Below are 57,671 nucleotides of genomic sequence, written 5' to 3'. Positions count from 1 at the left end.
ATTTTTCTCTTGTGCATCAACAACTGCAACTGCTGCCATATTAACCATTTCCTCAACACTTGCTCCCAATTGGAATATATGAACTGGCTTATCCATTCCCATTACAATTGGTCCAATAGAATCAACTTTGTATAATTCTTTAAGAAGTTTATAAGTAATATTTGCTGCTTCCAAATTAGGAAAAATCAAAGTATTTACTTTTTTTCCGGCTAATTTAGAAAATGGAAATTTCTTTTGAAGCATTTCAGGATTTAATGCAAAATCAGTTTGAATTTCACCATCTACAATCAAATCTGGGTAATAGTGATGTAAATAAGCTACCGCTTCTCTAACTTTATTAGCACTTTCATAGTTTGACGAACCAAAATTTGAGAACGAAACCATAGCAATAACAGGTTCAATACCAAACATTCTAACGGTTTTTGCAGTCATTAAAGCAATTTTAGCTAAATCATCAGCAGATGGATTTGGGTTAATTGCAGTATCTGACAAGAACATCGGACCACGATTAGTCATCATCATATTGGTAGAAGCAATTAGAGATATTCCAGGGGCTTTTCCTATTAATTGCATTAATGGTTTTACTACTGAAGGATAACTTCTTGAATATCCTGAAACCATAGCATCGGCATCACCTTGGTTTACCATCATTGCAGCAAAATAATTGCGTTCACGCATCCACTTTTGAGCATCGAGTTGTGAAATTCCTTTTCTTCTTCTTTCTTTCCAAAAGATTTCAGCGTATTCTAATCTTCTTTTATCTTCTTCTTTTGTTTTAGGGTCTAAAATTGGCACATCGGCATCAAAACCAATTTCCTCTTTTAACTCTAAAATATCTTCTTTTCTTCCCAATAAAATTGGATGTCCGATACCTTCCTCATAAACAATTTGGGCTGCTTTTAATACATCCAGTTGGTCAGCTTCTGCAAAAACAATTCTCTTTGGATCTGTTTTAGCTCTGTTGGTAAGCAATCTAACCATTTTATTATCAGAACCCATTCGTTCTAACAATTCACTTTCGTATTTTTCCCAATCCGTAATTGGATTTAAAGCTACACCACTATCCATTGCGGCTTTTGCTACAGCTGGAGCCACCATAGTAATCAACCTTGGGTCAAATGGTTTTGGAATTATATAATCTCTACCAAAATTTAATCTAGTTTCACCATAAGCAATATTTACTTGCTCAGGAACCATTTCTTTTGCTAAAGCGGCTAAAGATCTAACTGCTGCCATTTTCATAGCTTCGTTAATCTTAGTTGCTCTAACATCTAAGGCTCCTCTAAAAATATAAGGAAAACCTAACACATTATTTACTTGATTAGGATGGTCTGAACGACCAGTTGCCATAATTATATCTTTCCTTGTATCTATTGCAAGATTGTAATCGATTTCGGGAGTTGGATTTGCCATTGCAAAAACAATAGGATCTTTTGCCATTCCCAATAGCATTTCTGGAGTTAGAATATTTCCTGCCGAAAGCCCAAGAAAAACATCGGCATTTTGAAGCGCTTCTTTTAAATCAATTCCTTTTTCTCCTCTGCAATATCTTCTTTGTAAGTCGGACAAATCATCACGATCATCAGATAAAACTCCGTGACTGTCAAACATTATGATATTTTCTAATTTTACTCCTAGAAGTACATACAAATTAGCACAAGCTAACGCAGCTGAACCAGCTCCAGAAACAACTAATTTTACCTTTTCAATATCTTTTTCTGCTAATTCTAATGCATTTAACAATGCTGCAGAAGATATAATTGCAGTTCCGTGTTGATCATCGTGCATTACAGGAATATTTAATTCCTCAACCAAACGTCTTTCTATTTCGAAAGATTCTGGCGCTTTGATATCTTCTAGATTAATTCCGCCAAAAGTTGGAGCAATATTTTTTACTGTGGCAATAAATTCTTCTATATTTTTAGTATCAACTTCAATATCAAACACATCAATATCTGCGAAGATTTTGAATAACAATGCTTTTCCTTCCATTACAGGTTTAGAAGCTTCTGGTCCAATGTCTCCCAATCCTAAAACAGCAGTTCCGTTGGAAATAACAGCGACTAAATTCCCTTTGGATGTATATTTATAAACGTTATTAACGTCTTTTGCAATCTCTAAACATGGTTCTGCAACACCAGGAGAATAAGCTAAAGATAAATCTCTTTGTGTCGCATATTTTTTTGTTGGAACAACTTTAATTTTACCTGGAGTAGGTTTAGCGTGATATAAAAGTGCTTCTCTACGTTTATTGTCTTTGTGCATTTTCTTTTCTTTTTATTCTGACCTACAAAGGTAAAAGTCTCAATGGAAAATGGAAACTTTTAGAGAGTTTCTTTTGAAGAAAATAACAATCCTTTTTGGAATTTTTACTTTAAAAAATTAATATTCCTTTTGAATCCCTCAAATTTTGTTCTTTTAACTGCAGAGTTTTTAAAAACTTTATTGAAAGTATCATTTGTAATTTCCTCCCAATCCTTTTTTGAAAAAGATAAAAGTTCAAGATTTGGATTAAACAATGGTTCGTTATGAGGTTTTGAAAAACGATTCCATGGACAAACGTCTTGACAAATATCGCAACCAAATGCCCAATCGTCAAACTTACCTTTCATTTCAATTGGCAAATTATCTTTTAATTCAATTGTGAAATAAGAAATACATTTACTTCCGTCAACTACATAAGGAGCAACAATGGCATCGGTTGGACAAGCATCTATACATGCAGTGCATGTTCCGCAATGGTCAGTTGTTTGATTATCATATTCTAATTCTAAATCTATAATTAGTTCGGCAATAAAATAAAAGGAACCTACTTTTTGAGTAATTAGGTTACTGTTTTTTCCTATCCAACCTAATCCACTTTTTGCAGCCCAAGCTTTATCTAAAACAGGAGCAGAATCAACAAAAGCTCTACCAGAAACATCTCCAATTTTAGATTGAATTGTATTTAATAGTTCCTTTAGTTTTTCTTTGATTACAAAATGATAATCTTGTCCGTAAGCATATTTAGAAATTTTATAACTATCACTATTTTGCTCTTCAGAAGGAAAATAATTTAATAGTAACGATATAACGCTTTTGGAATCATCAACTAGAAGTTTTGGATTTAGTCTTTTGTCAAAATGATTTTCCATATATGACATTTGACCGTGATGGTTTTTATTCAACCAATTTTCTAATCTTGGAGCTTCTTCTTCTAAGAATTCTGCTTTAGAAATACCACAAGAAAGAAAGCCGAGTCTTTTGGATTCGGCTTTAATTAATTGTGAATATTTTTCTATATTATTTATCAAATTAAAATAATCCTCCTTGAATATTTGTTTTGATTTTACCTAAATGTTTATAGGCTTTTTCTGTAACTTCTCTTCCTCTTGGAGTTCTAATAATGAAACCTTCTTGAATTAAGAAAGGTTCATAAACTTCTTCTATGGTTTCACCACTTTCTGAGACAGCTGTTGCAAGAGTAGAAAGACCAACTGGACCTCCTTTAAATTTATCAATAATTGTAGTAAGGATTTTATTGTCCATTTCATCCAAGCCGTGAGCATCTACATGTAAAGCTTGCAGAGAATATCTTGCAATTTCTATATCAATCTTACCATTGCCTTTAATTTGAGCAAAATCACGAACACGTCTTAAAAGAGCATTAGCTATTCTAGGTGTACCTCGACTTCTTCCTGCAATCTCAATTGCAGCTTCCATAGTAATAGGCATTTTTAAAATGGCAGAACTTCTTTGTACTATGGTAGTTAATAGTTCTGTATTATAATATTGTAATCTACTTTGAATTCCAAAACGAGCACGCATTGGCGCAGTTAACAAACCTGATCTAGTAGTTGCTCCAACTAATGTAAATGGATTTAAATTAATCTGAACTGTTCTAGCATTTGGTCCAGACTCAATCATAATATCAATCTTGAAATCTTCCATAGCAGAATACAAGTATTCTTCAACTACAGGGCTTAGACGATGTATTTCATCAATAAACAAAACATCTCTATCTTCAAGATTTGTTAATAATCCTGCTAAGTCACCCGGTTTATCTAAAACTGGACCTGAAGTAATTTTAATTCCAACACCTAGTTCATTAGCTAAAATATTAGCTAAAGTCGTTTTACCTAATCCAGGTGGACCATGAAACAAAGTATGGTCTAAAGCTTCATTCCTTTGATTTGCTGCTTCAACAAAGACTTTTAAATTATCTAAAACTTGTTCTTGTCCAGTAAAGTCATCAAAAGATAAAGGCCTTAATTTCTTTTCAAGGTCTAGCTCTTCCGGATTATAATTAAAGTTAGTTGGGTCTAAATTTTCATTCATACTACAAATATATAACAAAGTTATATCTAAATAAAAAAGCCTCTCATAAGAAAGGCTTTTTTATATTTTATTTTAAAAATCTTAGTGATGTAAAACTTCTTCACCTAGTTTCATAGGAACATTTTGTGGAACAAAATCTTCATCGTGACCTGGTTTGCTGTAATCATATGGCCATCTATGAACTTCTGGAATTTCTCCAGGCCAGTTACCATGAATATGCTCAATTGGAGCTGTCCATTCTAAAGTATTTGATCTCCAAGGATTTTGAACTGTTCTTTTTCCGTAGAAAATACTAGAAAAGAAATTATAAATAAATACTAATTGGAATGCACCACCTACTAAAGCAAAAACAGTAATTATAACGTTTACGTCTTGTAAATCATCAAACAATGGGAAGTTAGTATTTGTATAATAACGTCTTGGAAGACCTGCCATACCAATAAAGTGCATTGGGAAGAAAACTCCATAAGCACAAACTGCGGTTACCCAAAAGTGCACATATCCTAAATTCTTGTTTAACATTCTACCGAACATTTTTGGATACCAATGATAGATTCCGGCAAACATTCCATAAAGAGCAGAAATACCCATTACTAAGTGAAAGTGAGCAACAACAAAATAAGTATCGTGAACATTAATATCAAGGGTACTATCACCTAAAATAATTCCAGTTAAACCACCTGTAATAAATGTTGAAACTAATCCAATAGAAAACAACATTGCTGGATTAAGTTGCAAATTACCTTTCCATAAAGTTGTAATATAGTTGAATGCCTTTACAGCAGATGGAATTGCAATTAATAATGTTGTAAAGGTAAATACAGAACCTAGGAAAGGATTCATACCTGATACGAACATATGGTGTCCCCAAACAATTGTTGATAAAAATGCAATTGCAAGGATAGACATAATCATTGCTCTGTAACCGAAGATTGGTTTACGAGCGTTTGTAGCAATAACTTCTGATGTAATACCTAAAGCTGGCAACAAAATGATGTATACTTCTGGGTGGCCTAAAAACCAAAATAAATGTTCGAATAAAACTGGAGATCCTCCTTGATAATTCAATACTTCACCTGCTAAATAAATATCAGAAAGGAAGAAAGATGTACCAAAACTTCTATCCATAATCAACAACAGAGCTGCTGACAATAAAACTGGGAAAGAAATAACACCAATAACAGCTGTAATAAAGAAAGCCCATATTGTAAGTGGCATTCTTGTCATTGTCATTCCTTTAGTTCTAAGATTAATAACAGTTACTATATAATTCAAAGAACCCATCAATGATGCCGCGATAAACACTGCCATTGAAACTAACCACAATGTCATACCTAGACCAGAACCAGCGATAGCTTGAGGCAAAGCACTTAATGGAGGATAAATAGTCCAACCAGCAGATGCAGGTCCAGATTCAACAAATAATGATATTACCATTATAACACTTGACAAAAAGAACAACCAATAGGAAATCATGTTAAGAAATCCTGAAGCCATATCTCTTGCACCAAGCTGTAATGGAATTAATAAATTACTAAAAGTACCACTAAGAGCAGCTGTCAATACAAAGAATACCATAATGGTACCATGTATAGTTATTAATGATAAATATGCTTCATTAGTCATTACTCCTTCTGGAGCCATTTTTTCACCTAAGAAAAAACTAAAAACTTTAAATGATTGTTCAGGCCAAGCCAATTGCAATCTAAAAAGCAAAGACATACCAACACCAATAATACCCATAAATATACCTGTCAAAAGATATTGCTTAGCAATCATCTTATGGTCTATACTAAAGATATATTTAGTAATAAAAGTATCTTTATGGTGGTGTTCATGATGATCGTCGTGGTGATCGTGTGCGTGATTATCGTGTGCGTGACTCATATTATAAAATATATTATATTTTTATTGTTTAGTTGGGGCTTCAGCTACTAAAGTAGTATCTTTTTTTACAGAAGTAGTATCAATTTTAGCTGGATTAGATTCAGCAAGTTTAGCAGCAGCTTCTTCAGCAACAGCTGTTTTAACAGACTGCACTAATTTCGTTTTCTCTTTCAACCATTTTTTATAATCTGCTCCACTTTCTACAACAACTTTCATTTGCATATTGTAATGTGAAGAACCACAGATTTTATTACATAATAGTAAGAAATCAAATTGATAAGGATCTAAAGCCGTTTTACCTTCAGCAACCAATTGTTTGCTTTTAGTCTCTCTAATTTTATTAATATTTGCAACTTTTTCAGTCATTTCTTTCGTTTCTCTCATTTCAGATGTAGTCAATGATGGAGTAAAAGCAAACTGAGTAACCATACCTGGAACACAATTCATTTGTGCTCTAAAATGAGGCATATAAAAAGAATGCAAAACATCTTGAGAACGAATTTTGAAAACTACTTTTTTACCTTTAGGTAAATGTAATTCATCAGTAACAATATCGTCTTGAGCATTAGGATCTGCTAAATCAACACCTAAAGTATTAACACCTTCAATTAATCTAACATTAGCCTTACCTAAAACATTATCATCGCCAGCATATCTTGCAGTCCATTTAAATTGTTGAGCATACACTTCAATTACAATTGGTTTTTCTTCTTTTTCATTTACAAACATGATATCTGTCCAAGAATACAATCCGAAAAAGATTAATACCGCTAATACTAATGCAGGAATAGAACTCCAAATAAACTCTAATTTGTTATTATCAGAAAAATATGTTGCTACTTGACCTTTTCTACCACTGTATTTATAAGAAAAATAAAATAATAATGCTTGTGTAATAGTTTGAACAATAAATATAAGAATCATTGAAATCCACATCAATTGATCTACATCTTTACCATGAACAGAAGCGGCATTACTCATTAATGGAAATTTTCCATAATTAACTAAACAAAATATTGTAATCAAATAAATAAACGCTAAAAATCCAAAAGATAAATAGCCATTTACTTTATTATCATTGTCGTCAGCTATCTGAGTATTATCAGATTGTTTACCAACTTGCGTTAGGTCAAAAATTTTAGTCAATTGCCAAAGGGCAACCGATAATAAAACTAAAACAAGAAGTACTAATAAACTTGTCATTTGTTCTTTTCTTTAAATATTAATAATGAAAATGTTTACTTTCTTCAATGAAAGGGTTACGTTTTGGAGTAAGTGGAACTTTAGATAAAGCTGTAAATACAACAAAAATAAACAATCCTAAAAAGAATAATACAGAAGCGATTTCAGATACACCAATGAACCATTGGTCACCAACAGTAGCTGGCATAACCATATTAAAGAAATCAATATAGTGTCCTAATAAAATAACAACACCTGCTCCTACAATAATTGGCGCTATACGTTTGAAGTCAGTATTAATTAAAACTAATAATGGGAAAACGAAATTCATAACAACAGCACCAAAAAATGGTAAATTATAGTGCTCAATTCTAGTTATAAAATAAGTAACCTCTTCTGGAATATTTGCATACCAAATAAGCATGAATTGAGAAAACCATAAGTAAGTCCAAAAAACACTTATACCAAACATGAATTTAGACAAATCGTGAATATGGCTTGAATTTACATTTTCTAAATAACCTTTAGATTTTAAATATAGGGTAACCATTGAAATTGTTGTAATACCACTTACAAAGAAACTCGCAAATACATACCATCCAAAAAGTGTACTAAACCAATGAGGATCAAAAGACATCAACCAATCCCAAGACATGATAGATTCAGTTACAATAAAGAAAACTAAAAATCCTGCAGAAAGTTTGAAATTCTTTTTATAGAAAGAATTATCATTTGATTCATCTTGTGCCAAACAATTTTTTCTTGACATATAACGATATAAATTCCATCCTATTAAGAAAACTGCAGCTCTAATTAACCAAAATGTAGGATTTAAATAACCAGATTTTCCAGCAATTAATTTATCATAATTAGGATTACCAACTTCTGTAACTCCATCTTGCATCCAAACAAAAATATGATTTAAATGTAAAGCAGACATAACTAATATTCCGAAAAATATAATAGAACCCACTGGTAAATAAGCCGTGATTCCTTGCATAACTCTAAACAATACTGGAGACCAACCTGCTTGTGCTACTTGTTGAATTGCATAAAAAGCTAAAACTCCTAATGAAATTAACATGAAGAAAATACAAGCAACATATAAAGCCGACCAAGGCTTATTTTGTAATTGGTGCAATACGTGTTCTAAATGCTCTTTATGCTCTTTATGCTCTTTTTCAGCATCAACTTTAGATTCTGAAACATTGCTAGCAGCATGATTATCATGATGATTATCTTTTGCTAAAGGAGCAACTTCAGTTTTTACCGAATCCATTTCATGAACCACAGAAGTAGTGTCTGTTTTAGATTCTTCATTTTTTGCTTCTTCTTTTACTTCATGATGATTCGCTACTACTTCATGTGTATTGTGAGCGTCAGCCTTAGTATCATGATTACCATGATGACTCGCGGCAACTATTTTTTCAACTTCTTCTATAGTCTTTGGAGTAGATAAAAAACCATACACTATACCAACTAATCCTAAAATCATTAGAACAAGCGCTGTGTTTTTTAAACCTTTTGAAAATGTGTACATATCTTTAACAATCTGTTTGTTCTACAATTATAATTCACTTTTAAGCTTCATCACATAAGCTGCAACCATCCAACGTTCTTCTTGATTTAATTGAGTAGCATAGGAACCCATTGAATTTAAACCATAGTTAATTACGTGATTAATACTACCTTCATTAATAACTCTATCTGCATAACTTGGTACTCCAAGAAATTTACCCTGAGTAACTAATTTACCCTTACCATCACCAGTGTTGCCATGGCAAATACCACAATATATTACATAAAGCTCTTCTGCCTTTTTCATATCAATTTTAGATGGATCTAAAGGAGATTTAAGATTTGCTGCTTTAACAGCTGCAAAAGATTCTGGCGTATCTGCATATTCATAAGGAACATAACCTCTTTTGATTGAACCAACAGCTGGTAATTGACCTTCTTTACCTTTTAAACCATTAACTGAGTTAAAAGCATTTGATTCAGAATATGTTTCATATGCAACTGACTCGTACATGTTTGGCATATACTGATAATTAGGTGATGCATTATCTTTACATGAAGAAAGAGATACTATTATACCTAATACTAATGTTATTTTTATTATACTTTTCATGTCTGTTTAGTGCTTATCAATTACTTTAACTTCAACTGCACCTGTATTTTTTAAGAAAGAAGTCAATTCCTCTTCATTATTATTTACAGCTACTTCCATTAAGAAGTGATCATCTGTTGTTCTCACATCAGGATTTTCTGCTTTTTTAAACGGCCACAATTTACTTCTCATGTAAAAAGTAATTACCATTAAGTGAGCTGCAAAGAAAACTGTCATTTCAAACATTACCGGCACAAAAGCTGGCATATTTTGTATGTAGCTCATACTTGGCTTTCCTCCAATATCTTGAGGCCAATCTTGTATCATAATGTAATTCATCATTGTTGTTGCAACACTGATGCCTATACAACCATAAATAAATGCGCATATTGCAAGTCTGGTTGGTGCCAATCCCATCGCTTTATCCAATCCGTGAACAGGAAATGGAGTAAAAACTTCTTCAATATGATGATGCGCTTTTCTTGTTTGCTTTACAGCATCCATTAAAATATCATCATCATTGTATATTGCGTGTATAACTTTATTACTCATAACAAATACTAATGTTTTTCTGAATGATTATGACCTTCTTTTTCTCTTTCTCTCTTATAATTCTCACCTGAAGATTTCAAGATTGTTTTAACCTCCGCTTGAGCAATAACTGGGAAAGTTCTAGCATACAATAAGAATAAAACAAAGAAGAATCCTATAGTTCCAATGAAGATACCAATATCAACAAATGTTGGAGAGAACATAGTCCAAGATGATGGAAGATAATCTCTGTGTAATGAAGTAACGATAATTACGAAACGTTCAAACCACATTCCAATATTTACAACAATTGAGATTATGAAAGAGAACATAATACTAGTTCTTAATTTTTTAGACCACATAAACTGTGGAGAGAATACATTACATGTCATCATTGACCAATATGCCCACCAGTAAGGACCAGTTGCTCTGTTTAAGAAAGCATATTGTTCATACTCAACACCTGAATACCAAGCCACAAATAACTCTGTGATATAGGCAACACCAACGATAGAACCAGTAATCATGATTACAATGTTCATCAATTCGATATGTTGAATTGTTATATATGCTTCTAAGTTAGAAACTTTTCTCATAATGATTAATAAGGTATTAACCATTGCAAATCCAGAGAATACCGCACCAGCAACGAAGTAAGGTGGGAAGATAGTTGTATGCCAACCAGGTACTACCGAAGTAGCAAAGTCAAATGATACAATCGTGTGTACAGAAAGAACCAAAGGTGTAGCTAAACCAGCTAATACCAAAGAAACTTCTTCAAAACGTTGCCAATCTTTTGCTCTACCGCTCCATCCGAAACTCAAAATAGAGTATATCTTTTTATTGAAAGGAGTAACTGCTCTGTCTCTTAACATTGCAAAATCAGGAAGTAAACCAGTCCACCAGAAAACTAATGATACTGAAAGGTACGTCGAAATTGCGAATACGTCCCAAAGAAGAGGTGAGTTAAAGTTAACCCAAAGTGAACCAAATTGATTAGGAATTGGAACAACCCAGTAAGCTAACCATGGTCTACCCATGTGGATGATTGGGAATAATCCTGCTTGAACAACAGAGAAAATTGTCATTGCTTCCGCAGAACGGTTAATAGCCATTCTCCATCTTTGACGGAAAAGTAAAAGTACTGCAGAAATAAGTGTTCCTGCGTGACCGATACCAACCCACCAAACGAAATTGGTAATATCCCAAGCCCAACCTACAGTCTTGTTAAGACCCCAAGTTCCGATACCAGTTGAAATGGTATAAGTGATACAACCTATTCCCCAAAGGAAAGCTGCTAATGCGATTGAAAAAACGGTCCACCATTGTTTGTTTGCTCTTCCTTCAACAGGAGCAGCAACATCGACAGTCACATCGTGATAACTTTTATCACCAATAACTAATGGTTTTCTAATGGGTGCTTCGTAGTGAGACGACATAATCCTTTATCTTGTTTCTTAATTAATCTTTTTTAAACTAGGTATTTCTAACTTTTACGTGGTAGATAACGTTTGGCTTAGTTCCAACATGCTCTAACAAATGATACATTCTTTTATCTTCAAGTAACTCAGCTACTTTAGATTCTTTATCATTTACATCTCCAAATATCATTGCTCCTGAAGAACATGCATTTGAACAAGCAGTTTGGAATTCACCATCTTTTATTTCTCTTCCTTCACGTTTTGCATCAAGAATAGTTTTTTGTGTCATTTGAATACACATAGAACATTTTTCCATTACTCCACGAGAACGAACATTTACATCTGGATTAACAACCATACGACCTAAATCATCATTCATATGGAAATCAAATTCGCTGTTATTGTTGTATAAGAACCAGTTGAAACGACGTACTTTATATGGACAGTTGTTAGCACAATAACGAGTACCAACACATCTGTTATATGCCATTTGATTTTGACCTTGACGACCATGAGAAGTTGCAGCAACTGGACAAACAGTTTCACAAGGAGCGTGATTACAGTGCTGACACATAACTGGTTGGAATGCCACTTGAGGATTATCCGCAGGACTTTCCATTTGACCAAATCCACCTAATGAACCTTTATCACCAAACAATCCGTCAAATTCTTCTTTTTTCTTGTTGTCACCAGCAAAAGTGTCTTCAGAAGAATAGTATCTATCAATACGCAACCAATGCATATCGCGACTTCTTCTTACCTCAGACTTACCAACAACTGGAACATTATTTTCAGCGTGACAAGCTATAACACAAGCACCACATCCAGTACAAGCATTCAAGTCAATTGATAAATTGAAATGGTGACCAGTAGAACGATCAAATGATTCCCATAAATCAACTTTTGTTGCTTCTACTTCTTTATGATCTAAAGATACCATAGGAACTGGGTTCCATTCTCTGCTATCTTTAGCTGTCCTGAAAATTTCAAGTGTAGTTTCTCTAACAATATCTCCTCTACCCATTAAAGTTTTTTGTGATTGAACACAAGCAAACTCATGCTCACCATCACCTTTAGTAATAGTTGCAGATTGAACATTATTAAAATTATTATATAAAGCGTAAGCATTAACACCTACTTGCATTTCTTCTTTCAATGCTGCTTTTTTACCATATCCAAGAGCTAAACCTAATGTACCTTTAGCTTGTCCTGGTTGAACAATTACAGGTACATTTTCTAATTTTACTCCATTAACAGTTAGAGTAGCATAACTTCCGTTAAGACCTCCATTAGCAACAATTTTGTTTTCTAATTTTAATTTATTAGCATCAAATTGAGAAACAGTAACATAATTATCCCATGAAACTCTTGTAATAGGATCTGGGAATTCTTGTAACCATGGGTTATTTGCTTGTTGACCATCACCTAAACCAACTTTAGTATATAATACTAACTCAAAACCTTGTGCAGGTTTAGATTGAGATAAAGCTGATGCAGCTCCGTTATAATCAGCAGTACCACCAGCTAAAGTGCTAACTCCTGAAACAAAAACACCATCATGAAGTACTTTATTCCAAGATGAACCTGAAATAAAACTCGCAGAATTTGCTTTTATATAATCGTAGTAATTTCCAGCTACTCCATTCCAAGACATTAATGATTCTTGGAATTGTTTTGTATTGAATAATGGTCGAATAGTTGGCTGAACTAAAGAATATGTTCCTTTTGTCAACATTAAATCGTTCCAAGATTCTAAATAATGAGGTGTTGCAGCTGCAATTGTAGTAAGCTCTGCAGTTTCATCTTCTTTAAGAGAAAAAGCAACAGATGTTTTTACTTTTTTCAAACCACTAACAAAAGATTTGCTATTTGCTAAAGTGTAAACAGGGTTAACACCACTCATGATAAGAGTATGAACCAAACCTGCATTCATATCTGAAATTAATTGAGCTACTTTTTCGTTAGATCCTTTTCTGATTAATCTTGCACCAGCAGTTAATAAAGCTTCGCTTTTTAAAACTTGATTAATAGCAATAACCAACAACTGAGCATTTTTATCTTGAATACCAGAAACCAAAAGACCTTTACTTCCTGCAGCATTTAATTGATTCGCAGCTTTTACAACTTCAGCTTCATTTTCAATTTTTCCTGTAGAAACAGAAGCACCAGTTATAATGTTATATATTTTTACTAAGGCTAATTTTTGATTAGCAATAGTCATCGGAACTCTTTTATCAGCAGCAGCTCCAGACAATGTCATGTTTGCTTCAAATTGAAAATGCTTTGACATTTTTCCTGCTTGAGGAATTCTTCCTTGTGCATATCCTTTATCAAAACCTCCTCCTTGCCAATCACCTAAGAAATCAGCATCAATAGAAACAATTGTATTTGCTTTTGAAAAATCATAATCTACTAAAGCTCTTTCTCCATAAACTGATTCGAAAGCATCTAAAGCAGCAGACTCAGAAACAGCATCATAAACTACATGTTTAGCTGTAGGATTTTTTGAGATAAAGTCTGAAATTAATTTTTCTGTAGAAGGACTCGCTAAAGTGTTAGTCAATAAAACAACCTGCTTACCAGATGATTTTGCATCAGCTAAACTAGCTTTAACTTTTGCATCAACTTCATTCCATGTTGCTGACTTAGAATCAACTTTTGGAGAAGTAAGACGCATACTATCATATAAAGATAATACAGAAGCATGAACTCTTGCATTAGCTGCAAACTTAGCTCCTTCAATTGTATTATTCTCAATTTTAATTGGACGACCTTCTCTTGTCTTTACTAAAAGATTTGCAAAATCAAAACCATCAAACATAGATGTTGCATAAAAATCAGCAACACCAGGAATGATTGTATCTGGTTGAACCACGTATGGAATTGATTTATGAACTGGTCCTTCACATGCAGCCAACGAAGCAGCTGCAGTTGTAAAACCAACGTACTTTAAGAAATCACGACGAGTAGTTGATGAAGATGATAATGATTCGTTTGATAAGAATTCATCCGTTGGGATTTGTTCTACAAACTCATTATTTCTAAGCGTCTCAACAATAGAACTATTTTCGTTTAGTTCCTCAACACTTTTCCAGTATTTTTTGTTAGATGACATCGTATATAAATATTAGCTTCTTAATAATTTGATTAATAGTGACACTTACCACATTCTAAACCTCCCATTTGTGCTGCAGTCAATTTGTCTACACCATATTTTTTAGAAAGTTCTTTATGAATTTTATCGTAATAAGCATTTCCTTCCATTTTAACATCAGTTTTACGGTGACAATCAATACACCACCCCATAGTTAAAGGAGCAAATTGTTTTTGTATTTCGTAAGTTTGAACTTCACCATGACATTTTTGACATTCAATACCTGCAACAGTTACGTGTTGAGAGTGATTGAAATAAGCAAAATCAGGTAAATTATGAATTCTCACCCATTTCACTGGCTCAGTTTTACCAGTATATTTTTGAGTACTTTGATCCCAACCTACAGCTTTGTATAATTTTTGAATTTCTTTATCATAGAACGCTTTTGAGTAATCCTCAGTAGCAGTAGTATCAGAAACTTCAGCAATATTTTTATGACAATTCATACAAACATTCAAAGATGGTATACCTGCATTTTTACTAACTCTTGCAGATGAATGACAGTATTTACAATCAATACCATTACTTCCTGCGTGAATTCTGTGAGAATAATGAATCGGTTGAACTGGTGCATAATCTTGGTCAACACCAACTTGCATAAAGAATCCATAAACAAAATAACCACTAGACAATAGCAAGAATATTGCAGAAACCAATACTAAAAACTGATTTTTAGCAAATGCTTTCCAAATTGGCATTGTTGGCTGCTTGTCTAAAGCTTCAATTCCATTAGATTTTGCAATTTTAGTAAGAACGTTGTTAACTAAAAACAACATTACAACTAACATTAACATCACTAAAGCTAAAGCACCTAGGATAACATCATTAGAAATACCTTCATTAACAGAAGTACTTGTCCCTGGAGGAGCAGCACTCACTACAGGCTCAGCTTTCGGTTCTGATGTGTACGCAATAATATTATCAATGTCTGCATTTGATAATTGTGGAAAAGCTGTCATAACAGCTTTATTATTTTCCTCAAAAACTTTTACAGCTTTAGCATCACCAGATTTGATTAATGCTGAACTATTATTTATCCATTTGTACAACCAAGGCATATCATATTTCCCTGAAACACCTCTTAGTGCCGGACCTGTCATTTTCTTATCTAAGTTGTGACATGCCGCGCAATTTGCATTAAATAATTCTTTCCCCTTCACCGCATCACCTCCTGCAGTTGCCGCTGGCGCAGCTACTGGAGCAGCATCAGATTTAGCTGCTGGCGCAGCTGCTTCTTGAGCAAATGTAGAAAAAGAGAAAGTTAGCAATAATGCTAATCCCAATGAATAAATTCTAGAAATCGAACTATGGTTACCCACTTTTTTCATATTATAAATGATTATCGACTAAATTTTGGTATGGTTTTTTCTTATGATTAAACAAATTACCAATACACTTTTTTTAAAACTTGAGCAAAAATACGATTTATGAACTATTCTCAAAACCTTAAATATATCTTAATTATCAATTTATATTAATTCTAAATAATTTTTTTATTTCGACATATTATTTTTAAACTACATTTGCATTAAAATCAAACCATTATGAATTATTTAACAGAAAAAAGATCTTTAAATCACTTACTATTTATTTTTTTATTTTTCAATTTTAACACCATAAAAGCACAGAATACGAATGTGAATCAAGACCCAAAATTTGAACAATTATTAAACGAAAAAAGAAAGGTAAACTCTTCAATAACAATAAATAACAGATATAAAATACAAATATTTAATGGTACAAGCGATGCCTCTAAGAAAACTCTAATACAATTTAAAAAAGAGAACAAAAACTATGATGCAACGATTATATTTAGCACACCTTTATATAAAGTATGGGTTGGCAATTTTAAAACAAGAATTGAAGCTGAAAGAAACTTAAATTTATTAAAGAAAAAATATCCTTCCGCAATTCTAATCAAGCCTTCAAAACAATAAACAAAAAATCCCGATTTCTCGGGATTTTTTTATTCTGTAAAATTATACTTATTTAAGTTTTTTCTTAACCTCTACTTCTTGGAACGCTTCGATTATGTCTAGTTGCTCTATTTCGTTGTAATTTTTGATTTGAATACCACAATCATAACCTTTAGAAACTTCTTTAACATCGTCTTTAAAACGTTTTAAAGCTGTAAGTTCTCCTGTAAATATTACAACACCCTCACGAATAATTCGTATTCTAGAATTCCTAAAGATTTTACCATCTGTAACCATACATCCAGCAATTGTTCCAACCTTAGAGATTTTGAATGTTTCACGGATTTCAGCAGTTCCAGTAATTTCTTCTTTCATTTCTGGAGACAACATTCCTTCCATTGCATCTTTCAAGTCATCAATTGCATCATAGATGATAGAATAATTTCTGATGTCGATTTCTTCTTTATCTGCAAGTTGACGTGCATTTCCTGCAGGACGAACATTAAATCCAATAATGATAGCATCAGAAGCTGAAGCCAACATAACGTCAGTTTCAGTAATTGCTCCAACACCTTTATGAATAATATTGATTTGAATTTCTTCTGTAGATAATTTAGAGAATGAATTTGATAATGCTTCAACAGAACCATCAACGTCTCCTTTAAGGATAATGTTCAATTCTTTAAATTGTCCAAGCGCAATACGACGACCAATTTCTGCAAGTGTAATATGACGTTGCGTTCTTACTGATTGTTCACGCATTAATTGTGTACGTTTAACAGCAATTTGTTTCGCTTCTCTTTCGTCTTCAAAAACATTGAATTTATCTCCAGCTGTTGGCGCACCATCCAAACCTAAAATAGACATTGGAGTTGAAGGACCAGCTTCTTTTACGCTATTTCCTCTTTCATCATACATTGCCTTTACCTTACCATGATTTTTACCAGCCAATACATAATCCCCAACTCTTAAAGTTCCAGATTGCACTAAAATAGTAGAAACATATCCTCTACCTTTATCTAATTGTGCTTCCACAACAGTTCCAACAGCAGGTTTATTAGGATTTGCTTTTAAATCTAATAATTCGGCTTCTAACAATACTTTTTCTAAAAGTTCTTTTACTCCCATTCCCATTTTAGCAGAAATGTCATGCGATTGGTATTTTCCACCCCAATCTTCAACAAGTAAATTCATTGCCGCTAATTTTTCCTTGATTTTTTCAGGATTAGCATGTGGTTTATCTACTTTATTTATAGCAAAAATCATTGGAACACCAGCTGCTTGAGCGTGACTGATTGCCTCTTTAGTTTGAGGCATGATGTCATCATCGGCAGCGATTACGATAATTGCAATATCGGTTACTTGAGCTCCACGAGCACGCATAGCAGTAAATGCTTCGTGACCAGGTGTATCAAGGAAAGTTATTTTTTGTCCGTTATCTAATTGTACAGCATAAGCTCCAATATGTTGTGTAATTCCACCAGATTCTCCAGCGATTACATTTTCTTTACGGATATTATCTAATAAAGATGTTTTACCGTGGTCAACGTGACCCATTACAGTAACTATAGGTGCTCTTGTTACTAAATCTTCTTCTCTATCTTCAACAATTTCTATTGCTTCCTCAAGATCAGTTGTAATAAATTCAACTTCGTAACCAAACTCATCAGCAACAATAGTTAATGTTTCAGCATCTAAACGCTGATTCATTGTTACCATAATTCCTAAAGACATACAAGTACCAATTACTTTAGTAATAGGCACATCCATCATAGTAGCAACTTCACCAACAGTAACAAATTCTGTAACTTTAATAGTTTTGCTTCCTTCGTCTAATGCTCTTTGTTCATCATCAGAACGCTGACGGTGCGTATCTCTTTTATCTCTTCTATATTTTGCAGCTTTAGATTTTGAACCTTTACCTTGAAGTCTTTCAAGAGTTTCTTTGATTTGGTTTTTAACTTCCTCTTCTGTAGGCTCAACTTTTTGAACTATAGCTGGTCTATTTCCTTTTTGGAAACCTCCGCCTCCTGGTTTGTTAGCAACAAATTTATTACCACCTGTACCTCCTGGTTTATTTTGACCTCCAGCAGCATTTCCTCCAGCATTCCCTGGACGAGCTTCACCTGGTTTTGGCGGAATTCTTTTTCTCTTATTTTTGTTTGGATCAACCTTATTAGCACTATTGATTTTAGGTGGAGTAGTCTTTTTAGGTTTATTAAATTGAGATAAATCAATTTTTTGACCTGTTAAAGTTGGTCCAGAAAGGTTTTGATACTGTGTAGTATGTGTTTCGTCCTCAACAGGCAGATTATCAGATACTTTATCAACTTTTACTTCTTCAACTTTTGCTTCAACAACAACCTCTTTTTGACTAGGCTTTTCCTCAGCTACTGCAGGTTTTTCTTTAGATTGTACAAGCTTCTCTTTTATAGGAGCAGGCTTTTCCTCAACTTTTGCTTCTGATTTTACACTTTCAGGTTTATTTGTAGGAACCTGTTTAGGTTCTAAATCAATTTTACCTACTTGTTTTGGCCCAGAAACGACAGCCTTAGCTTTAATTACTTCAAGACGATGACGTTCTTCTTCTTGTTTTCTTTTGTCTTCTATTTCTTTTTCTCTTTCAAGACGAAGTGCTTCTTTTTCTTTCTTAATTTCTTCGCTAACACCTTTGGACGCTTCCTTATTGCCTTTGTCGCCGGCAAATTGATTTTGTAGAATATCAAATTCTTTATCGGAAATCTTAGCATTTGGGTTTGCATCAATAGCAATTCCTTTATCCTTAAGATAATCGACAGCTCTTTCTAACGAAATGTTTAATTCCCTTAAAACTTTGTTTATTCTAATATTTCTTTCTTCAGACATAAAATCTTTTATAAATTCTTTTTTTTATTGGGGTGAAAAATTAGTCTTCAAACTCCTCTTTCAATATGCGCATTACTTCTTGTATTGTTTCTTCTTCTAAATCAGTTCTTCTAGCTAAATCGGCAACATCTTGTTTTAAAATACTCTTTGCTGTATCCAAACCAATTTTTGCAAATTCATCAATAATCCAACCGTCAATTTCGTCTGAGAATTCTGTTAATTCAACATCATCATCTTCCGCTGTACTTCCTTCTCTGATAACATCCAATTCGTATCCAGATAATTGACCTGCTAATTTAATATTTTGTCCTCCACGACCAATTGCTTTAGAAACTTCTTCTAATTTCAAAAACACTTCAGCATGTTTTGTTTCTTCATCAATTTTCACAGAAGAAACTTTTGCAGGACTTAATGCTCTTGTAATCAACAGAGAAGCATTAGTTGTATAATTTATTACGTCAATATTTTCGTTACCTAATTCACGAACAATTCCATGAATACGAGATCCTTTCATACCAACGCAAGCTCCTACAGGATCAATTCTGTCATCATAAGAATCTACGGCTACTTTTGCTTTTTCACCAGGAATTCTTACGACTTTTTTAATCATAATTAAACCATCGAAAACTTCTGGAATTTCTTGTTCAAATAATTTTTCTAAAAACTTCTCAGAAGTTCTAGACATGATAATTTGAGGTTTATTTCCTTTTAATTCAACGCTTTCAATAATTCCTTTAACATTATCTCCTTTACGGAAAAAGTCAGAAGGAATTTGTTTTTCTTTTGGTAATACAATTTCGTTTCCTTCATCATCAACCAAAATTACAACTCTTGGGCGAACATGGTGCACCTCTGCTGTATAAATTTCACCAATAATATCTTTAAATTGTTTGTACAAGTTAGTATTATCGTGTTCGTGAATTTTTGAAATTAAATTTTGGCGCAAAGCTAAAATAGCTCTTCTTCCTAAATCTATTAATTTAACTTCTTCAGAAACTTCTTCTCCAATTTCAAAATCAGGTTCTATTCTTCTAGCTTCTGTAAGTGTAATTTCTTCATTTTCTAAATCTAAATCATCATCGGCAACAACAATTCTTCTTCTCCAGATTTCCATATCTCCTTTATCAGGATTTATGATAATATCAAAATTGTCATCAGAACCATACTTCTTTTTTAAAGCATTTCTAAAAACATCTTCCAAAATCGCCATAAGCGTTACTCGATCAATAAGTTTATCATCTTTAAACTCTGAGAATGATTCGATTAATGCAATATTTTCCATTATTCTATTTAATTAAAATTTATTGTAACAACTGCTTCTATTATTTCTGAGTAAGGTAATTCTAATTTTTTTTGAACTGTTTCCTTACCTTTTCCTATTTTTTTCGGTTCTCTTGTCATCCAAGATAAAACTATTTTTTGCTCATCTGCATCAATCAATTCTGCCTCAATAGTTTCTTTTCCGGTTTTAACCTTTAAAGTCCTTCCTATATTCTTTATGTATTGTCTTTTTAATTTTAATGGCGAACCAACACCAACAGACGCTACTTCAAGCTCAAAATCATGCTCTTCTCTATCTAGATTATTTTCAATAATTCTACTTACATCTATACAATCTTGAAGATTAACACCCTTATCACCATCCAAAGTTACAATAATTTTGTAATTATCTGAAATTGATAAGTCTATCAAAAACATTTCTGGTTTTTCAGACAAACCTTCTTCTAAAAGTTTTGTAACTTGTTCTCTAAATGTCATAATCTTATAAAAAGAGGGAAGCAGTGCTTCCCTCATTATTCATTTCTGTTTAATAATGGTGCAAATATAGAAATTTTTTTTTATATTAATTTCATTGCTTTTTATATTTTTTTTATACCTTTATACTCTATTAATAGACAAACTTAAAAAATACATCATTTATACACAATCATGAAAAAAATCCTAATCCCTACAGACTTTTCTCAAAATGCTGAATATGCTTTAAAAGTTGCTGCACAAATCGCAAGAAAAAATAATGGCGAAATTATTTTATTACACATGTTAGAATTTCCAAATCAAGCAAGTGATGCTATTGGATCTGGTGCAGCTATTCCAGAAATCATGTTTTTCAAAAATGCCGCTATAAAAAAATTAGAAGACCTTATGGATGAAGATTATCTTGATGGTTTAAAAGTTTCTGAAATTGTGCAATTTGAATTGGCCTTTGATGGTATCTTAAAAATTAGCCAACTAAACAATGTAGATTTAATTGTAATGGGTTCTCATGGCGCAAGCGGCTACAAAGAAATGTTTATAGGTTCAAATGCCGAAAAAGTAGTTCGTAACTCTGAAGTTCCTGTTCTTATTATCAAAAAAGAAGAAAACGATTTTGCCGTTAATAATTTTGTTTTTGCATCAGACTTTAGTGACGAAGTAAAAAAACCATTTGAAAAAGTAGTTGACTTTGCAAACAAATTTGATTCAACATTACATTTAGTTATGGTTAATACACCTAACAATTTTAAATCAACTTCTACATCTGAAGAAACAATGAAAAGATTCCTTTCTAACTTCAATGTTCAAAAAGTTGAGACTCATGTTTACAATGAAACTAATGTTGAAAAAGGAATATTAAACTTTTCAAATAGCATTAATGCTGATTTAATTGGAATGAGTACACACGGAAGAAAAGGTCTTTCTCACTTCTTTAACGGAAGTATTAGTGAAGACTTAGTTAATCACGCAACAAGACCTGTTATAACATTTAAGATATAATACTATATAAAAATAAAAAACCATCAATTAATTGATGGTTTTTTTTAAACTTATTAAAATAAAAAATCCCAACATTTCTGTTGGGATTTTTTGTTGGTCTACAAGGACTCGAACCTTGAAAGACTGCACCAAAAACAGTTGTGTTACCATTACACCATAGACCAATAAGTGCTTGAATGCGGGTGCAAATTTAATACAAATTTTATTTTAAGCAAACATTTATTCAACTTTTATTTAAAATTTTGAAAAATGAATTTAATCCAAAACCTAATGTGCTAATTTTATTCGCATTACAAAAATATCATTTCCTCTATACAATGTCTTTGAAAGTTAATCGTAGGTTAAAGGAAGAATAAAAAATGATTTTTACAATAAATCGTGCTATTTTTGAATCTGATTTTATTATGAAGCAAAAAATAAACATATTAACTCTTTTATCAGGATTAGTTCTAATAGCGCTTTGCGTTATGCAATATTATTTGGTAAAAACCACTTACAACTACAAAGTAGCGCAATTTCGTCTTGAAGTAAAAGAAAAACTTGCTGAAATCACAAATGATTATAGCGACATAGACAGCACCTTATTTAATAATAAAGATTACATATACAAAGAGCTTGCAGAAAACTATCTAATCGATAGAAATTATCGAAGCCAGGTAAAAAAACAATTCATAGAAAATCATTATAGAAAACAATTAACTGATTTACTTCAAAAGAAGTTCGAAAAAGAGTTTCCAGATAACGAAATCGATTTTGCAATAATCTTAAACAAATTTGTAATCTACAACAACACTAAAAAAGCAGACACCTTATTTGCTGCAAAACCTTTTATTGAAAACAAAATGTATGGCAATTTAGCTTCGCTTGAAGACGCTTTTTTAGTTAGAAACTACGTTGGAACCACGAGTTCAAATACATCAAAATCAAATTATAAATTGCTTACTGAGGATAGCTTATATGTTTCTGTAAAAAACTGGGAATTAATTATTCTTAAAAGAATGTCATTATTACTGTTTTTTGCGATAGCCTCAATTATTACATTAATCTCGATATTTGTAGTAACTCTAAAATCATTAATAAAACAAAAGAAAATTAGTGATATTAAAACAGATTTTATAAACAACATCACTCACGAACTAAAAACACCACTTACAACTTTATCGGTTTCTACAAAAATATTGGAGCGTAAAGAAGTAAAAGAAAATGATTTAGTTTACAACCAATTGATTCAAACTATAAACCGTCAAAATGAACGTTTACAAAGTTTGATAGATCAGGTTATGAGTAACTCTTTAGGCTTTGAAGAAATTGAATTGCAAAAAGAAAAAACAAAAATTAATGCTTTCTTGGAAACCATAGTAAATGATTTCAAAATGGCTAATCCTACAATTGATATTAAAACAAATTTTAATTCAGAAACACAATTAACTTTAGACAGATTTCATCTCACAACTGCAATAATTAATGTTTTAGACAACGCTGTTAAATATGGCGCCAAAACCATTTTCGTAACTACAAATTTGCAAAATAATGAATTCAAAATTTGTATTGAAGATGACGGAATAGGAATTGCAAAAAACAAACAATCGTTACTTTTTGATAAATTCTATAGAGTTGAACAAGGAAACCTTCATAACACAAAAGGTTTAGGACTTGGACTATATTATGTAGACCAAATAATTAAAGCGCACAAAGGAACTATTAATTTGGTGAGCGAATTAGGAAAAGGAACGCAATTCATTTTATCAATTCCATCTTAGTATTATGAAAAAAATACTTTTAGCCGAAGATGATTTTGATTTTTCAAATGTATTAATTCAGTACTTACAGCTTCATGATTTTGATGTTGTTTGGGCAGAAGACGGAGTTAAAGCATTAGAAATTTTTAAAAAAAATAGTTTTGACATTTGTATTCTAGATGTTATGATGCCAAAAATGGATGGTTTTGTACTAGCCGAAGAATTAATAAAAATAAACCCTGAAACACCTTTCGTTTTTCTCACTGCAAAACAATTAAAAGAAGATAGAATAAAAGGATTACAACTAGGAGCAGATGATTATATCGTCAAGCCTTTTGAAGTTGAAGAATTAATTTTAAGATTAAATAACATTTTAAAAAGAAGTGAACTCAATTTCAAGACACCAACAGTTCAAGAAATCTTAATAGGCAAGTACATTTTTGACACCAAAAGGTTATGTTTAAAAAAAGATAATAGTACACAACAACTAACTGAAAAAGAAGCACTACTAATTGAATATCTTTATCAAAATAGAAATCAATTAATTAAAAGAGAAGCTATCTTAAAAAATATTTGGAAAAATGACGATTACTTTTCAGGAAGAAGTATGGATGTTTTTATAACTAAAATCAGAAAGTACTTTCAAGAAGACAAAAATATTTCAATTGAAAGCACAAGATTTATTGGATTAGAATTTAAAATAAAAGAATAATTAATAAAAAACTTTTAGCAGCAAGTAATTAAGAAAATTTTATCAACCTCAATTTATGTGGTTTCGATAAAAAAATAGTTTCTTTGCATCTGAATTAACATCATAATTATATATGACAACATTTGATTTCAAAAAGTGGAATAACATTTTAGGTTGGGCTGCTTTTTCAATTGCACTGATAACCTATACATTAACAGTAGAGCCCACAATGAGTTTTTGGGATTGTGGAGAATATATTGCAACAGCTGCTAAACTTGAGGTAGGACATCCGCCAGGCGCACCATTATTTCAAATGCTTGGAGCTTTCTTTGCAATGTTTGCAACTAGTAGCGATAAAGTAGCTTTTATGGTTAACATGATGTCTGTTTTTTCTAGTGCTTTCACCATTCTTTTTATGTTTTGGTCTTCTACCATTTTGTTAAAGAAAATCATTTCGTCATACACAGAAATAGACAACAATAATATCAAAGTTATTTTAGGAAGTTCATTTGTTGGAGCATTAGCATTCACTTTTTCAGATAGTTTTTGGTTTAATGCTGTTGAAGCAGAGGTTTATGCAATGGCAACTTTACTTATTGCACTTCTTTTTTGGCTTGGCTTAAGATGGGAACAAGAAATGCATGAGCCAAAAGGAAACAGATGGTTATTACTAATCAGCTTAGTAGTTGGTTTATCTTTTGGTGTTCACTTCATGGCTTTATTAACCATTCCTTCAATTGGTTTTTTATACTTCTTTAAAAACTACAAAAAAGTAACTGTTACAAATTTCATTCTAGCCAATGTAATTATTATAGCAGTATTACTTTTCATTTTCAAGCTTTTATTGCCTTACACATTAGCTTTCTTTGGTAAAACTGAAATTTTCATGGTAAACAACCTTGGGTTACCTTTTAACTCAGGAACTATTTTTGCTGTACTTCTAATTGTAGCTTTCTTTTATTTTGGATTGAGATACACTAGAAAAAAAGAACATCCAACATACAACACTGTTTTACTTTGTATTCTATTTGTATTAATAGGATTTTCAACTTGGATGATGTTGCCTATTAGAGCTAATGCAAACACACCAATAAACGAAAATAAACCATCAGATGCTGCCGAAGTATTGGCTTATTACAATCGTGAACAATACGGAATCAATCCATTATTTTATGGTCCACAATATACAGATGCCTTTGCTGGTTTAGACGAGAATAATCCTTATTTGGATAAAGCTCCAAACTATGAGAGAGACGAAGCTTCCGGAAAATATGTGATTGTAAATGATTATAAAAATGCAGAGCAAAACACCGATGACAATCACAAAGCAATTCTACCTAGAATGTGGAGTACAGACAACATTGAAGGATATATGAACTTTACAGGAGTCCCAAAATTCAAAGTAAAATCTGATTATGTTGAGGAAAAAGAATTAACTGATGTTGTTGCAGAATTCAGACAAGCCTATGCAAGTGGTAAAATTGACAACGATGGTTATGTATCTTTCTTAAAAGCTTACGGTGATTATCTTGACATTGAAAAACCATCAACTTTCGACAATCTTAGTTTTATGATTGAATATCAATTTGGTTATATGTATGGTCGTTATTTGTTATGGAACTTTGTTGGAAGACAAAACGACAATCAAGGTAGGTATGACAATTTAGACGGAAACTGGTTAAGCGGAATAAAATTCATTGATGAAATTCATTTAGGTTCTCAAGAAAATTTAACTAAAGATATTGAAAATAACAAAGGAAGAAATTTATACTATTTTATACCTTTATTTTTAGGTTTGATTGGTTTAATGTATCATGCACAAAGAGATTTAAAAAGTTTCTACGTATTATTGGCTTTGTTCTTATTTACAGGATTAGCATTAAAAATTTATCTTAACGAAAGACCATTTGAACCTCGTGAAAGAGATTACGCTTTAGTAGGCTCATTTTATGTATTTGCAATTTGGATTGGTTTTGGAGTTTATGCAATCTATGAAATGATAAAAGAAAAAGTAGCTGCAAAAATTGCCGGACCAATAGTAGTTGCTACAAGTTTACTGGCTGCTCCTGTTTTAATGGCATCACAAAACTGGGACGACCATGATCGTTCAGGAAAATATACAGCTTTAGCAATGGCTAAAAATTATCTTGACTCTTGTGATCCAAATGCTATACTATTTACAATTGGTGATAATGATACCTTCCCATTATGGTATGCTCAAGAGATTGAAGGATACAGAACCGATGTAAAAATTGTAAATACTAGCTTATTAATGACCGATTGGTATATTGATCAAATGAAGCTTAAAACCTATAGAGCAGATGGTTTACCAATTTCATTTGAACATCAGCAATATGTTGCAGACAACAGAGACGCTATTCTATTTAATAAGCAAACTGAAAACAGATGGTTACTTAAAGATTTTATAAACTTTGCGAAAAGTGAAGACACCATAACTACTGTTGAGATGCAAAGTGGACACAAACTTCATTTCTTTCCAACAAATAAAGTTAGAATTCCTATTGATAAAAATGCTGTGATTGCAAATAAGGTAGTTAATCCGGCGCAAAATGATTCTATTGTTCCTTATATTGACATAGACTTAAAAGGTGGTGCTTTATACAAAAACCGTCTAATTATGTTTGATATTTTAAACAACAATAATTGGAAAAGACCTATTTATTTTAGCCCAGGAAGTTTTGGAGATGATGATTACCTATGGATGAAAGATTATCTTCAGCTTGATGGTATGGTGTATAAATTAGTACCTATAAAAACTCCAGTAATTGAAGAAAACTATCCAGATATGGGGCAAATTGATACAGAAAAAATGTACAAACTTGCAACCAATTGGAAATGGGGTAATGGAGAAAGCACTAAAATTTATCATGATCCAGAAACTAGAAGAAATAGCATTTCATATAGAACCAATCTTTCTAGATTAATGGAATTATTGATAAAAGAAGGTAAAATTGATAAGGCCAAAAAAGTTATTGATTTGGCAATTACTAAGACACCGATAGATTACTATGGTTATTATTTAACGCTTGAGCCTTTTGTTGGTGGTTATTATAAAACTGGCGAAAAACAAAAAGCTAGAGATTTAATAACTAAACTCGCATCAAAATATAAAGACAACTTGAGATATTATAGTACTTTCAACTCTTCTGACCAAAGTTTTATGGCTACAGATATCGTTACCGATATAGAACGTTATAGAAGTTTATTAAAAGTAATGAAAGCTAATGGTGATATTGAATTTTATAACAAAAACAGAAATGAATTTAATAGTTATAATAATCGATTCCCAAGATTTCAACGCGATATGGAATAATTGATTTTATAAAAAATACAAAGTGCCGATAGATTAATTTATCGGCACTTTTTATTTACATTTGAATTATGAATTGGGTAAAAGCACATTGGATATTTAAGAAACTATTTTCAAACTATGTTTGGGATATTCCTAACAATGAAAATAAAGTCTATTTAACATTTGATGATGGACCAACACCAGAAATCACTCAATGGACACTAAATCAATTGAAAGAATACAATGCCAAAGCAACCTTCTTCTGTATAGGAGATAACGTTAGAAAATATCCAGAAATTTTTCAGAAAGTAATCAACGAAGGGCATTCCATTGGAAATCACACTTTCAATCATTTAAATGGATGGAAAACTAATACTTCAGATTACATTGAAAATGTCAAATTATTCGAAACTGAACACTGCAAACTGAACACTGAACACTACAAACTATTTCGTCCACCTTATGGTAAAATAAAACCATCACAATCCAAAATTCTCAGAAAACTTGGTTATAAAATAATAATGTGGGACATCATTTCTTATGATTTTGATAATACAATTTCTAAGGAAAAATGTTTAGAAAATGTCTTAAAAAATGTAAAATCAGGAAGTATTATTGTTTTTCACGATAGCAAAAAAGCATTCACGAACTTGGAATATGTATTACCAAGAACTTTAGAATTCTTAAAGAAAAAAGGATATGTTTGTGAAAAAATTGATTAAACCTGCTCTTGAACTAAACCAATTATAGTATTAGCATCCAATTCACCTGATTGTCTCCACACCATTTGACCTTCTTTATAAATCATAAGTGTTGGTAAACCTTTTATTCGAAGTGCTTCGGCTAATTCTTGGTTTTTATCCACATCAATTTTAATCACTTTTGCTCTATCGCCAAGCGCAGCCGCAACATCTCTAATAACTGGATGCATCGACACTGAAGATTCGTTCCACTCTGTGTAAAAGTCAATTAACACAGGAACTTGAGCATTTATAAGTTCGCCAAATTTTGACATAAAACCTAGTTATTTATATATTCTTTTTATAAAAAAGAAAGTATTAGTAATACAAATGTAGCATTTTTAACTAATTATACTACATTTTTGCCTTTTTTTAGTTCAATTACTGTAATTTCAGGCATAATTCCTACTCTTCCAGGGTAAGCATGAAACCCAAAACCTCTATTTACGTAAATATATTTACCAACATTTTCATATAAACCAGCCCATTGTTTGTAAACATATTCCACAGGACTCCATTTTATAATTCCTGGAATTTCTATTCCAAATTGAAATCCGTGAGTGTGTCCAGAAAGTGTTAAATGAAAATTTTTAGGATGATCTTTTACTTCTGCATCCCAATGACTCGGATCGTGACTCATCAGAATTTTGAAATCTTCTTTGTTCAAATTTTCTGAAGCCTTATTCAAATCACCCACTTTCTTGAATTTTACACCCCAATTTTCAACACCAACTAATGCAATTTCGTCGTTTCCTTTTTTGATTTTCGTGTTTTCATTCAACATCAATTTGAAATCAATTTGTTGATGTAAATCTTTGATGTCTTCAAAATTCTTGTTTTTTGCTTCTTCTGATTTCCAATCTACATATTCACCATAATCATGATTTCCAAGTATAGAATATTTTCCGAATTCATAATTTTTAATCTTCTTAAAAGTATCAATCCATGGATGCATTTCGGTTGCATGAGTATTTACAATATCTCCTGTAAACAATAACAAATCTGATTCTTGCTCATTAATTAAATCAACTGCATAACTTATCTTTTCAGGATTATCAAAACTTCCACTATGTATATCTGATATTTGCGTGATTTTAAAACCATCAAAAGCATCTGGTAAATCATCAAAAAATAACGTTTGTCTTAAAACTTTATAATTATATTTTCCAATCGTCATTCCATAAATCAATGATAAAAATGGAACTGCGGCAATTCCAAGCGCAACTTGACTAATAAACTTTCTTCTTTCAGGTAAAAAAGTATCATTTCCATAATTTGTAAAATAATTCTTAGTTCCAACCATCAATCTAAGAGTATCTTCAAGGAGCATGATAAATGTTATCAATAATTTTGGAACTATAACTAGTAACATAACTCCAATGGTCATCATAAACATTTGGGTTTGTCCTACACCTCTATCAAATTTAGAAAAACCGTAAAAAACAAAAGCAACTGCAGAAACAGAAATTATAATATAAGTAAGCTGCACCCATCTTACTTTTGTAAATGTTTTAACAGCTTGAAATGCATAAATTTCAATGATTAAAATTATTAAAAGAAGGATAACCCAGCGAAAAGCCATTTTTGAAAATTTTTAACAAAAGTAAAAATCTAATGATTGGATAAAGCATAAATTTTAGTTAATCTTTCCTTTAATATTAATTATAATAAAACTATTTTTGTTTTGAATATAAATTTTAAACCATGAAACATCTTATCTTGTTACTATTATTGACATCTTCATTTTTTTGTTTTAGCCAAGACGTTCTTACTTTCAAAAGCACCAGTAGAGTTTTTAACTCTGATAATGTAAAGCTTACTTCAACAGAAGTTCGTGATTTATTTGCAAGTAATCCTGTAGCATTAAGATTGTATAATTCTGGAAAAACAAAACAAACAATTGGAAATATTTTACTTTATGGAGGCTTATCTACTGTCATAACAAAGCATTTAGTTAATATTAGTGATTCAAATATAGTAAACAATCAATATGGATATCCAACAATAAAAAAAACTAGTAATGCATTATATTTTGTTGGCGCTGGTGCTGTTTTAATAGCAATTCCAATAAAAATAGGGTTTTCTAAAAAAATAAAGAGATCTGTTTCTATTATGAATGAAGATTTAAAAACCCCAAAAACGAGTTTCAATATCGAATCAACTTCATTTATTTCTAATTCTAATGGAGTTGGATTTTCTATTACTTTTTAAATAACAATCATGTCACAAAAACGCCTTTACCTTCTCGACGCATATGCACTAATCTTTCGCGGCTATTTTGCTTTTATAAAAAACCCAAGAATCAATTCTAAAGGGATGGATACATCGGCCATTATGGGATTTATGAATGCCTTGATGGATGTTATCAAACGTGAAAAACCCGATCATTTAGCAGTAGCTTTTGATAAAGGCGGTAGCGATTATCGCTATGAAATGTACCAAGAATATAAAGCGCATCGTGATGAAACTCCAGAAGCCATTAAAATTGCAGTTCCATATATTCAAGAATTATTGAAAGCTATGCATATTCCAATTATGGAAAAAGCAGGTTTTGAAGCTGATGATTTAATTGGAACTTTGGCTAAACAAGCCGAAAAAGAAGGTTTCAAAGTATATATGGTTACGCCTGATAAGGATTTTGCACAATTGGTTTCCGAAAATATTTTTATGTACAAACCTGCGAGAATGGGTAACGACATTGAAATTTGGGGAATTCCAGAAGTCTTAGAAAAATTTGAAATCGAACGACCTGAACAAGTAATCGATTTCTTAGGAATGATGGGCGATGCAGCCGATAATATTCCGGGATTACCTGGCGTAGGAGAAAAAACAGCGAAGAAATTTTTGAAAGAATATGGTTCGATGGAAAATCTTTTGGCCAATACACACGAACTGAAAGGCGCCATCAAAGATAAAATTGAAGCCAATGCCGAATTGGGAATATTATCAAAAAAACTAGCCACTATCCTACTCGATTGTCCTGTTGAATTTAACGCCGATGATTTCGAACTTTCTAAACCTGATGTTGAAAAAACCGATGCTTTATTTCAAGAATTAGAATTCCGTCAGATGAAAGCGCAGTTTGACAAATATTTTGGAACTGGAAAAGAATATGATGAAATTGACACGAATGGAAATTCAACTGAGACGAGTGCAAGTCAAACTACATTAAAAAAACAAATTACAAAGAAATCCAATGAAGATCAATTTGATTTATTCGGATTTTCTGATGAGGAAAGTGGTGAAGTAAAAACCAATTCCAATTATGCAACATTAGAAAACACCAATCATAATTATACGATAATTCAAGGTGAATTAGGTACAAAATTGTTTTTGCAAAATTTATTAAATCAAACTTCGGTTTGTTTTGACACAGAAACAACTGGAATTGATGCCTTGAATGCTGAATTGGTTGGAATGTCATTTTCGTTTGAAAAAGGAAAGGCATTTTACGTTCCGTTTCCTGAAAATCAGGAAGAAGCTCAAGTTTTAGTAGATAAATTCAAACCGTTTTTTGAAAGTGAAAGCATCGAAAAAATTGGTCAAAATATAAAATACGATTTGAAAATTCTTTCTAATTATGGAGTTCAAATCAAAGGAAAATTATTCGATACGATGATTGCGCATTACTTAATCAATCCAGATATGCGTCATAATATGGATGTTTTAAGTGAAACTTATTTGAAATATTCGCCAAAATCAATTGAAGATTTAATTGGTAAAAAAGGTAAGAATCAAAAATCAATGCGCGATGTTGCTTTGGAAGAAATCAAAGAATACGCTGCCGAAGATGCTGATATTACCTATCAATTAAAACAAAATTTCAGTCCGATTTTAGATAAAGCCGAAACTAAAAAATTATTTGACGAAATTGAAATTCCTTTAATTCCTGTTTTAGCTTCAATGGAATTGGAAGGCATTAATCTTGACGTTCCATTCCTGAAAGAAATGTCGGTTGAAATGGCAAAAGAAAGTTCAGAATTGGAACAAAAAATATATGAAACTGCTGGCGAGAAATTCAATTTGGCTTCACCAAAACAATTGGGCGACGTTTTATTTGATAAAATGAAAATTGGCGGAGCAAAACAAAAGAAAACCAAAACTGGTCAATACGCTACTGGCGAAGAAATTTTAAGTTATTTGGCGAATGACAATCCAATTGTGAAAGATATTTTGGACTGGCGTCAAATGGTGAAATTGCAAAGTACTTATATTGATGCTTTACCCAATCAAGTAGACAAAAAAACTGGTCGCGTTCACACAGATTATATGCAAACGGTTGCAGCAACTGGTCGTTTGAGTTCGAATAATCCAAACTTGCAGAATATTCCAATTCGTACAGAAAGAGGACGATTGATTAGAAAAGCATTTATAGCTCGTGATGAAAATTACACCTTAGTTTCTGCCGATTATTCGCAAATAGAACTTCGTATTATCGCAGCACTTTCTGGTGAAGAGAATATGATTAAAGCCTTTCAAAACAATGAAGATATTCACAGAAGTACAGCTGCAAAAGTATTCAATGTTCCGTTAGAAGAAGTTACAAAAGAACAACGTAGCAATGCCAAAACGGTGAATTTCGGAATTATTTATGGTGTTTCAGCCTTCGGACTTTCTAACCAAACATCGCTTTCACGTAAAGAAAGTGCTGAGTTGATTGATGCTTATTATGCAACGTATCCAAAACTGAAATCTTACATGAGCAATCAAGTTGATTTTGCAAGAGAAAATGGTTATGTTCAAACGGTTTTAGGAAGAAGACGTTATTTAAAAGACATTAATTCTGCCAATATGATGGTGAAAAGTGGCGCGGAACGAAATGCAGTAAATGCACCAATTCAAGGTTCGGCAGCCGATATTATCAAAATTGCGATGATTAATATTCACAAGAAACTAACTTCGGAGAATTGGAAATCGAAAATGTTACTTCAGGTTCATGACGAACTTGTATTTGACGTTCACAACTCTGAATTAGAAAAAATCAAACCTATGATCAAACACGAAATGGAAAACGCCTTCAAAATGGATGTTCCGTTAGATGTTGAAATTGGTGTTGGGAAAAATTGGTTGGAAGCGCATTGATTTTTACATATTTTATGAAAATTATAATTAAATTATTTACAAAAAACTTATTTTTAGTTCTACTTTCACCAATAATTTTTTTTTAATGTATTTTCTTTTTGATAAAAATACAGTTGCAAATTGGGGAGTGAATAAAACAGTTGGCTGGGCTTGGGATATTACAGATTTTATTTTCATCTATTTTCCACTTTATATTTTGTTTTTGATAAGTTATGGAATTTTGTTTGCTTTTAAGATAAAAACACATTTGACAATTTCGATAATTCACATATTGTTAATAACGATTCCAATTCTTACATTTAGTAATTATAACTATAATTACATTTATGTAACTTTTTATTCAATTGTATTAAGCGTTGTTTTTTTTATTACAAACATTATAATTTCATTAAAAAACAGAAAGTATGATTTTGGAAGAAGAAATAATCAATTTCATTGAAAAAGAATTTTGGGAATCAAATCTAAATTCTAATTCAGATATTTTTGAAGAAACAGGATTTAGCGGCGACGATTGTGATGACCTTATGACTACTTATCAAAAGAAGTATCAAGTTGACATGTCGGAATATCTTTGGTATTTTCATCATGAAGAAGAAGGCAGTTGGAACAGTTTTGGTGGTTCTTTTTGTAAAAGCCCAAATGAAAGAGTTACAAGAATTCCAATTACACCAAAAATGTTGACCGAATTCGCAAATTCTAAGAAATGGACTATTGATTATCCTGAACATAAATTATCAAAATATCGATATGATATATTAATCAATTGGGTTCTAATAATTTCTATTATCGTAATTATCATTCTTGTTAAAATATAAAAATTATCCTTTCCTTTAAATTTATCTATCTTTGTCGAAATTTATTTGAATGTCAATACTTTCGCTTTCAGAAAAAACCATAAAAACCATAAAATCAATAACTAATAGTACCTATTTAGATATTATTGGATTGATTATAGTTATCACAGCTTCGATTGCTTTAGGTTATCATAACACCGAATACAAATTTACTTTTCAAGGCAAAAACTATGTTTTCTTATTGGGTTATGTTTCCATTGTCAATACTGGATTGTCTATGATTGGTAATCGTTTGGTTACTAAAAAGAATAATATTGGAAACTTTCTTGCTACTTGCAATACATTTTTGAGTGGTTCAATTGATTATTTACTTGGAAATGTTGGTGCGATTTTAACTTATCCAGTAACTTTTATTGGAAATTATTTGGTTTTCAAAGCTTGGAAAAAAAGCACCGTTTTGCGTTCTATTGACTTTATATTTTACCGCAATTTAGTTCTTGGTTTTGTATTCTCTTTGGTTCTTAATTATATTGCTTTCAAATATCTTTCTGAAAAACCAATTGATTGGAGATTGTTTTTTGCTATAGCAATTCCTGCAGGAATAACTTTTGGTGCTACTTTCAATACCGCCAGAATGTATCCTGACAACTGGTTTATGTGGCAGTTTTACAACATCACCAAATTAGTTCAAAACATATTGCAAATGAATATAGCCAATACTGCTAAATATGTTTTTTATCTTTTTAATGCAATTATTGGTTATATCACTTGGGATGATGATAAGAAAAGAGCATTAAAATAAAAATCGATAAGTAGCTTTTATCAAAAAAATGTTCTCAGGTTTTCTTCCTAATATTTGCGAATCTAAGCTTCTAAACAAATCATCATTTGGATTTCCTAAACCTGTTGTTCCTTGTGACCAAACTAAGAAAATCTCAGAACCTGGAATATATTCCCATCGAACAACCAAATTAGAACGAAATTGCACATAAGCAAAATCAGGATTTCCAATTCTATAATCTACTGAACCATTGGCGTCTTCATCAATTGAATAAGTATCATTTGAAGCATCAAATGCTATTTGATTACTATCAAAAATCGAAATTCTATCACCATAATATTTAGCAATTGGATTGGTTACTCTATTGAAATCTTTATATTTTCCTCTTGAAATATAAGGCTCTCCATAATATTGAATAGTCAAATTCGGATTAATATTAAAATCCATTCTGATAGAAGCGCTCAAGGTTCTCTGATCAATATTAGCCATAATATATCTAGGAGTTGACCCAAAACTCGTTTCGGTTACATATTGAGTTTTGCTTTTATTTATTGTATAACCCGGATACAAAGAAACCGTAAAGGCATTTATGGGTTGATACGTAATTCCAGTAGTAAATTCGGTGTAAGAAAACGAATTATCTTTTCCTTGAGAAGCTACAATTCCAGAATCAAAACGCAATTTTTTTCTTGAATCAGTTGAAAAATTTAAAACATTTATAACTTCTTCAGAATATCTAAATCTTGGTCCGCCTTGCAAAATAGTATTAGTAAATATTTTTGGCTTGTGCGTAAACTGATAATAAATTGCCCAATTGCTCTTAAAATTAGCATTTGAACTTATAGAATATTGTGTTCTGTTGTGATTTCCATCAAAATCATATGACGTAAATTGTTCGAAACGAGCGTTAATTCTTCTAAAATTTCCAATTGGTTTTAAGGTTTGATAACTCAAAATTCCGATTTGTCTCAAATCATCTGCTTGTCTTAAAAAACCAACATCGTTTAATTCTAATTCAGGTGAACGCCAAGTGAAAATTCCGTAATAACGCCAATTCCCAACGCTATTTTTTCCTAATTCAAACTTTCCTCCAGTTCCAGTCAATGAAGTTCTATTAGGGTCAACTTCCACATGACTAGCATCAACTCTTTGAAATAAATGTGTTAACTCTTGCTGTGTATTTGCAATAGCTTCTTTACTACCTGTTACATGACTTGTTACTATGTTTCCACTAAAATAATATTTTCTATTTTTCCAATTATGCATAAAGTCAAAACCAGCCGTGTAGGCAGATTTTCTAAGATAATTCAATTCATCACCTTGAAGATTTCTGTTGGTTGCCGTGAAAATTCCACCAATAAAACTTTTTCTGTTATTGAAATCTTTCTGCGCACGAGTAACAATATAATTAGTAAGTGGTTCTACAAGCGCTTCTCTTTTATTGGTATTGTCATCAATTTTGGCAAACTCTTTGTCGGTTAAACTTTCTAAAATACCAATAGACCAGCCGTTTTTAGTTTTCCCACTAAACTTTGCCGCACCAAGAATTGTACTATTATTTGGAACATCAACAAATTCTCCATTAGATGTATTTGGATATCCTTGTGGACTTCTTCCAATTCTTCTAGAATAAAACAAATTGTCTTGTCCGTCGGCAAATTGGTAATTAAAAATATTTTTATTTTCAACAAAAAATGGTCTTCGCTCTTGAAAAAATATTTGAAACCCATCCAAAGCAATCGCAGCAGGATCGGCATCAACCTGACCAAAATCGGGATTGATGGTTAAATCTAAAGTCAAGTCATTGGTTAATCCGATTTTGGCATCTAAACCTCCATTAATTTTGGCGTCAGAACCATCGCGAAAAGGATTTCCTGGTTCTTTCTCATACGTTTCTAATTGTGTTACAACAAAAGGTTGAATTTCAAGTTGCTTTTGCGGTTGAATATCTACCAAACCTCTTAATTCTCCAAACTCACTTACCCAACCTGGCGCGTCACGTTTTACACGTTGCCAAACAGAACGTTCTTCGGCACGAAAATAACGTCTCGTTGATTGTAATCCCCAAACTTGCTCTTTATTATTTCCAAATTTTAATTGGCTGAAAGGTATTTTTACTTCGGCTGTCCAACCTTCATCATCAACATTGGTTTTTACATACCAAATTGGGTTCCAACTTCCATCCCAATTGTTTCCGTTGTCTGAAATAAATTCGTCGCCTTTCACTCCAGATGCCGATATTGTAAAGGAAAAACCTGTTCGTTTGTCGTTATAACTATCGATATTTATTTCAACCCAATCACCTTCAAAACCATCACGACGTGACAATCGCTTTACGATTCCTTTCGGGTCTTTGTCGTAACATTTATACGCAAAATACAAGTAGTTTTTGTCGTAAACCACCTTAAATTTCGTTTGTTCTGATGGAGGTGTGTTTTCGTCTGGTTCATTTTCAATGTAGTCACCGGTCCAATCTACAATATCCCAACTTTTTTCATCGATAATTCCGTCAATAGTTGGAGCTTCGTTTTCATTTAGGAATTTTGTTGTGTACACTTTCTTAGTTACACTATCATTCTCTTGAGCATAAGAACTACAAAAGAATAAAGCACCAAAAAGCAGTGGTAAAAGTTTGTGTAAGTGCATGATTGTTCGTTTTTTGATTGATGATTATATAAATAGACATCGAATTTTAACAATTGTTACACTTATTTCAAACTTTAACAATTAGACATAAAAAAAACCATCACTTCAAATGATGGCTTTATAAATATAATTTAAAAACTATTTAATCTTCCTAGTCGATTCTCTTTGACGTAATTCCGTTTTTACAATTGTAGTTTTATGACTGTAATTTTCCTCTTTGCTTTCTAATTTTTCTATTAGCATTTTTGTAGCCACTTCACCAATTTCTGGACCATGCTGACTTACAGTTGACAAACTTGGCGTTAATCTTCTAGACCAAACACCATCAGCAAAACCAATAATAGAAAGTTCATCTGGAATTTTCAATCCTTTCTTAATTCCCATTTTCATTGCCATTACAGAGGCATGTTCATCTAATGCAAAAACTGCATCCACTTTATTTTTATCAAAGAAATTTGCCGATTTAGTATCAAAATCTTCCGCAGTTTCAGTTAAAATAACTAAGTTTTCATTGATTTTAATTCCGTTATCTTCTAATGCTTTATAAAAACCTTTAGCGCGCAATTTTCCAACACTCAAATTATCAATAGACGAGAACAATGCAATTTTCTTGCATCCTGTTTTAATCAAATGTTCCGTAGCATTTACCGCTGAATCTAAATCATCAACGATAACTTTATCACAATTTACTTCGTCAGCAATTCTGTCAAACATCACAATTGGCGTACCTTCGTTGATTATCGATTTAAAATGACCAAATTGTTGCAATTTTTGAGCTTCTTCCGAAATGGATAAAATAAATCCATCAATAGTTCCATTACTCAACATCTCTAAAGCGCTAATTTCTTTTTCTATCGATTCGTTAGAAATACATGTAATAACTTTATAACCTTTCTCATCGGCAACTTTTTCAATTCCGGTAAAAACCTTTGCAAAAAACTGATTTAGAATATTCGGAATAATTACACCAATCGTTTTGGTAGAACGATTTTTAAGATTCAACCCAATAACATTTGGTTTATAATTTTTCAATTTCGCATATTCTTGAACACGAATTTTGGTTGGTTCACTAATTTCCGGACTATCATTCAACGCCTTAGATACTGTCGAAACAGATACTCCTAGTTCCTTAGCAATTTGTTTTAAAGTGGCTTTCGATTTCATCTTACATATATATAAGGTGTAAATTTATGAAAATTATGGATAGTAGCGAATGGTTTGCGCATTTTTGTAATCCATATTCCTGCTTTCCTCCCAAAACTTTGCAAAAAAGCAAAGGTTTTTCCTTCCAATCAGGGCTAATTAGCCATCAATTTGGATACTATAAATCGTTATAATTCAAAATAATAATTAAAAATCAAAATCCTTTTTGCATATATAATAAATAATTGTACTTTTGCACTCCCTTAATTGGGAATGGAATGTTTAATTAAAATAATATTATGGACGCATTAAGCTACAAAACAGTTTCTGCCAACAAAGCCACAGCTGAAAAACAGTGGATTGTTGTAGACGCTGAAGGTCATAACTTAGGTCGTTTTGCTTCAAAAGTCGCGATGCTTTTAAGAGGTAAATACAAGCCAAGTTATTCACCACACGTTGACTGTGGAGATAACGTAATTGTTATCAACGCAGAGAAAATTAATTTAACTGGAAACAAGTTAGATGACAAAACGTACATCAGACACACAGGTTATCCAGGAGGACAAAGAAGTTTAACTGCTAAAGTAATGCAACAAAAAAACCCTGCATTATTAGTAGAAAAAGCTGTAAAAGGAATGTTGCCTAAAAACAAATTAGGAGCACAATTATTCCGTAATTTAGATGTAAATGTTGGTACTGAGCACAAACATGGCGCTCAACAACCAAAAACCGTTAACCTTAACGACTTAAAGTAATGGGAGTTATTCACAAAATCGGTAGAAGAAAATGTGCAGTTGCACGTGTTTATGTTACTGAAGGTACAGGTAAAATCACTGTAAACAAAAAAGAATTTGCAACTTACTTCCCAACAGCTACTTTACAGTACAAAGTATTACAACCAATGTCTATGACAGAAAATGTAAACAACTTTGACGTAAAAGTAAATGTTTACGGTGGTGGTTCAACAGGACAAGCAGAAGCTGTAAGAATGGCTTTAGCAAGAGTAATGTGTGAAGTTGGCGAAGGAAACAGAGCTATCTTAAAACCAGAAGGATTACTTACAAGAGATCCAAGAATGGTAGAACGTAAAAAATTCGGTCAGAAAAAAGCGAGAAAGAGATTCCAATTCTCGAAACGTTAATATTCGATATTTATCAGAATATTTTTTCAGATACATTTTTACAATTAAAATTGAATTTAAAACAAAGTTGTCGATATTCCTTATAAAAAGGGAATTAGTTTAGCATCTAAATTTTCAAGACATACCGAAAGTGACTACTTGAAAATTGCTATAACACGGAACGTAAACTATTACACAATGGCAAACAAAATTGACGTTAAAGAATTATTAGAAGCAGGTGTTCACTTCGGACACATGACTCGTAAATGGGATCCAAACATGGCTCCTTACATTTATATGGAGCGTAATGGTATTCATATCATTAACCTATATAAAACTGCTGCAAAAATTGAAGAAGCTGGTGAAGCTATGAAAAAAATTGCAGCATCTGGTAGAAAAATACTTTTCGTAGCTACCAAAAAACAAGCAAAAGATATCGTTTCAGAAAAAGCATTAGCTTGTAACATGCCTTACATCACAGAAAGATGGCCTGGTGGTATGTTAACAAACTTCGTTACTATCCGTAAAGCTGTTAAAAAAATGGCAACAATCGATAGAATGAAAAAAGACGGAACATTCATGACGCTTTCTAAAAAAGAAAGACTTCAAGTTGATCGTCTTCGTGCGAAATTAGAGAAAAACTTAGGTTCTATCGCTGACATGTCTAGATTACCTGCTGCACTTTTCGTAGTAGATATCAAAGCTGAACACATCGCAATAAAAGAAGCACAAAAATTAAACATTCCAGTTTTCGCAATGGTAGATACAAACTCTGACCCACGTGAGGTAGATTATGTTATCCCTGCAAATGATGATGCTTCTAAATCAATTGACAAAATTTTAACTTTAGTTACTGACGCAGTTAAAGACGGATTAGCAAACAGAACTTCTGATAAAGAAGCTGATGATGCTACTGAAGTAGAAACTGTTGAAGAAGTTGCTGCTCCAGAAGCTGCTGTTGTTGAAACTGCTGCTCCAGAAGTAGAAGCTACTGAAACAAGTACTGAAGAATAAAACACAGAAAATTCCAAAATATAAATTCCAAATTCCAAGAAATTATCAATTATTTGATGATTTATTAAAATTGGAATTTGGGATTTGTAAATTGGAATTTCTTTTTTTACACAAATTATTTTTAATCTTAAAATAAAAACAAAATGGCAACAATTACTGCTGCAGACGTAAATAAATTAAGAACAATCACAGGTGCAGGTATGATGGACTGCAAAAAAGCATTAGTAGAAGCTGATGGAGATTTTGATTTAGCAATCGAAAACCTTAGAAAAAAAGGTCAAAAAGTGGCTGCTAACAGATCTGACAGAGAATCTACTGAAGGAGCTGCTATTGCAGTTGTTAACGCTGACAAAACTTCTGGTGTTGTTATCACATTAAATTGCGAAACTGACTTCGTTGGAAAAAATGAAGGTTTCGTAAAATTAGCTACTGAATTAGCTAATCAAGCATTAAACTATGATACTAAAGAAGCATTTTTAGCTTCAGATTTTAATGGTATTACAGTTGCTGACAAATTAATTGAGCAAACTGGTGTTATTGGAGAAAAAATTGAAATCGCTTCTTTCGAAAGATTAAGTGGTGCTTTCGTTGGTTCATACATTCACGCTGGAAACAAAATTGCTGTTTTAACTGCATTATCTGCTAACGTTGAAGGCGCTGAAGAAGCTGCAAGAAACGTAGCAATGCAAGCTGCTGCAATGAATCCAATTGCTTTAGATGAAGCTGGTGTTGATGCATCAATCATTGAAAAAGAAATTGAAATCGCTAAAGATCAATTACGTCAAGAAGGAAAACCAGAAGCTATGTTAGACAATATCGCTAAAGGTAAAATCCAACGTTTCTACAAAGACAACACTTTAGTGAACCAAGATTATATTAAAGACGGTTCTATGAGCGTTGCTTCTTACATTAAATCTGTTGACGGTGGTTTAACTGTTACAGGTTTCAGAAGAGTTGCTTTAGGATAAATATAAAGTACGATTTACGAAGTACGAAGTACAAAGTAATTCAAACAATATAAACCTCGGTTCTTAATTGAATCGAGGTTTTTTTATTATGTTTCATTGCATTTACTAAAACTATAGTTTCAATTGAAAAAAAATAGTTATCAATTAGTACTATTGTAAAAGCAGTACAAAAAATATAGAATGAATATTTAAAATTTAAAGTTTAAGTCTTTAACATTATAAATGCTTTTACAAATAACAAACTTGCAGTTGATAAAATAGTTTGCGCAGTCCATAATTTTATATTTGAAGTTGCAACAATATTAAAAGATGTTGCAAGAATATTAATCTTTATTAATTACTTTAAACTCTAAGCCGCTAACTTGACGGTATTGAGGGCTTGTTGCACCATAAATACTTTTAACATATTGTTTTACTTCTTTGGCAGTTTGTACTAAGCCCGATAATGGATTATACAATGTTTGATTTCTATCTATCATTGCATTGCTATATGATGTATAGGAATTAATAAGACTTGTATTCTTACTTTGTAAATCTGTAAGTTTTGATTGTAATGAGGTAACTTGCAATTCTACTTCATTTGGTGCATAAAGAGTATTTTGCACTAAAACTTGAATAAGATTAGCGAAATGATCAATCAAACGGTCGTAAGATTGTTGAGAAGTAGAAATACTATTTGCTGGAGTAGACGCCTCTGGAGTTGCTGAAGCAACAGGAACTGCTTTTTTGGTTGTGCCTTGCAATTTTTTATTTACTGTTTTTGCATTTGCAATAGCCGAACTGTCTACACCTGATACCGAAAAAGCATTAATGATTTTAGTAGCCAAAGGTTTAAGATTAGAAAATGAATTTCTACGATCGTTTGTTGCTATATCAAAAGCTGTCTTTTGAGTTTTAGCAGTGTCTAATTTGTTTTGAGCTAATTGATATAAAGATTGTAACTCAATAATTTTTAAACTACTTTTAGTAGGATTGTAAACCGAACCATAACCTTGACAAAAGGAAATTAAATCTTGAAAATTTGCAATGTTCTTTGCGTGACCTGTTTCTGATGTTGATGCCATAATATAAATATTTTAGTTACTATTAATATCGTAACGCACTGTTTTATATTCTATTATTGCTAAAATTTTAAAATTTTGTTAAACTTTTTACTTCAAAAAAAAAGAAGTAATGCCTTTTGTAGAGCATATTCTACAAATAAAAAAACAACAGAAAATATTCTATAATTTTTTTGGTAAATCTAAATATTTAGAATATATTCGTTTTATCATGTAAGAAAATAGAAACATAAAAATATAGCTTTTACTTAAAAAAACTCTGGTAAGAAAATCTCGAAAATTTAAACAGACAGAGTCAGATAGGTAAAGCTCACACTATAACAAAGGTGTGGGCTGTCCTGTTTTGTCTGTTGGGCGTTTCGAGATGCCTCTTACCTAAACAGTGCACGGTTCCACACCCTCTTTTTATAGGGCTTTCAAGAATAGTAAGACTATAACTTGAAAAGTATAGAAACTATAAAAAACAGCAAAAACCCCTAATCTGCTGCATTGTTGATTTTTTTAAAAAAAAGTCAAATCAATTATTATTTACTTATTAATTTTAAAAATTATGAATTATAAAAAGAAAATTATTTATTTTAAGCTATGTTTTTTCTTATTATTTAGCTCGTTGGGGTTTACACAGACCCAATCCATTGATGGTATAATACTTAAAAGGTCTTATGCTGACGAAACAAGAAATGTTGATGCTATTACAACTCCACCAGCTACGCTACCATCATGTATTGTTGGAGGTATAACAATAACTGCAACAGGCTCTTTATATTTAAATTATACGGCACAACAGAATACTTCAAGCAATTGCTTACCAAATGCAGTTTACACAGGAATAGGAGCTGCATCAAGCCCTTGGGATGGTATTGGTTTTATAACCTATACTTTTAGTTCGCCAGTAACAAGTGCACGAATATCTTACTCAATTGTTGATAGAAATTTAGATTTTGGTACAATATCAACAAATAGCTGCGGAACTATGCAGTTATCGAATCCATGTGGAGTTACGATAAATGGCAATATCATTACTGGCTCTGTTTCACAAATACCTGGTGGTGGTGCCTCTGGTAATGTAGGTATAACTGTTTCTTCTAATGAGCCGTTTACTTCTATAACATTTAACGATGATCCAGACTCTCTTACACTTATAAAACAAGGTAATCTATGCAATTTTATTTTAACCCCATATGTTTGTAATTTACCGACACCTATTTTAAATGCTACCACATTAAATTCAGTTTGCCCAAATACAACTAACGTTGATTTAAATAGTATTGCATCAAGTAATAATCCAAACATAGACTGTACAACATTAACTTGGCATACTAGTACACCTGCAACTAATTCTAATACATTAACATCGACAATTGTAGGTGCAGGGACCTATTTTGCTTCTTTTTATAATCTAGTTGGAAATTGTTACAGTCCAACTCAACCAGTAGTTGTTACAATTGATGGATGCACAACTGATATAAAAGTTCTAAAAACTATTAGTAACGCAACACCTAGTGTTGGCTCAAATGTTACGTTTGCAATCACTGTTACTAATGTTGGGCCAGGAAGCGCTACTAATGTAGTGGTTAACGATGTATTACCATCTGGTTATACCTTTGTTAGTGCAACACCATCTGTTGGTACTTGGAGTGCACCAAATTGGACAATTAGTAATTTGGCAAATGGAGCAAATGCTACTTTAAATATTGTAGCAACTGTAAAACCGACAGGTAGTTACACTAACACAGCAACTGTAACTGCAAATCAAACAGATCCTGTACCTAGTAACAATACCTCAAGTGTTACACCAAATATTATATATGCTGTTGCTGATAATTTTACTGCAACCACAATAAGTAGTTGTAATGGCGGAACAACAGCTTCTGTTCTAAGTAATGACATTATTAATGGTGTATTATTAACTTCTAACCAAGTTACAACATCTATTGTAAACAGTGGTGGATTGACTGGATTAACCATAAATAATCTAGGAATAATTAATGTACCTCAAGGAAATGCTATCGGAACTTATACTGTTACCTACAGAATATGTCAAACTGCATCAGGATTAACAACAAACTGCTCTCAAGCTACAGCAACTATAAAAATTGGAAATACTCCAATAATTGCTGTAAATAACAACTTTAGTAGTACTCCCATAAATACTCTAAGTGGTGGTCAAACAACTTCTGTATTGACCAATGACACAGTGAATGGAGTTGTTGCAACAAGTACTAATGTAGTTACCTCTTATGTTTCTGTAGCACCAACAATTGTACCTGCACCAACAATAAATTCGGCAGGGATTATTACAATACCAGCAGGAACAACAATAGGAACTTATACATTAGTTTATAAAATTGCTCAAGTAGGATGCTTAAATAATTTTACAACTGCAAGTGTTACAATTGTTGTAAATGAACAAACTATAATAACGCCACCATTGCAACCCGGAATTAGAGCAAATAGTATTGTATCGCTATCTGATACCCAAGCTGATGGGAAAATTATAATTGCAGGTTATTTTACTACTTACAATAATGTACCTTGTTATGGGATAGCTAGATTAAATCAAGATTTAACACTCGATACCAATTTTAATATTATTGGACCTTTGCCATTAAATCAATTAGCATTAGACTTAAAAGTTGTTAAAAATGCAGGACCAAATTTTGATAAAATTTTATTGGTAGGAAACTTCGATGGTTTTAATGGAGGAACTAATGGTAGAAGAATAATTAGACTAACAAAGGATGGTAATGTTGACACCACTTTTAATACTGGTGCATTAGCCCCTGGCACAACTTTAAGAGGTGTTTCTGGTAGTAACTCCCAAATTAGAACTTGTTATATTTACCCAGATAAAAATCCAAATGGGTCAACCAATATTAATGCTGGTAAAATTCTACTTGGAGGAATGTTTGATTATTATAATGGATATAATGCCAGAAAATTAGTAAGATTATCTGCAAATGGAGATTATGAATTTGGCAGTTTTAATACGAATATTAATACTGTAATAACAACCGCTTATGACCCATTAGCATTGCCTGGTTTAAGTTCAACACCTGATGCTATAGTGACATTATCTGATGGTAGTGTAGTATTGGGAGGTCATTTTACTTGGTATAGCGGTTATCCTAACATTGGCAGATTGATGAAGTTAAGCAATACTGGTGTTATAGATTTAACTTTTAAAAGCAATATTGGAACTGGTTTAAATTTTGTTTATGTAAACCCAAACCCTGGCAATACAGGTTCTCGAGGACCTGCTCCTCATGCTACCAAAATGTTTGTGCAGCCTGATGGCAAGATTATAATTGGTGGTGAGTTTACCCATTTTAACAACACTAGTTGCAACAACATTGTAAGAATAATGCCAACTGGAGCTATAGACGCAACATTTATAGTAGGTACAGGTTTTAAAAATGATATGCCTCACTTACAAACAGGCACATATGGTATGGTAAGAGATTTTGCTTATGAACCTGCAAATAATTCGGTTACACCTGTAATACCAGCAAAATTATATGTTGGTGGAGATTTCGATACTTATAAAGGTACCGCTGTGAAAACCATAATGAGAATTAATTTATCGAATGGGAATAATGACGGTCTGAATGTTGGTGCTGGACCAAACGGAACAATTTGGTCTTTAAAAAGACAGGGTGATGGTAAAATAATACTAGGTGGAGAATTTACTATGTTTGGCACAAGTAATGCTTTAAATATTACACGTATTGCTCAAACAGGTGCAGAAGCTAGAAATGCAAATTTAGAAAAAGAGTTTATTAGTGAGCCAGAAATTGACTTGTTTGCAGATAATGACATTACTGATGTATTAATTTACCCTAACCCAAGTAATGGTGTATTTAATGTTATTCTTAGTAACTTTGTTGAAAACAAAATAGATGTAAAAGTATATTCTTCTATTGGGCAAGTGGTGTATCAAAAAAACACCACAGCAAACGAACTAAAGTCTTTAGACTTGAGTGATTTACCAAAAGGAAATTATTTTATATCGTTTAGTGACGGTGTAAAAAGCACTCGAAAAATTATTGTAATTAAGTAAATAAAAATATGCTATGAAAAAAATATTTTTTATCCTTATGTTTCAGTTTGTGCCAGTTTTACTACTGGCACAAGCAGGAACTTTAGATACAAGTTTTGGAACAAATGGTAAATCATTAATATGCTTTAATTCAAACATAGTTCCCAATTCATCATTGCTTCTACCTGATGATAAAGTTTTAATAGGAGGAATGAAATATTCTGAAATCGGTTTTTTAGCAAGGATAAATTTTGATGGAAGTTTAGACACTACCTTTGCAAACAATGGTATTAAAGAGTTAACTTATGGTGGTTGGATTTATAGCATTGACAAACAAGCTGATGGCAAAATTATAATAGTTGGAAATATTCCAACTTTTGCAGGTGATCAAAATATTATTGTTTCAAGAATTGATTCTGACGGAAATTATGATACAAGTTTTGGCAATAATGGAATTGCAATAATTGATTTAGGTACACAACACGATTTTGCCTACGCTGTAAAAGTACAAGCAGATGGTAAAATACTTGTTGGAGGTTCTACTGGCAGTGTGAATGGTGGTTTTAGTATAATTAGACTTGACACCAATGGTAATTTAGATCCTACGTTTGGTGTCGGAGGCAAAGTAATGACCGTATTTTCTTCAGGAAACCAAAGTGAAATACGATGTGTAGAAATAGATGTAAATAACAAAATACTTGTTGGAGGAACAAGAGTAAATGGAACTCAAAATATTGCATTAGCAAGATACAATAATGACGGTAGTTTGGATAATACTTTTGGAATAGGAGGAAAAGTTGAAACAATTATATCAAATGGTGTGTCTGACAATTTTAGAAAACTCAAAATTCTTGAAGATGGTAAAATTCTTTTACTAGGATACACAAGCCTTAATGGACCGGTTAATCAATCTGGCTTAACAATGATAAGATATCTTTCTAATGGCAATCTTGACAGTTCCTTTGGTTCAAATGGAATATATAGCTATTTAGGATATGGTTGTGCTGATTTAGCAATACAAATTGATGGTAAAATTGTTGTTGGCAGCTCATTTGTTGACAATGGTGGAAGTAATATTAATTTTCTAACATTTAGATTTAACGATGATGGTTCTTTAGATACAAGTTTTAATTCCAATGGTATGTTAGTAACAAACATTAATTCTACTAATGAAGCATCAATAACAAGCGTTCAAATTCAATCTGACAACAAAATTGTTTGTTCTGGTTTTTCTCCAAACGAAGATTATTCTTTGGGATGTGCAGCTATAATTAGAATCAATGCAGGAACATTATCTACAGATACATTTGAAACAAATACTATGAAACTATTTCCTAATCCAACAACTGGCATAGTAAATATGGACAATAGTATTTATAACTATAAAAATGTTATTGTTTACAACTATCTAGGCCAAGAAATAAGTAAGTATGAACTGAATGCTTTAAATAATGAAGTGATTAATTTAAGTTCTTTATCAAATGGTGTTTACTTGTTGAAGTTTGTTAAAGATAGTGAAAGTATTGTGGTGAAGTTGGTGAAAGAGTAAATTTAAAAATAATTCAAACCTCGGTTCTTAATTGAATCGAGGTTTTTTATTTTATTTATCTTCACAAAAAATATATGAAAAATTTAGCCGTTATATTGAAATGACTATTTTCTAATTATATTTGTTTAAAAATCACACACTTTGAAAAAGATATTCGCTGCCTTCTTATTATTATTGAGTTTTACTTCTATTGCTCAAACTGAAAAAACTTTGCTTTGGGAAATTTCCGGAAACGGCTTAGCTAAAAAGTCTTATTTATATGGCACTATGCATGTAAATGAAAAGATTTCTTATCATCTCTCCGATGCTTTTTATAAACATTTGCTAGAAGCCGATATCGTGAGTAATGAAAGTAATCCTGAAAGTTGGGAAGTACTATTTGATTTATTGACTAACCAAGAAAATGAGAACTCACAAAAACTTTATAGTCGTTTCAATTTGGCTCCGTTAAAAAAAGAAGCATTGTATCCGTTGTTTTCTAATGTAAATATCTACAACACGATGACTTCTGGAAACAACAGCGAACAAGCTGATTTTCAAGAAAACACCGTTCTTGATATGTTTATACACCAAACTGGTAAAAAATATAACAAAAAAGTAACTGGTCTAGAAGATGCACAGGAGTCGTTTCTAAAAGTGATGAAAATGCAAAACGACATGGAAGAGCCAAAAGAAGAAGTGAGAATGGCTTTAATGAAAATATTAAAAAACAGAAACTTCCAAACGGTATCTAATGATTTTTATAGAGAGAAAGACATCGTAATGCTTGACTCTATTTATAAATTGATTTACTCTAAAAAATCGCATAACATTTTAATTACAGAACGAAATGTTACTATGGCAAACAGCATTGATTCCATTGCTAAAACAGGAAGTTTATTTGCTGCTGTTGGTGCTGCACATTTGGCAGGAAAAGAAGGAGTTTTACAACTTTTAATCAAAAAAGGATATACTGTAAAACCAATAATAGATTTACTTACAACTGTTGGAGAAAAACAGAAAAAAACAATTGAAGAGTATTTCCCAAATCCAGTATTGAATTCTTTTACGACTAAAGATGGGATGCTAAAAATACCTTTGTTTAAAAATCCGAGAACTATAAACGAAGTAACAGCTTGTATTGATTTGACAAATGGTGGCTCTGTCAATATAAACAGATTACCTTTGAATTATTTTTTAAAGAAAAAAGATGACACTTTCAATCCAAAAGCATTAGATAGTCTTTTCTTTGAGAATATTGCAGGAACTATCATTGAAAAAAAGTTTTTTGAAACAGAAAACTACAAAGGCTATGACATAAAAAACAAAACAAAATCTGGCAATGCACAACGCTACAGATATTACATTACACCTTTAGAAATTATTGCTGTTTCAATGACAGGTACTGGTGACTATGTAAGACAATATGAAAACCAACTGTTTGATAAAATTGAAATTAAAAATCTACAAAGCTCTTGGGATAGTTTTACTCCGTTAAAAGGTGGATTTAGTGTAAAAATACCTTCTTACAGCGTCATACATGGTAATGAAGTTGATAAAATTGATAATGATATCACAATTCAATCTTATGATAAATTTGAAAATGCATTTTATTTTTTAACCGAAGAATCGTTTAACGGAACTGCAGAACTTGAAAATACTGCCTATGAACACAAACAAATACAAGCAGAATTTTATATGCAAAACGAGTTGGATGATGTAACACACAACGCAACAACAAACGAATCATCGTCAAAGATTGGTGAGAAAAAAATTAGACTAAAAACCTTTATTAAAGGTAACAAATATTTCCTTCTTGGAACTGTAAATGCCTCAGACAAAAACACAGATAATTACTTCCAATCATTTGATTTTACTAAAAATGGTCGAATTGTAATTAATAAAGTTTATAACGATACTGTAAACGATTTTAAAGTTGAGATTCCAGAAAAAATTAATAAAAAAACATTTTTGAATTTTGAAGATTATGAGTTTAAAACTAAAAACTCCTTTTTATCAAGAAACAAAAATTATACTTTCTATGCAGACAATGGCAGAGATATAGATTTAGAATACAATAAATTTCACAAATATGAGTCTTTTGAAAATTTGGATTCCTTAAAAAATTATTTTTTTAGAGACTATTCCAAAGATTATAAATCATTTATGGATTCACATGGTAGATTTCAAAATTTCGAGGAAAATTATGAAGAAGACTATGATGAAGACTATGATTATCAATCTAATGAATCTTTGATTTATAATTTTATTTATAAAAAAGGATTTTCCTATTCAAAGTGGTTTGATTTAGTAGAGAAAAATGATGAGAAATATGAATTTCTTTCAAAATCCTACAACTTTAATAAAGAAGACAATACCCATGTTTTTGAAGCCGTTGTGTCAAAGTCAAATGCAACTCAAGCAATAAAATACAAAACTTTTGTAAAAGGAAATGCCTACTATAAAATGCAAACTTTAATTGAGAGAGATTATAAAAATGACGATGCCTTTATAGAAAAAACATTTAGCTCCTTAGAACCTACTTCTAAAGATACTACTTCCATTTTTGAAGATAAATTTGATTTGTTTTTAAATGATGTAAATAGCAAAAAAGACACCATAAGATTCTCAGCGATGGAATCTATTGATGAATTAAAAATTGCCGATAAAGATTTTGATGCTGTAACTAACTTCATAGACACATTCAAGTTTAAAGAATCTGAAAAAGAAGCACCTTCGAGTTTATTGATGCGAATTGGTGCTTTAAAGAATCCAAAAACAATTCCGTATTTGGAAGCAAAATATAAAGACGAAAAAACAAAAACCAATACTCAAATTGAAATTTTAAAAGCTTTAACTCGTCAAAAATCTAAAGCAGCTTATCAAAAAATAATTGAATTATTAGAATACGATTTACCGATAACAGACAAACAATATGATATCACAAGTTTGTTTAGCATGTTTGATTTAGATTTAGAAAACAGTAAAGAATTGTTTCCAAAAATATTCCAATTTTATAGCATTAAGGAATACAACAAACCTACATTAAATTTATGTAACTCATTGTTTGACAAAAATCTAATTTCTCCAAAGAAAATCAGTTCTTTCAAGAAAATGGTTTTAACCAATGCCAAGTTAGAATACAAAAGAGTCGTAAGCTGGAAAGAAAAAAACATCAAACCAGAAGAAGAAATGGATTTAGCAGATGATATCTCTTATGAAACTGCTGTTGATACTACTGTTGCAGTTGCAATTGATGGAGATGAAGAAGATTACAATTCAGAGGAAACTTCAGCTCCTGTTGATGATTTGATAAACTATATTGATTTATTATACAATTTTCAATCAGACAAAGATACAGATGCTTTATTTCAAAAAATAAAAGGATTGGATATTCCTGAATTAAATGTTGAATTATTGCGTTTGGGTGTTGTAAACGATAAAATTAGCAAAGAGGAAATTTTATCAACATTAGAAAATGAAAAGACAAAATTTTCTACAATTCTGTTATTACATTACAAAGACAAATTCAATTTGCTGCCAACGCTAACAGATGATGAAATTGTTGAATCTGCCATTTTAAGTTTTGAAAATCTTAAAACCAAAGATTCTATTGAATTTGTTGAAAAACGAATTGAAACTAAAAACAACAAAGAAATTACTCTTTATTTTTATAAATTCGACAAAACAAGTAGTTATCGAAAAATTAAAAACACCTATATCTACACGATTGCTTTTTTAAGTGAAAAAGGAAAAATCAATCCTTTAGCTTACAAAATTTATGATAAAAAGAAGCTTGAAGACGATGATGATATTACAAAACGTATCAATGCTATTACAAATAAAGCATTAAATGAAGAGCACAGAAGGGCAACATTTGAAAAAAACATCGATCGTATGAATTTTAATATGTATGATTAATACTAAACTTCAAAAACAACTATGTTTCAAAACAGAAAAGATATTGTTTATTTAATTCTAGCTGGTATTTTTATCACAAATGCTATTGTTGCTGAATTAACTGGTGGAAAATTAATTGATGTTTTTGGAGTTCCGATGAGCATTGGAATTTTACCTTGGCCTATTGTTTTTATCACAACCGATTTAATCAACGAATACTTTGGCGAAAAAGGCGTTAAGAAACTTTCGCTTATTACTGCAGGATTAATTGCATATACTTTTATCATATTGTTTTTTGCAATCAAAATTCCGTCAACAGGAATTAGTTCGGTTACTACTGAACAATTTACGGCGGTTTTTGGACAAAGTCAATTGATTATTATTGGAAGTATTGCAGCCTTTTTGGTTTCACAATTAATTGATGTTACCATTTTTCATTTTGTAAAAAACAGAACTGGCAACAAAATGATTTGGTTGAGAAGTACTGGTTCTACTGTAATTTCACAACTGTTTGATAGTTTTATTGTACTAGGAATTGCGTTTTACTTACCTGGAATTATGGATGGAAAAACCTATATTATTTCAGGATTCACTGGATATTCTGTGAAATTAGTGATTGCAATTTTGATGACGCCAATGATCTATTTAGGACATTATTTGATAGAACAATATTTAGCCAAAGATGGAAAATAAAGTACGTTGCGCCTGGTGCGAAAAAGACGATTTATATAGAGATTATCATGATAATGAATGGGGAAAACCTGTTTATGATGACGATAAATTATTTGAATTTTTAATTCTAGAAACTTTTCAGGCAGGATTGAGTTGGTATACCATTTTGAAGAAAAGAGAAAACTTCAGAGCAGCTTTTGATAATTTTGATTACAAAAAAGTAGCAAATTATGGCGAAGAAAAAGTGCAAGAATTACTTCAAGATGCCGGAATAATTAGAAATCAATTGAAAATAAGAGGAACAATTTCAAACGCCATTGCCTTTATGGAAGTGCAAAAAGAATTTGGAAGCTTCTCTAAATACATTTGGAATTTCACTGACGGAAAACCAATTGAAAATAACAGAAAATCCTTAAAAGAAGTTACAGCAACTACGCCACTTTCCGATGAAATTAGTAAAGACTTAAAGAAACGCGGATTCAAATTTGTAGGTTCAACTGTCGTGTATGCTCATATGCAAGCTACAGGAATGGTAAATGATCACGTTGCTGATTGTTGGACGCAGAATTAGTTTACTCAACTATTTTCGCTGTTTAAAAATTAAAATCACTACCTTTAGTTAAACAATAAAATCATGTTTCGTCACAAAGGAAGTAGAAGAACGTTTTTACACAATTTACGACTTGCTTCCAATCTTTCATTTATTGCAGGAATTGTAAATATTGCAGGTGTACTTTCTGTAGCGACTTTAACAACAAATGTCACAGGTCATTTTGCATATTTTGCTGAGGAAATTTCTTTGAAAAACTATTCAAAAGCAATTACTTTCCTCCTATTTATTTTATCTTTTTTGTTGGGTGCTTTTACATGCAATACATTAATCGAAATCACTTCGTTAAAAAAACCTAGAATTGCTCATGCATTTCCTATGCTAATTGAAGTTGCTATTTTGCTAATTATTGGGTTTGGATTTGTAAAACATCAAGAATATATTGCTTATTTATTACTTTTTTCAATGGGTATTCAAAACGCATTAGTTACTCAAATATCACAATCTGTAGTAAGAACAACGCATCTTACAGGATTATTTACCGATTTAGGAATTGAAATATCGCAACTTTTTTTCTACAGAAAACCAGTAGAAAAATCGCGATTGCGTAGAAGTATTTTTCTTAGACTTTCTATCATCTTATGCTTTTTCCTTGGAGGTGTTCTTGGTGGAATTTTCTATGAAAAATACGAACTGAAAATCCTTCTTTTCGCAGCGCTTTCATTAATAATTGCGCTTCTATTCGACAATATTATTATCTACTATCATCTTACAAAAAGAAAAATAAAATCAAGTTTTCATGAAGAAGAGAACTAACTCTTCAAAATCATCATAAAAGCATTTCTCGAAATTTCAAAAGCTCCTAATTTTTCTAAATGATCGTTGTGAACTTGGCAATCCAAAAGTTTGTAGTTGTTTTGTTTTAAATATTCAATCAATTTTACAAAAGCTACTTTACTGGCATTTGGCACTTTAGAAAACATACTTTCACCGCAAAATACATGACCTAAATCAACGCCATACAATCCGCCAACGAGTTCGCCATTTTGCCAAACTTCAAATGATTTTGCTTTTCCTAATTGATGTAATTCGGTGTACGATTTAATAATATCATTAGAAATCCAAGTTCCATCTTGATCTTTTCTTTCAATTTCTTGACAATTTTTGATAACCGATTCGAAATCTTTATTGATAGTCACTTCAAAAATATTCCGATTAATAATATTTCGAAGACTTTTAGAGACTTTATAATCCTTTGGATTCACCACCATTCTTTCACTTGGCGACCACCAAAGAATGGGTTCGTCAGCATCAAACCAAGGAAAAATTCCATTGTTGTAGGCAAGTAATAATCGTTCTATTGACAAATCACCGCCAACAGCAAGAATTCCTTCATAGGAAGCTTCTTCAACTGGAGGAAAATAAAGTTCTTTGGTTAGGAAATACATTTTTTAGAGAATAAAATATAGAAAAAAGAAGAAAGAGAAAAGATAAAATAAGCAAAAGCCATTCTAAAATTTACATAAAATTAGAATGGCAGTCTTTATTCTTTTCTCTTTACTCTATTCTCTTATTAGAAAGGTAAATCGTCGTGTTCTTCTTCTTTAAAATCAGTTGCTGGAGCAAATGCTTCTGCTGCTGGCATTGGAGGCATTTGTTGAGCTGCTGCTGGAGCTTCTGTTTGAAGTTTTTCAACTCTCCAACCTCTTATTGAATTAAAATATTTAGTTTCTCCTTGAGGATTCACCCATTCTCTTCCACCTAAATTAATAGATACTTTTACTGCATCACCAACGGCAACATTATTCAATAAATCACTTTTATCTTGAGTAAATTCAATCATAATGTGTTGTGGATACTGCTCATCTGTAGTTACCACTAATTCTCTTTTTCTGAAAGTAGCACTAACTTGAATTTCTGCGCTTACTACTTTTACTTTTCCTGAAACTTCCATAATATTATTGTTTATTGTTTTGCTAAAAGCACTTTCCAAGCGGTAAGCACCTCGTTTTTATCTAAATATTCTTTGGCTAATTGGTGTTTTTTAACCTCATCATCAGCACTCAAAACACCTTTCACTTCAAAATTTTGTTTTACAAATATAGTAATTTCTTCATTGGTTGGCAATGCTTCTACATTTCCTAATTTTCCTAAATCATTCCCATTAAAAATAGGACTTTCTCTCACAAATTCTGGAATCGCGTCTACTCCTATTCCTAAAGTTGCCAATGGTTTTTCTACTTCAAAAAGCCCTTGATTAGCTCTCGAATACCAATTTCCTCCTAATCTTGAAACCAAGTCAATTTTCATTGGATCAATATTTCCTTCTGAATCTAAAACTGCTTCATTAATGTGCATTTTAACCACTTCACAAATAATCATATTTCCGGCTCCACCTTCAGTTCCTAATGCAATAATTTGATTGACTTTACATTCAAATTGCACCGGACTTTCGGCAACGCGATAAGGTTTTACCATTTCTGATGGAATTGGAGTCAGACCCGATTTTGCAAACTCATTAACGCCATCAGGATATTCTGTACTTGATAATGACATTTGTTGCACAATATCAAAATTCACAACATTGATTACTACTTGACGTGTTTCTTCACAATTAATTAAAGTGTGTTTCGTTGTGTTATTTCTAACTCTTCGCGCTGGTGAAAAAACCAAAATTGGCGGATTTGAACTAAAAATATTGAAGAAACTAAACGGAGATAAATTGGGCTTTCCGTTTTTGTCAATTGTACTTGCAAATGCAATTGGTCTCGGCGCAATAGCACTTTGCAAATAACCTTGCAATTTCATAGGAGAAAGTTCTTTTGGATCAATTGTTAGCATAAAATTTGGAATTTTTACAAAGATAAGAATTCGAAGGCAATGGCAATTTGAAAAATCAATTTCAATTTGAAAAAAATCATTACTTTTAAACAAATTTTAAATATGCAATTCTCCGATAGAAGAAACACAACGCGTTGGATTATCATCATCACTTCATTTGTGATTGTTTCTCTTATTTTGTGGAACACGTATTCGTTTTTCCAAATTTTTAAGCAAGAAGAACGAGTGAAAATGCAACATTGGGCATTATCTCAAAAAAAAATCAATACAGATGATTTAAATGCCGATTTGGAATTGCCTTTGCAAATTATTCAAACTGCTAATATTCCTATAATAGTTACTGAAAAGGATTCTATCATAAATCAAGTAAATATTGAAGATGATATTTTAAAAGACAAAACCAAATTAAGAGCCTTTTTACAGCGACTAAAAAACCAGAATGACCCAATTGTGATGAAAATTTCTGAAGGTCGAACGCACAATTTATATTATGGTGATTCCTCCTTATTGAATAAACTTAAGTATTACCCAATCGCTTTATTATTCATCATTTTCTTGTTTGGAGCAGTTGTTTACAATTTTTATAAAAGCACTAAAATGGCCACCCAAAATAAGCTTTGGGCAGGAATGGCGAAGGAAACCGCACATCAAATTGGAACTCCTTTATCCTCTTTAATTGGTTGGTTAGAAATAATGAAAGCCGATAATGTTGATGAAACGACTGTTTCTGAGATTGAAAAAGACATCAACAGATTACAAACTATAACCGAACGATTTTCTAAAATTGGTTCCGAACCTGTTTTGGAAACTAAAGATATCGTTGAAGAAACTAGAAATTCGTTTGATTATTTAAAATCGCGTTTTTCGAAACAAGTTGAATTTACCTTTTCTGCTCCAAAAAATCCGATATTG

At 31.7% G+C, this 57,671-nt stretch carries 43 protein-coding genes and 1 tRNA gene (2 of these 44 only partly in view); 21 read left to right on the top strand and 23 right to left on the bottom strand.

The annotated features are described in order from the left end of the window. The 11 genes from ACYU7A_RS01555 to ACYU7A_RS01505 form a co-directional block, all read right to left on the bottom strand. A protein-coding gene (locus ACYU7A_RS01555; protein WP_460573730.1) for an NADP-dependent malic enzyme crosses the window boundary here: on the bottom strand, positions 1-2,265 show its 5' portion. It extends 33 nt beyond the left edge of the window; the window shows 2,265 of its 2,298 coding nt (coding positions 1-2,265); its start codon is at positions 2,263-2,265; the stop codon falls past the left edge of the window. 104 nt (positions 2,266-2,369) lie between these two features. After that, on the bottom strand, positions 2,370-3,293 hold the full coding sequence (gene queG / locus ACYU7A_RS01550; RefSeq protein WP_460573728.1) for a tRNA epoxyqueuosine(34) reductase QueG: 924 nt from the start codon (positions 3,291-3,293) through the stop codon (positions 2,370-2,372). Between the two features lies 1 nt (position 3,294). Then, positions 3,295-4,317 (bottom strand): Holliday junction branch migration DNA helicase RuvB, encoded by a 1,023-nt coding sequence (gene ruvB / locus ACYU7A_RS01545; protein ID WP_396143026.1) that lies wholly within the window; start codon positions 4,315-4,317, stop codon positions 3,295-3,297. Positions 4,318-4,398: 81 nt separating this feature from the next. Continuing rightward, positions 4,399-6,204, bottom strand: coding sequence for a cytochrome c oxidase subunit I (locus ACYU7A_RS01540; RefSeq protein ID WP_460573725.1), 1,806 nt, complete (start codon positions 6,202-6,204; stop codon positions 4,399-4,401). Positions 6,205-6,225: 21 nt separating this feature from the next. Next, complete coding sequence (locus tag ACYU7A_RS01535; RefSeq protein WP_460573723.1) at positions 6,226-7,407, bottom strand: cytochrome c oxidase subunit II; 1,182 nt, start codon at positions 7,405-7,407, stop codon at positions 6,226-6,228. A 19-nt stretch (positions 7,408-7,426) separates the two neighbouring features. Further along, a complete protein-coding gene (locus tag ACYU7A_RS01530; protein ID WP_460573721.1) occupies positions 7,427-8,926 on the bottom strand; it encodes a quinol:cytochrome C oxidoreductase in 1,500 nt (499 codons plus the stop codon). Positions 8,927-8,953: 27 nt separating this feature from the next. Next, complete coding sequence (locus ACYU7A_RS01525) at positions 8,954-9,517, bottom strand: c-type cytochrome (protein WP_460573719.1); 564 nt, start codon at positions 9,515-9,517, stop codon at positions 8,954-8,956. 6 nt (positions 9,518-9,523) lie between these two features. After that, positions 9,524-10,048: a DUF3341 domain-containing protein gene (locus ACYU7A_RS01520; RefSeq protein ID WP_298307855.1), complete on the bottom strand. Its 525-nt coding sequence runs from the start codon at positions 10,046-10,048 to the stop codon at positions 9,524-9,526. An 8-nt stretch (positions 10,049-10,056) separates the two neighbouring features. After that, positions 10,057-11,466: an NrfD/PsrC family molybdoenzyme membrane anchor subunit gene (nrfD, locus tag ACYU7A_RS01515; RefSeq protein WP_345095006.1), complete on the bottom strand. Its 1,410-nt coding sequence runs from the start codon at positions 11,464-11,466 to the stop codon at positions 10,057-10,059. A 37-nt stretch (positions 11,467-11,503) separates the two neighbouring features. Next, a complete protein-coding gene (locus ACYU7A_RS01510; protein WP_460573717.1) occupies positions 11,504-14,563 on the bottom strand; it encodes a TAT-variant-translocated molybdopterin oxidoreductase in 3,060 nt (1,019 codons plus the stop codon). Between the two features lie 32 nt (positions 14,564-14,595). Beyond that, on the bottom strand, positions 14,596-15,930 hold the full coding sequence (locus ACYU7A_RS01505) for a c-type cytochrome (protein WP_460573715.1): 1,335 nt from the start codon (positions 15,928-15,930) through the stop codon (positions 14,596-14,598). Positions 15,931-16,146: 216 nt separating this feature from the next. On the opposite strand from ACYU7A_RS01505, the gene ACYU7A_RS01500 reads away from it, so the two are divergent. Beyond that, complete coding sequence (locus ACYU7A_RS01500) at positions 16,147-16,539, top strand: SPOR domain-containing protein (protein WP_460573713.1); 393 nt, start codon at positions 16,147-16,149, stop codon at positions 16,537-16,539. 48 nt (positions 16,540-16,587) lie between these two features. Here ACYU7A_RS01500 and infB read toward each other — a convergent pair whose 3' ends face one another. Genes infB through rimP form a run of 3 tightly spaced genes read right to left on the bottom strand, consistent with a single transcriptional unit; the run spans position 16,588 to position 21,141 of the window. Next, positions 16,588-19,383 carry a translation initiation factor IF-2 gene (gene infB, locus ACYU7A_RS01495; RefSeq protein WP_460573711.1) on the bottom strand — a complete coding sequence of 932 codons (2,796 nt, stop codon included), beginning with the start codon at positions 19,381-19,383 and terminating at the stop codon, positions 16,588-16,590. 40 nt (positions 19,384-19,423) lie between these two features. Then, positions 19,424-20,665 carry a transcription termination factor NusA gene (gene nusA, locus ACYU7A_RS01490; RefSeq protein WP_344815561.1) on the bottom strand — a complete coding sequence of 414 codons (1,242 nt, stop codon included), beginning with the start codon at positions 20,663-20,665 and terminating at the stop codon, positions 19,424-19,426. Positions 20,666-20,673: 8 nt separating this feature from the next. Then, complete coding sequence (gene rimP, locus ACYU7A_RS01485) at positions 20,674-21,141, bottom strand: ribosome assembly cofactor RimP (RefSeq protein WP_460574031.1); 468 nt, start codon at positions 21,139-21,141, stop codon at positions 20,674-20,676. A 171-nt stretch (positions 21,142-21,312) separates the two neighbouring features. On the opposite strand from rimP, the gene ACYU7A_RS01480 reads away from it, so the two are divergent. Beyond that, positions 21,313-22,137, top strand: a complete 825-nt coding sequence (locus tag ACYU7A_RS01480; RefSeq protein WP_460573708.1) for a universal stress protein — start codon at positions 21,313-21,315, stop codon at positions 22,135-22,137. A 93-nt stretch (positions 22,138-22,230) separates the two neighbouring features. On the opposite strand, the gene ACYU7A_RS01475 is transcribed toward ACYU7A_RS01480, so the two are convergent. After that, a tRNA-Gln gene (locus tag ACYU7A_RS01475) sits at positions 22,231-22,301 on the bottom strand. A 195-nt stretch (positions 22,302-22,496) separates the two neighbouring features. Here ACYU7A_RS01475 and ACYU7A_RS01470 point away from each other — a divergent pair. From ACYU7A_RS01470 to ACYU7A_RS01455, 4 genes are all read left to right on the top strand, one after another. Beyond that, complete coding sequence (locus ACYU7A_RS01470; protein ID WP_460573706.1) at positions 22,497-23,897, top strand: sensor histidine kinase; 1,401 nt, start codon at positions 22,497-22,499, stop codon at positions 23,895-23,897. A gap of 4 nt (positions 23,898-23,901) precedes the next feature. After that, a complete protein-coding gene (locus ACYU7A_RS01465; RefSeq protein ID WP_460573704.1) occupies positions 23,902-24,588 on the top strand; it encodes a response regulator transcription factor in 687 nt (228 codons plus the stop codon). Positions 24,589-24,700: 112 nt separating this feature from the next. Then, a complete protein-coding gene (locus ACYU7A_RS01460; protein WP_460573702.1) occupies positions 24,701-27,901 on the top strand; it encodes a glycosyltransferase family 117 protein in 3,201 nt (1,066 codons plus the stop codon). A gap of 68 nt (positions 27,902-27,969) precedes the next feature. After that, positions 27,970-28,602 carry a polysaccharide deacetylase family protein gene (locus tag ACYU7A_RS01455; protein ID WP_460573700.1) on the top strand — a complete coding sequence of 211 codons (633 nt, stop codon included), beginning with the start codon at positions 27,970-27,972 and terminating at the stop codon, positions 28,600-28,602. Here ACYU7A_RS01455 and ACYU7A_RS01450 read toward each other — a convergent pair. Together ACYU7A_RS01450 and ACYU7A_RS01445 are read right to left on the bottom strand one after the other, a co-directional pair. Continuing rightward, positions 28,599-28,895 carry a thioredoxin family protein gene (locus ACYU7A_RS01450; protein WP_298116634.1) on the bottom strand — a complete coding sequence of 99 codons (297 nt, stop codon included), beginning with the start codon at positions 28,893-28,895 and terminating at the stop codon, positions 28,599-28,601. The genes ACYU7A_RS01455 and ACYU7A_RS01450 overlap by 4 nt on opposite strands. 74 nt (positions 28,896-28,969) lie before the next feature. Then, on the bottom strand, positions 28,970-30,202 hold the full coding sequence (locus tag ACYU7A_RS01445; protein ID WP_460573697.1) for a metallophosphoesterase: 1,233 nt from the start codon (positions 30,200-30,202) through the stop codon (positions 28,970-28,972). A 122-nt stretch (positions 30,203-30,324) separates the two neighbouring features. Here ACYU7A_RS01445 and ACYU7A_RS01440 point away from each other — a divergent pair, with 122 nt between their 5' ends. The 4 genes from ACYU7A_RS01440 to ACYU7A_RS01425 all read left to right on the top strand — a co-directional run bounded on the left by ACYU7A_RS01440 (position 30,325) and on the right by ACYU7A_RS01425 (position 35,298). Further along, positions 30,325-30,831, top strand: a complete 507-nt coding sequence (locus ACYU7A_RS01440; RefSeq protein ID WP_460573695.1) for a hypothetical protein — start codon at positions 30,325-30,327, stop codon at positions 30,829-30,831. A gap of 6 nt (positions 30,832-30,837) precedes the next feature. Beyond that, positions 30,838-33,702: a DNA polymerase I gene (gene polA, locus ACYU7A_RS01435; RefSeq protein WP_460574030.1), complete on the top strand. Its 2,865-nt coding sequence runs from the start codon at positions 30,838-30,840 to the stop codon at positions 33,700-33,702. Positions 33,703-34,106: 404 nt separating this feature from the next. Further along, entirely contained in the window at positions 34,107-34,517 is a 411-nt protein-coding gene (locus ACYU7A_RS01430) for a DUF1493 family protein (protein ID WP_460573694.1), read from the top strand. Between the two features lie 49 nt (positions 34,518-34,566). Continuing rightward, positions 34,567-35,298, top strand: coding sequence for a nicotinamide mononucleotide transporter family protein (locus ACYU7A_RS01425; protein WP_460573692.1), 732 nt, complete (start codon positions 34,567-34,569; stop codon positions 35,296-35,298). On the opposite strand, the gene ACYU7A_RS01420 is transcribed toward ACYU7A_RS01425, so the two are convergent. Then, positions 35,290-37,923, bottom strand: a complete 2,634-nt coding sequence (locus ACYU7A_RS01420; protein WP_460573690.1) for a DUF5916 domain-containing protein — start codon at positions 37,921-37,923, stop codon at positions 35,290-35,292. The genes ACYU7A_RS01425 and ACYU7A_RS01420 overlap by 9 nt on opposite strands. Before the next feature lie 138 nt (positions 37,924-38,061). After that, the gene (locus tag ACYU7A_RS01415) at positions 38,062-39,087 is read right to left on the bottom strand and encodes a LacI family DNA-binding transcriptional regulator (protein WP_460573688.1); all 1,026 of its coding nucleotides are present in this window, start codon (positions 39,085-39,087) and stop codon (positions 38,062-38,064) included. A 278-nt stretch (positions 39,088-39,365) separates the two neighbouring features. Here ACYU7A_RS01415 and rplM point away from each other — a divergent pair, with 278 nt between their 5' ends. From rplM to tsf, 4 genes are all read left to right on the top strand, one after another. Then, entirely contained in the window at positions 39,366-39,821 is a 456-nt protein-coding gene (rplM, locus tag ACYU7A_RS01410; protein WP_298307779.1) for a 50S ribosomal protein L13, read from the top strand. Then, positions 39,821-40,207 (top strand): 30S ribosomal protein S9, encoded by a 387-nt coding sequence (rpsI, locus tag ACYU7A_RS01405; protein WP_298307776.1) that lies wholly within the window; start codon positions 39,821-39,823, stop codon positions 40,205-40,207. Before rplM ends, rpsI begins: the two co-directional genes overlap by 1 nt. 177 nt (positions 40,208-40,384) lie before the next feature. Next, a complete protein-coding gene (gene rpsB, locus ACYU7A_RS01400; protein ID WP_396142952.1) occupies positions 40,385-41,200 on the top strand; it encodes a 30S ribosomal protein S2 in 816 nt (271 codons plus the stop codon). Between the two features lie 143 nt (positions 41,201-41,343). Further along, entirely contained in the window at positions 41,344-42,168 is an 825-nt protein-coding gene (gene tsf, locus ACYU7A_RS01395; RefSeq protein WP_460573684.1) for a translation elongation factor Ts, read from the top strand. A 323-nt stretch (positions 42,169-42,491) separates the two neighbouring features. Here the strand turns inward: tsf and ACYU7A_RS01390 are convergent, their stop codons facing one another. Continuing rightward, entirely contained in the window at positions 42,492-43,232 is a 741-nt protein-coding gene (locus tag ACYU7A_RS01390) for a hypothetical protein (RefSeq protein ID WP_460573682.1), read from the bottom strand. Positions 43,233-43,839: 607 nt separating this feature from the next. Here ACYU7A_RS01390 and ACYU7A_RS01385 point away from each other — a divergent pair. From ACYU7A_RS01385 to ACYU7A_RS01360, 6 genes are all read left to right on the top strand, one after another. Beyond that, the gene (locus tag ACYU7A_RS01385; RefSeq protein ID WP_460573680.1) at positions 43,840-47,289 is read left to right on the top strand and encodes a T9SS type A sorting domain-containing protein; all 3,450 of its coding nucleotides are present in this window, start codon (positions 43,840-43,842) and stop codon (positions 47,287-47,289) included. Between the two features lie 13 nt (positions 47,290-47,302). Next, positions 47,303-48,817, top strand: a complete 1,515-nt coding sequence (locus tag ACYU7A_RS01380; protein WP_460573678.1) for a T9SS type A sorting domain-containing protein — start codon at positions 47,303-47,305, stop codon at positions 48,815-48,817. A gap of 141 nt (positions 48,818-48,958) precedes the next feature. After that, a complete protein-coding gene (locus ACYU7A_RS01375) occupies positions 48,959-52,717 on the top strand; it encodes a TraB/GumN family protein (RefSeq protein WP_460573676.1) in 3,759 nt (1,252 codons plus the stop codon). A gap of 21 nt (positions 52,718-52,738) precedes the next feature. Then, positions 52,739-53,389, top strand: a complete 651-nt coding sequence (locus ACYU7A_RS01370; protein WP_460573674.1) for a queuosine precursor transporter — start codon at positions 52,739-52,741, stop codon at positions 53,387-53,389. Then, positions 53,379-53,939, top strand: coding sequence for a DNA-3-methyladenine glycosylase I (locus ACYU7A_RS01365; RefSeq protein WP_460573672.1), 561 nt, complete (start codon positions 53,379-53,381; stop codon positions 53,937-53,939). The genes ACYU7A_RS01370 and ACYU7A_RS01365 overlap by 11 nt, the downstream gene beginning before the upstream one ends. A gap of 63 nt (positions 53,940-54,002) precedes the next feature. After that, a complete protein-coding gene (locus ACYU7A_RS01360; protein WP_460573670.1) occupies positions 54,003-54,734 on the top strand; it encodes a YoaK family protein in 732 nt (243 codons plus the stop codon). Here the strand turns inward: ACYU7A_RS01360 and aat are convergent. The 3 genes from aat to ACYU7A_RS01345 form a co-directional block, all read right to left on the bottom strand. Beyond that, a complete protein-coding gene (gene aat / locus ACYU7A_RS01355; protein WP_460573668.1) occupies positions 54,731-55,366 on the bottom strand; it encodes a leucyl/phenylalanyl-tRNA--protein transferase in 636 nt (211 codons plus the stop codon). The two genes, ACYU7A_RS01360 and aat, sit on opposite strands and share 4 nt — an antisense overlap. A 125-nt stretch (positions 55,367-55,491) precedes the next feature. After that, entirely contained in the window at positions 55,492-55,872 is a 381-nt protein-coding gene (locus tag ACYU7A_RS01350; protein ID WP_344815580.1) for a DUF3127 domain-containing protein, read from the bottom strand. Between the two features lie 11 nt (positions 55,873-55,883). Further along, complete coding sequence (locus ACYU7A_RS01345; RefSeq protein ID WP_460573666.1) at positions 55,884-56,759, bottom strand: flavin reductase family protein; 876 nt, start codon at positions 56,757-56,759, stop codon at positions 55,884-55,886. Between the two features lie 102 nt (positions 56,760-56,861). Here ACYU7A_RS01345 and ACYU7A_RS01340 point away from each other — a divergent pair, with 102 nt between their 5' ends. Further along, a protein-coding gene (locus ACYU7A_RS01340) for a sensor histidine kinase (RefSeq protein WP_298304215.1) crosses the window boundary here: on the top strand, positions 56,862-57,671 show its 5' portion. The gene runs 336 nt beyond the window's last position; only the first 810 of its 1,146 coding nucleotides appear in the window; its start codon is at positions 56,862-56,864; its stop codon lies off the right edge, out of view.

The sequence above is a fragment of the Flavobacterium koreense genome, assembly GCF_054776075.1.
The sequence above is the reverse complement of the archived record's forward strand: the minus strand, read 5'-3'. Positions and strand labels throughout refer to the sequence as shown.

What these genes read in the sequence shown, in the direction of transcription:
- ruvB (WP_396143026.1), bottom strand. Translation starts at nt 4,317, where the DNA reads ATGAATGAAAATTTAGACCCAACTAACTTTAATTATAATCCGGAAGAG.
- ACYU7A_RS01540 (WP_460573725.1), bottom strand. Translation starts at nt 6,204, where the DNA reads ATGAGTCACGCACACGATAATCACGCACACGATCACCACGACGATCAT.
- ACYU7A_RS01535 (WP_460573723.1), bottom strand. Translation starts at nt 7,407, where the DNA reads ATGACAAGTTTATTAGTACTTCTTGTTTTAGTTTTATTATCGGTTGCC.
- ACYU7A_RS01530 (WP_460573721.1), bottom strand. Translation starts at nt 8,926, where the DNA reads ATGTACACATTTTCAAAAGGTTTAAAAAACACAGCGCTTGTTCTAATG.
- ACYU7A_RS01525 (WP_460573719.1), bottom strand. Translation starts at nt 9,517, where the DNA reads ATGAAAAGTATAATAAAAATAACATTAGTATTAGGTATAATAGTATCT.
- ACYU7A_RS01520 (WP_298307855.1), bottom strand. Translation starts at nt 10,048, where the DNA reads ATGAGTAATAAAGTTATACACGCAATATACAATGATGATGATATTTTA.
- nrfD (WP_345095006.1), bottom strand. Translation starts at nt 11,466, where the DNA reads ATGTCGTCTCACTACGAAGCACCCATTAGAAAACCATTAGTTATTGGT.
- ACYU7A_RS01510 (WP_460573717.1), bottom strand. Translation starts at nt 14,563, where the DNA reads ATGTCATCTAACAAAAAATACTGGAAAAGTGTTGAGGAACTAAACGAA.
- ACYU7A_RS01505 (WP_460573715.1), bottom strand. Translation starts at nt 15,930, where the DNA reads ATGAAAAAAGTGGGTAACCATAGTTCGATTTCTAGAATTTATTCATTG.
- ACYU7A_RS01500 (WP_460573713.1), top strand. Translation starts at nt 16,147, where the DNA reads ATGAATTATTTAACAGAAAAAAGATCTTTAAATCACTTACTATTTATT.
- infB (WP_460573711.1), bottom strand. Translation starts at nt 19,383, where the DNA reads ATGTCTGAAGAAAGAAATATTAGAATAAACAAAGTTTTAAGGGAATTA.
- nusA (WP_344815561.1), bottom strand. Translation starts at nt 20,665, where the DNA reads ATGGAAAATATTGCATTAATCGAATCATTCTCAGAGTTTAAAGATGAT.
- rimP (WP_460574031.1), bottom strand. Translation starts at nt 21,141, where the DNA reads ATGACATTTAGAGAACAAGTTACAAAACTTTTAGAAGAAGGTTTGTCT.
- ACYU7A_RS01480 (WP_460573708.1), top strand. Translation starts at nt 21,313, where the DNA reads ATGAAAAAAATCCTAATCCCTACAGACTTTTCTCAAAATGCTGAATAT.
- ACYU7A_RS01470 (WP_460573706.1), top strand. Translation starts at nt 22,497, where the DNA reads ATGATTTTTACAATAAATCGTGCTATTTTTGAATCTGATTTTATTATG.
- ACYU7A_RS01465 (WP_460573704.1), top strand. Translation starts at nt 23,902, where the DNA reads ATGAAAAAAATACTTTTAGCCGAAGATGATTTTGATTTTTCAAATGTA.
- ACYU7A_RS01460 (WP_460573702.1), top strand. Translation starts at nt 24,701, where the DNA reads ATGACAACATTTGATTTCAAAAAGTGGAATAACATTTTAGGTTGGGCT.
- ACYU7A_RS01455 (WP_460573700.1), top strand. Translation starts at nt 27,970, where the DNA reads ATGAATTGGGTAAAAGCACATTGGATATTTAAGAAACTATTTTCAAAC.
- ACYU7A_RS01450 (WP_298116634.1), bottom strand. Translation starts at nt 28,895, where the DNA reads ATGTCAAAATTTGGCGAACTTATAAATGCTCAAGTTCCTGTGTTAATT.
- ACYU7A_RS01445 (WP_460573697.1), bottom strand. Translation starts at nt 30,202, where the DNA reads ATGGCTTTTCGCTGGGTTATCCTTCTTTTAATAATTTTAATCATTGAA.
- ACYU7A_RS01440 (WP_460573695.1), top strand. Translation starts at nt 30,325, where the DNA reads ATGAAACATCTTATCTTGTTACTATTATTGACATCTTCATTTTTTTGT.
- ACYU7A_RS01430 (WP_460573694.1), top strand. Translation starts at nt 34,107, where the DNA reads ATGATTTTGGAAGAAGAAATAATCAATTTCATTGAAAAAGAATTTTGG.
- ACYU7A_RS01425 (WP_460573692.1), top strand. Translation starts at nt 34,567, where the DNA reads ATGTCAATACTTTCGCTTTCAGAAAAAACCATAAAAACCATAAAATCA.
- ACYU7A_RS01420 (WP_460573690.1), bottom strand. Translation starts at nt 37,923, where the DNA reads ATGCACTTACACAAACTTTTACCACTGCTTTTTGGTGCTTTATTCTTT.
- ACYU7A_RS01415 (WP_460573688.1), bottom strand. Translation starts at nt 39,087, where the DNA reads ATGAAATCGAAAGCCACTTTAAAACAAATTGCTAAGGAACTAGGAGTA.
- rplM (WP_298307779.1), top strand. Translation starts at nt 39,366, where the DNA reads ATGGACGCATTAAGCTACAAAACAGTTTCTGCCAACAAAGCCACAGCT.
- rpsI (WP_298307776.1), top strand. Translation starts at nt 39,821, where the DNA reads ATGGGAGTTATTCACAAAATCGGTAGAAGAAAATGTGCAGTTGCACGT.
- rpsB (WP_396142952.1), top strand. Translation starts at nt 40,385, where the DNA reads ATGGCAAACAAAATTGACGTTAAAGAATTATTAGAAGCAGGTGTTCAC.
- tsf (WP_460573684.1), top strand. Translation starts at nt 41,344, where the DNA reads ATGGCAACAATTACTGCTGCAGACGTAAATAAATTAAGAACAATCACA.
- ACYU7A_RS01390 (WP_460573682.1), bottom strand. Translation starts at nt 43,232, where the DNA reads ATGGCATCAACATCAGAAACAGGTCACGCAAAGAACATTGCAAATTTT.
- ACYU7A_RS01380 (WP_460573678.1), top strand. Translation starts at nt 47,303, where the DNA reads ATGAAAAAAATATTTTTTATCCTTATGTTTCAGTTTGTGCCAGTTTTA.
- ACYU7A_RS01370 (WP_460573674.1), top strand. Translation starts at nt 52,739, where the DNA reads ATGTTTCAAAACAGAAAAGATATTGTTTATTTAATTCTAGCTGGTATT.
- ACYU7A_RS01365 (WP_460573672.1), top strand. Translation starts at nt 53,379, where the DNA reads ATGGAAAATAAAGTACGTTGCGCCTGGTGCGAAAAAGACGATTTATAT.
- ACYU7A_RS01360 (WP_460573670.1), top strand. Translation starts at nt 54,003, where the DNA reads ATGTTTCGTCACAAAGGAAGTAGAAGAACGTTTTTACACAATTTACGA.
- aat (WP_460573668.1), bottom strand. Translation starts at nt 55,366, where the DNA reads ATGTATTTCCTAACCAAAGAACTTTATTTTCCTCCAGTTGAAGAAGCT.
- ACYU7A_RS01350 (WP_344815580.1), bottom strand. Translation starts at nt 55,872, where the DNA reads ATGGAAGTTTCAGGAAAAGTAAAAGTAGTAAGCGCAGAAATTCAAGTT.
- ACYU7A_RS01345 (WP_460573666.1), bottom strand. Translation starts at nt 56,759, where the DNA reads ATGCTAACAATTGATCCAAAAGAACTTTCTCCTATGAAATTGCAAGGT.